Source organism: Dokdonia sp. Asnod2-E02, from assembly GCF_045063915.1.
GTDB lineage: Bacteria > Bacteroidota > Bacteroidia > Flavobacteriales > Flavobacteriaceae > Dokdonia.
The window spans coordinates 2,924,187-2,981,857 of sequence record NZ_JBEFNX010000005.1 but is presented as its reverse complement, the minus strand read 5'-3'; the positions used below and the strand labels follow the sequence as shown (position 1 = coordinate 2,981,857).

General features: G+C 38.0%; 52 protein-coding genes (2 of these 52 cut by a window edge). 25 read left to right on the top strand and 27 right to left on the bottom strand.

All coding sequences use genetic code 11. From position 1 onward, the window contains the following. Positions 1 to 676, bottom strand: the 5' portion of a protein-coding gene (gene aroC, locus ACJJVM_RS13535; protein ID WP_298348797.1) for a chorismate synthase. 389 nt of this gene lie to the left of the window's left edge; only the first 676 of its 1,065 coding nucleotides appear in the window; it begins with the start codon at positions 674 to 676; the stop codon falls past the left edge of the window. A 171-nt stretch (positions 677 to 847) separates the two neighbouring features. On the opposite strand from aroC, the gene ACJJVM_RS13530 reads away from it, so the two are divergent. Both ACJJVM_RS13530 and ACJJVM_RS13525 read left to right on the top strand, forming a co-directional pair. After that, a complete protein-coding gene (locus ACJJVM_RS13530; RefSeq protein WP_405211977.1) occupies positions 848 to 1,666 on the top strand; it encodes a UDP-2,3-diacylglucosamine diphosphatase in 819 nt (272 codons plus the stop codon). A 48-nt stretch (positions 1,667 to 1,714) separates the two neighbouring features. Then, a complete protein-coding gene (locus tag ACJJVM_RS13525) occupies positions 1,715 to 2,551 on the top strand; it encodes a hypothetical protein (RefSeq protein WP_405211976.1) in 837 nt (278 codons plus the stop codon). On the opposite strand, the gene ACJJVM_RS13520 is transcribed toward ACJJVM_RS13525, so the two are convergent. Continuing rightward, positions 2,548 to 5,460 carry an FAD-binding and (Fe-S)-binding domain-containing protein gene (locus tag ACJJVM_RS13520; RefSeq protein ID WP_405211975.1) on the bottom strand — a complete coding sequence of 971 codons (2,913 nt, stop codon included), beginning with the start codon at positions 5,458 to 5,460 and terminating at the stop codon, positions 2,548 to 2,550. The genes ACJJVM_RS13525 and ACJJVM_RS13520 overlap by 4 nt on opposite strands. Positions 5,461 to 5,546: 86 nt before the next feature. On the opposite strand from ACJJVM_RS13520, the gene ACJJVM_RS13515 reads away from it, so the two are divergent. Beyond that, a complete protein-coding gene (locus ACJJVM_RS13515; RefSeq protein ID WP_035324542.1) occupies positions 5,547 to 6,041 on the top strand; it encodes a hypothetical protein in 495 nt (164 codons plus the stop codon). A 7-nt stretch (positions 6,042 to 6,048) separates the two neighbouring features. Here the strand turns inward: ACJJVM_RS13515 and bshA are convergent, their stop codons facing one another. The 9 genes from bshA to ACJJVM_RS13470 form a co-directional block, all read right to left on the bottom strand. After that, a complete protein-coding gene (bshA, locus tag ACJJVM_RS13510; RefSeq protein ID WP_298348392.1) occupies positions 6,049 to 7,176 on the bottom strand; it encodes an N-acetyl-alpha-D-glucosaminyl L-malate synthase BshA in 1,128 nt (375 codons plus the stop codon). 92 nt (positions 7,177 to 7,268) lie between these two features. Then, positions 7,269 to 10,190, bottom strand: coding sequence for a glycoside hydrolase family 3 N-terminal domain-containing protein (locus tag ACJJVM_RS13505; protein WP_405211974.1), 2,922 nt, complete (start codon positions 10,188 to 10,190; stop codon positions 7,269 to 7,271). Between the two features lie 150 nt (positions 10,191 to 10,340). After that, positions 10,341 to 10,835 carry a hypothetical protein gene (locus ACJJVM_RS13500; protein ID WP_035324540.1) on the bottom strand — a complete coding sequence of 165 codons (495 nt, stop codon included), beginning with the start codon at positions 10,833 to 10,835 and terminating at the stop codon, positions 10,341 to 10,343. A gap of 198 nt (positions 10,836 to 11,033) precedes the next feature. Next, positions 11,034 to 11,825 (bottom strand): (Fe-S)-binding protein, encoded by a 792-nt coding sequence (locus ACJJVM_RS13495; RefSeq protein ID WP_021778728.1) that lies wholly within the window; start codon positions 11,823 to 11,825, stop codon positions 11,034 to 11,036. A gap of 32 nt (positions 11,826 to 11,857) precedes the next feature. Continuing rightward, positions 11,858 to 12,292: a phosphoheptose isomerase gene (locus tag ACJJVM_RS13490; protein ID WP_298348385.1), complete on the bottom strand. Its 435-nt coding sequence runs from the start codon at positions 12,290 to 12,292 to the stop codon at positions 11,858 to 11,860. Continuing rightward, positions 12,285 to 12,623, bottom strand: coding sequence for a hypothetical protein (locus ACJJVM_RS13485; RefSeq protein ID WP_298348383.1), 339 nt, complete (start codon positions 12,621 to 12,623; stop codon positions 12,285 to 12,287). The genes ACJJVM_RS13490 and ACJJVM_RS13485 overlap by 8 nt, the downstream gene beginning before the upstream one ends. After that, on the bottom strand, positions 12,613 to 13,959 hold the full coding sequence (locus ACJJVM_RS13480) for a 4Fe-4S dicluster domain-containing protein (RefSeq protein ID WP_298348380.1): 1,347 nt from the start codon (positions 13,957 to 13,959) through the stop codon (positions 12,613 to 12,615). Before ACJJVM_RS13480 ends, ACJJVM_RS13485 begins: the two co-directional genes overlap by 11 nt. A 24-nt stretch (positions 13,960 to 13,983) precedes the next feature. Further along, positions 13,984 to 14,928: an MlaD family protein gene (locus ACJJVM_RS13475; protein WP_298348378.1), complete on the bottom strand. Its 945-nt coding sequence runs from the start codon at positions 14,926 to 14,928 to the stop codon at positions 13,984 to 13,986. 66 nt (positions 14,929 to 14,994) lie between these two features. Next, a complete protein-coding gene (locus ACJJVM_RS13470) occupies positions 14,995 to 16,116 on the bottom strand; it encodes an N-acetylmuramoyl-L-alanine amidase (protein WP_405211973.1) in 1,122 nt (373 codons plus the stop codon). 181 nt (positions 16,117 to 16,297) lie between these two features. Between ACJJVM_RS13470 and ACJJVM_RS13465 the strand changes: the two genes are divergently transcribed. Together ACJJVM_RS13465 and ACJJVM_RS13460 are read left to right on the top strand one after the other, a co-directional pair. Continuing rightward, complete coding sequence (locus tag ACJJVM_RS13465; RefSeq protein ID WP_405211972.1) at positions 16,298 to 19,093, top strand: putative LPS assembly protein LptD; 2,796 nt, start codon at positions 16,298 to 16,300, stop codon at positions 19,091 to 19,093. Between the two features lie 51 nt (positions 19,094 to 19,144). Then, positions 19,145 to 19,525: a Rid family detoxifying hydrolase gene (locus tag ACJJVM_RS13460; protein WP_021778721.1), complete on the top strand. Its 381-nt coding sequence runs from the start codon at positions 19,145 to 19,147 to the stop codon at positions 19,523 to 19,525. 14 nt (positions 19,526 to 19,539) lie between these two features. On the opposite strand, the gene holA is transcribed toward ACJJVM_RS13460, so the two are convergent. Beyond that, positions 19,540 to 20,544: a DNA polymerase III subunit delta gene (gene holA / locus ACJJVM_RS13455; RefSeq protein WP_299148279.1), complete on the bottom strand. Its 1,005-nt coding sequence runs from the start codon at positions 20,542 to 20,544 to the stop codon at positions 19,540 to 19,542. Positions 20,545 to 20,580: 36 nt separating this feature from the next. Between holA and ACJJVM_RS13450 the strand changes: the two genes are divergently transcribed. The 4 genes from ACJJVM_RS13450 to ACJJVM_RS13435 all read left to right on the top strand — a co-directional run bounded on the left by ACJJVM_RS13450 (position 20,581) and on the right by ACJJVM_RS13435 (position 24,026). Next, on the top strand, positions 20,581 to 21,024 hold the full coding sequence (locus tag ACJJVM_RS13450; RefSeq protein ID WP_298348369.1) for a type I restriction enzyme HsdR N-terminal domain-containing protein: 444 nt from the start codon (positions 20,581 to 20,583) through the stop codon (positions 21,022 to 21,024). Between the two features lie 63 nt (positions 21,025 to 21,087). After that, positions 21,088 to 22,077: a glycosyltransferase family 2 protein gene (locus ACJJVM_RS13445; RefSeq protein ID WP_405211971.1), complete on the top strand. Its 990-nt coding sequence runs from the start codon at positions 21,088 to 21,090 to the stop codon at positions 22,075 to 22,077. 82 nt (positions 22,078 to 22,159) lie between these two features. Further along, positions 22,160 to 23,023, top strand: a complete 864-nt coding sequence (locus tag ACJJVM_RS13440; RefSeq protein WP_298348365.1) for an OmpA family protein — start codon at positions 22,160 to 22,162, stop codon at positions 23,021 to 23,023. A 241-nt stretch (positions 23,024 to 23,264) separates the two neighbouring features. After that, positions 23,265 to 24,026, top strand: a complete 762-nt coding sequence (locus tag ACJJVM_RS13435; protein ID WP_405211970.1) for a Two component regulator three Y domain protein — start codon at positions 23,265 to 23,267, stop codon at positions 24,024 to 24,026. Positions 24,027 to 24,111: 85 nt separating this feature from the next. On the opposite strand, the gene ACJJVM_RS13430 is transcribed toward ACJJVM_RS13435, so the two are convergent. Next, positions 24,112 to 24,729, bottom strand: a complete 618-nt coding sequence (locus ACJJVM_RS13430) for an L-threonylcarbamoyladenylate synthase (RefSeq protein WP_405211969.1) — start codon at positions 24,727 to 24,729, stop codon at positions 24,112 to 24,114. Between the two features lie 74 nt (positions 24,730 to 24,803). Further along, positions 24,804 to 25,019, bottom strand: coding sequence for a DUF2945 domain-containing protein (locus tag ACJJVM_RS13425; protein ID WP_021778714.1), 216 nt, complete (start codon positions 25,017 to 25,019; stop codon positions 24,804 to 24,806). A gap of 106 nt (positions 25,020 to 25,125) precedes the next feature. On the opposite strand from ACJJVM_RS13425, the gene ACJJVM_RS13420 reads away from it, so the two are divergent. Next, entirely contained in the window at positions 25,126 to 26,049 is a 924-nt protein-coding gene (locus ACJJVM_RS13420; RefSeq protein WP_405211968.1) for an alpha/beta hydrolase fold domain-containing protein, read from the top strand. 83 nt (positions 26,050 to 26,132) lie between these two features. On the opposite strand, the gene ACJJVM_RS13415 is transcribed toward ACJJVM_RS13420, so the two are convergent. Both ACJJVM_RS13415 and ACJJVM_RS13410 read right to left on the bottom strand, forming a co-directional pair. Further along, complete coding sequence (locus tag ACJJVM_RS13415; RefSeq protein WP_298348356.1) at positions 26,133 to 28,469, bottom strand: ATP-dependent helicase; 2,337 nt, start codon at positions 28,467 to 28,469, stop codon at positions 26,133 to 26,135. A gap of 55 nt (positions 28,470 to 28,524) precedes the next feature. Beyond that, positions 28,525 to 28,668, bottom strand: a complete 144-nt coding sequence (locus tag ACJJVM_RS13410; protein WP_405211967.1) for a hypothetical protein — start codon at positions 28,666 to 28,668, stop codon at positions 28,525 to 28,527. Positions 28,669 to 28,673: 5 nt separating this feature from the next. Between ACJJVM_RS13410 and ACJJVM_RS13405 the strand changes: the two genes are divergently transcribed. From ACJJVM_RS13405 to ACJJVM_RS13360, 10 genes are all read left to right on the top strand, one after another. Then, positions 28,674 to 29,057, top strand: coding sequence for a VOC family protein (locus ACJJVM_RS13405; protein WP_405211966.1), 384 nt, complete (start codon positions 28,674 to 28,676; stop codon positions 29,055 to 29,057). Positions 29,058 to 29,215: 158 nt separating this feature from the next. Further along, a complete protein-coding gene (locus tag ACJJVM_RS13400; RefSeq protein WP_405211965.1) occupies positions 29,216 to 31,060 on the top strand; it encodes a hypothetical protein in 1,845 nt (614 codons plus the stop codon). 146 nt (positions 31,061 to 31,206) lie between these two features. Further along, on the top strand, positions 31,207 to 31,773 hold the full coding sequence (locus tag ACJJVM_RS13395; protein WP_405211964.1) for a hypothetical protein: 567 nt from the start codon (positions 31,207 to 31,209) through the stop codon (positions 31,771 to 31,773). Between the two features lie 34 nt (positions 31,774 to 31,807). Further along, positions 31,808 to 32,359, top strand: a complete 552-nt coding sequence (locus ACJJVM_RS13390) for a GNAT family N-acetyltransferase (protein WP_405211963.1) — start codon at positions 31,808 to 31,810, stop codon at positions 32,357 to 32,359. A gap of 124 nt (positions 32,360 to 32,483) precedes the next feature. Continuing rightward, positions 32,484 to 32,912 (top strand): hypothetical protein, encoded by a 429-nt coding sequence (locus ACJJVM_RS13385; protein ID WP_405211962.1) that lies wholly within the window; start codon positions 32,484 to 32,486, stop codon positions 32,910 to 32,912. Between the two features lie 73 nt (positions 32,913 to 32,985). After that, a complete protein-coding gene (locus ACJJVM_RS13380) occupies positions 32,986 to 33,465 on the top strand; it encodes a lipocalin-like domain-containing protein (protein WP_405211961.1) in 480 nt (159 codons plus the stop codon). A gap of 28 nt (positions 33,466 to 33,493) precedes the next feature. Further along, positions 33,494 to 33,967 (top strand): hypothetical protein, encoded by a 474-nt coding sequence (locus ACJJVM_RS13375; protein WP_405211960.1) that lies wholly within the window; start codon positions 33,494 to 33,496, stop codon positions 33,965 to 33,967. Positions 33,968 to 34,291: 324 nt separating this feature from the next. After that, entirely contained in the window at positions 34,292 to 35,698 is a 1,407-nt protein-coding gene (locus ACJJVM_RS13370) for a vanadium-dependent haloperoxidase (RefSeq protein WP_405211959.1), read from the top strand. A gap of 192 nt (positions 35,699 to 35,890) precedes the next feature. Continuing rightward, entirely contained in the window at positions 35,891 to 36,721 is an 831-nt protein-coding gene (locus ACJJVM_RS13365) for a DUF6503 family protein (protein WP_405211958.1), read from the top strand. 94 nt (positions 36,722 to 36,815) lie between these two features. After that, positions 36,816 to 37,916: a two-component regulator propeller domain-containing protein gene (locus ACJJVM_RS13360; RefSeq protein ID WP_405211957.1), complete on the top strand. Its 1,101-nt coding sequence runs from the start codon at positions 36,816 to 36,818 to the stop codon at positions 37,914 to 37,916. A 74-nt stretch (positions 37,917 to 37,990) separates the two neighbouring features. Here the strand turns inward: ACJJVM_RS13360 and ACJJVM_RS13355 are convergent, their stop codons facing one another. Further along, entirely contained in the window at positions 37,991 to 41,410 is a 3,420-nt protein-coding gene (locus tag ACJJVM_RS13355; RefSeq protein ID WP_405211956.1) for a methylmalonyl-CoA mutase family protein, read from the bottom strand. A gap of 143 nt (positions 41,411 to 41,553) precedes the next feature. On the opposite strand from ACJJVM_RS13355, the gene purU reads away from it, so the two are divergent. The 3 genes from purU to ACJJVM_RS13340 all read left to right on the top strand — a co-directional run bounded on the left by purU (position 41,554) and on the right by ACJJVM_RS13340 (position 43,485). Beyond that, complete coding sequence (purU, locus tag ACJJVM_RS13350; protein ID WP_405211955.1) at positions 41,554 to 42,408, top strand: formyltetrahydrofolate deformylase; 855 nt, start codon at positions 41,554 to 41,556, stop codon at positions 42,406 to 42,408. Between the two features lie 81 nt (positions 42,409 to 42,489). After that, positions 42,490 to 43,200 (top strand): DUF4197 domain-containing protein, encoded by a 711-nt coding sequence (locus ACJJVM_RS13345; RefSeq protein WP_405211954.1) that lies wholly within the window; start codon positions 42,490 to 42,492, stop codon positions 43,198 to 43,200. Positions 43,201 to 43,314: 114 nt separating this feature from the next. Further along, on the top strand, positions 43,315 to 43,485 hold the full coding sequence (locus ACJJVM_RS13340) for a Lacal_2735 family protein (RefSeq protein ID WP_298348321.1): 171 nt from the start codon (positions 43,315 to 43,317) through the stop codon (positions 43,483 to 43,485). On the opposite strand, the gene ACJJVM_RS13335 is transcribed toward ACJJVM_RS13340, so the two are convergent. The 4 genes from ACJJVM_RS13335 to ACJJVM_RS13320 form a co-directional block, all read right to left on the bottom strand. Next, positions 43,474 to 44,265, bottom strand: coding sequence for an ABC transporter substrate-binding protein (locus tag ACJJVM_RS13335; RefSeq protein WP_405211953.1), 792 nt, complete (start codon positions 44,263 to 44,265; stop codon positions 43,474 to 43,476). The two genes, ACJJVM_RS13340 and ACJJVM_RS13335, sit on opposite strands and share 12 nt — an antisense overlap. Before the next feature lie 2 nt (positions 44,266 to 44,267). Next, complete coding sequence (pyrF, locus tag ACJJVM_RS13330) at positions 44,268 to 45,089, bottom strand: orotidine-5'-phosphate decarboxylase (RefSeq protein WP_405211952.1); 822 nt, start codon at positions 45,087 to 45,089, stop codon at positions 44,268 to 44,270. Between the two features lie 7 nt (positions 45,090 to 45,096). After that, positions 45,097 to 46,176 (bottom strand): peptide chain release factor 1, encoded by a 1,080-nt coding sequence (prfA, locus tag ACJJVM_RS13325; protein WP_021778694.1) that lies wholly within the window; start codon positions 46,174 to 46,176, stop codon positions 45,097 to 45,099. A 985-nt stretch (positions 46,177 to 47,161) separates the two neighbouring features. Then, entirely contained in the window at positions 47,162 to 48,343 is a 1,182-nt protein-coding gene (locus ACJJVM_RS13320) for an AIR synthase related protein (RefSeq protein ID WP_405211951.1), read from the bottom strand. A 353-nt stretch (positions 48,344 to 48,696) separates the two neighbouring features. Between ACJJVM_RS13320 and ACJJVM_RS13315 the strand changes: the two genes are divergently transcribed. Together ACJJVM_RS13315 and ACJJVM_RS13310 are read left to right on the top strand one after the other, a co-directional pair. Beyond that, on the top strand, positions 48,697 to 52,005 hold the full coding sequence (locus ACJJVM_RS13315; protein ID WP_405212217.1) for an ankyrin repeat domain-containing protein: 3,309 nt from the start codon (positions 48,697 to 48,699) through the stop codon (positions 52,003 to 52,005). A 176-nt stretch (positions 52,006 to 52,181) separates the two neighbouring features. Next, a complete protein-coding gene (locus tag ACJJVM_RS13310) occupies positions 52,182 to 52,529 on the top strand; it encodes a hypothetical protein (RefSeq protein WP_405211950.1) in 348 nt (115 codons plus the stop codon). A 222-nt stretch (positions 52,530 to 52,751) separates the two neighbouring features. Here ACJJVM_RS13310 and ACJJVM_RS13305 read toward each other — a convergent pair whose 3' ends face one another. The 6 genes from ACJJVM_RS13305 to ACJJVM_RS13280 all read right to left on the bottom strand — a co-directional run. Beyond that, positions 52,752 to 54,257: a carboxypeptidase regulatory-like domain-containing protein gene (locus tag ACJJVM_RS13305; protein ID WP_405211949.1), complete on the bottom strand. Its 1,506-nt coding sequence runs from the start codon at positions 54,255 to 54,257 to the stop codon at positions 52,752 to 52,754. Positions 54,258 to 54,262: 5 nt separating this feature from the next. Beyond that, positions 54,263 to 55,660, bottom strand: a complete 1,398-nt coding sequence (locus ACJJVM_RS13300; RefSeq protein WP_405211948.1) for a CsgG/HfaB family protein — start codon at positions 55,658 to 55,660, stop codon at positions 54,263 to 54,265. Positions 55,661 to 55,668: 8 nt separating this feature from the next. Beyond that, positions 55,669 to 56,076, bottom strand: coding sequence for a curli production assembly/transport component CsgF (locus tag ACJJVM_RS13295; RefSeq protein ID WP_021778685.1), 408 nt, complete (start codon positions 56,074 to 56,076; stop codon positions 55,669 to 55,671). Between the two features lie 13 nt (positions 56,077 to 56,089). After that, positions 56,090 to 56,851 carry a CsgE family curli-type amyloid fiber assembly protein gene (locus tag ACJJVM_RS13290; RefSeq protein ID WP_405211947.1) on the bottom strand — a complete coding sequence of 254 codons (762 nt, stop codon included), beginning with the start codon at positions 56,849 to 56,851 and terminating at the stop codon, positions 56,090 to 56,092. Positions 56,852 to 56,884: 33 nt separating this feature from the next. After that, positions 56,885 to 57,382, bottom strand: a complete 498-nt coding sequence (locus ACJJVM_RS13285) for a hypothetical protein (RefSeq protein ID WP_299148326.1) — start codon at positions 57,380 to 57,382, stop codon at positions 56,885 to 56,887. Positions 57,383 to 57,498: 116 nt separating this feature from the next. Then, positions 57,499 to 57,671, bottom strand: the 3' end of a protein-coding gene (locus tag ACJJVM_RS13280; RefSeq protein ID WP_405211946.1) for a hypothetical protein. 1,354 nt of this gene lie beyond the right edge of the window; only the last 173 of its 1,527 coding nucleotides appear in the window; the start codon falls outside the window, past its right edge; the stop codon is at positions 57,499 to 57,501.

The window sequence follows — 57,671 nt, the reverse complement described above, 5'->3', positions numbered from 1 at the left end:
TATCAAACACAGGCTCTCCTAACCCTATAGGTACGTTTTGTATCACACAGGTTATAACACCTCCTATGGTATCACCTTGCTTTTTTATTACTTTAATTTTTTCTTCACACGCTTTCGCGAAAGCGGGATCAGCACATCTCACATCATTTTTTTCAATCTCATTGAAGTCAAGTTCTTGATATGGAGTATCCATCGATAAATCTCCTACTGCACTTGTAAATGCGTGAAAGGTAATGCCTTGTAAAAATTGCTTTGCAATCGCCCCAGCTACTACTCTACTCGCAGTCTCTCTAGCCGAAGATCTTCCACCACCACGATAATCGCGATTACCATACTTTTTATCATACGTATAGTCTGCGTGGCTTGGTCTATAGGTGTCTTTTATATGACCGTAATCTTTAGATTTCTGATTTGTGTTTACAATTTGAAAACCTATAGGAGTCCCTGTAGTCTTTTCTTCAAAAATACCAGATAAAAAGTCTACCGTATCCGGTTCCTTACGCTGGGTTACAATTTTAGATTGTCCTGGTTTACGACGATCTAGATCTCTTTGTATTGCATCAAAATCTATCTCAAGGCCTGCAGGACATCCATCTATGATTCCTCCTATTGCCTTACCGTGAGACTCGCCAAAAGTGGTGAGTTTAAATATTGTTCCGTAGGTATTACCAGCCATTGTACTTGTTTTCAACAAATGTAAATTGAAAAGCTCATAATCAAAAACTAATAACTCACTTAATGATTAATTAAAGTAGCTATCAAATCATAACAAAAACTTTTAAACCACTTAACCGCCTATTAACAATTACATTGTGTTTTATAAAGAACTTGCAATCAAAACGATACATTGAAGAGACCTGTAGAAATAGTTGTACTTTCAGACATACATTTAGGCACTTACGGCTGTCACGCTACAGAGGTTTTTCAATATCTAAACTCAATAAAACCAGAAATTCTTATCCTTAACGGTGATATTGTAGACATCTGGCAGTTTAGAAAACGGTTTTTCCCAAAAGAGCATCTTAAGGTTATTAAAAAGATCATTACACTCGCCTCAAAGGGTACACAGGTGTACTACATTACGGGTAATCACGATGAGATGCTTCGTAAATTTAGCGATGCTGTGATGGGTAATATCCATCTCATAGACAAGTTAGTACTTAACCTAGATGGTAAAAAAGCGTGGTTTTTTCACGGAGATGTTTTTGATGTCTCCATACAGCACACCAAGTGGATTGCAAAACTAGGCGGATGGGGTTACGACTTTTTAATACTCTTTAATAGGCTACTTAATAAATGGCTTGTAAAAATGGGAAGAGAGAAATACTCGCTCTCTAAAAAAATAAAGAATAGTGTAAAAGGAGCTGTTAAGTTTATAAATGATTTTGAAAACACGGCTACAGATCTGGCTATAAAAAACAAGTTTGATTATGTAATCTGTGGTCACATACATCAGCCCGCTATACGTAAGGTTAAAAATCATAAAGGAAGTACCTTATACCTTAATAGTGGAGACTGGATTGAAAATCTTACATACCTAGAATATCACGATAAAGAGTGGAGCCTCAAAAACTACAGAGCAGAGTTTGATAAAACCTCTTACATTGAAGAAGCCTTAGACCCTATGTATGATCTTAGCAGCTTGTTAACTAATGTTCTAAAATAGCAGCAAGGCATTGTTTACTATATTTGTTTTAAAGCAAATAAGTACATTATGAAATTTTACACACTACTCGCCTTATCCCTTTTTATAACTTTTATAAGTTGCAGTGACTCAGATGAGGATACTCAGAGCACTACAGATATGAGTGAGAGTGAGGACCAGATGGAAGATACTCCGGTTTATAGCTACTACTCTTTAACCACTGGAGATAACTGGCAGTATGACGTTACCACAGATGATATGGACACTACACAAGACAATCTTGAGGTAATAGGACTCACCGATATTAATGGAACAAGCTTTACAGACTTTGAGTCAAATGTAGATAGCGCAGGCTTTATTACAAATCTTATCGCTGCTGGTGGACTTGTAGAAAGTGAAGGTACCTTGCGTTACTCTGGAGAAGTGACTATACCTCTAGATGAGACTAATAATATCTCGCTACTAATACCAGTAATAAAATTATATGATCAATCCATTACGACAGCAGGCACGCAAGTAGATCAGATTACACAAACTATTACTCAAGAAATAGAAGGAATCCCTGTTACTATAGATGCACTTGTTACATCTACTAGTGGTAATACAATAGAAAACAGTAGTATAAATGGAGTGACATTCCCGCGTGTTCTGACAGCAACACTTACTATTAATGCTACTATAAGTGCATCTATATTAGGTGTACAAGTAACGCTTCTTGAGTCACAAGATGTTATCGTAACGACTAACACCTATGCTCAAAATATTGGTCTTGTAAATTCTGATTTAGATTTTCAATATGAATTTGAGGACTTAAGCAGCTTTGGTGTAACGCTCCCATTTCCTGAGAGTGCTTCTAGTTTTACTAATCAAGTGATTACTACCTATGATGTCGCTGGTGATGATTAAATAAGCGCTTGTCTTAAAACTGTAACAGGATGTAAAGCTACACGTTGTGTACCATCCTTTATTTGGTGTCTACAGCTAGTCCCGTTTGCAACTATAACAGTGTCATTACTTGCCTTACGCACTGCTGGAAACAAGGTTTGCTCACCTACCTTCATACTCACTTCATAATGCTCCTTCTCATACCCAAAGCTGCCCGCCATACCGCAGCAGCCAGATGGTATAATGGTAGGCACATAGTTTACCGGTAAATTAAGTATTGCAAATGTGTGTGATACAGATGAGAGCGCCTTTTGATGGCAATGCCCGTGTATTTTGAGCTTTTTCGCTTTCGCGGAAAACTGCTCGGCAGTAATTACTCCTTTTTTAATTTCATTATGTAAAAACTCTTCTATAAGAAAAGCCTTTGCAGCTATTTGTTTTACTATCTCTACGTCATCTGCCAGTCGAATATATTCATCTCTAAACGTAAGCAACGCCGAAGGTTCTATACCCACTATGACAGTTTGATCCCCAATATCTTTAAACGCCGCAATATTTTTATTTGCCAAAACTTTTGCTTCATCTAAGAATCCCTTTGAGATGTAAGAACGACCACTATCGTGGTTTGTAATTACCTGCAAGTCGTATCCAAGATTAGTTAAAAGTACAACTGCATCTTGCGCTATTGATCCATCTAGATATTGAGAGAATTCATCTATATAAAGAACAACTTTAGTTTTGGATATAGCTGGAGTACTTAAATTAGTGTAGCTAGCTACATTACTTTCTTGAGGATTTAAAAATACCTCAAGTTTAGGCAAACTACGCTTTTTTGCTATACCTAAAGTGGCTTTTGCAATACCACCAGTTACCGCTAGCATTGTATTATAAAACCTAGGAGCTGCAGCTCCTAACTTATTAATTTTTGTGTTATGCGCAAATAATTTGGTGCGTAAACTACTCCCATTAGATTTTTGATATTGATACTCAAACTCTGCTTTGAGCGTAGCAACATCTACATTACTTGGACACTCACTTGCACACGCTTTGCAACTAAGGCATAAGTCAAAAACATCCTTAAGTTCCTTGTGATTATACTTATTTGCCTTTTCTGAAGTTGTTAAAAACTCACGTAAGGTATTGGCCCTCGCTCTAGTTGTATCTTTCTCATCACGAGTCGCACGATAACTAGGGCACATAGCACCTCCAGCGCTAGGCATCTTTCTACAATCACCACTACCATTACATTTTTCGGCTAGGCGTAGTATTCCTTGATTGTCATTAAAATTTAATAGCGTCTCTACCTCTGGTTCTTGACGACCTACTTCATAGCGTAAATTTTGATCCATAGGGAAAGCATCTATTATCTTTCCGGCATTAAAAATATGATGAGGGTCAAAAGCACTCTTAACTGCTTTCATCATCTCATAATTTTTTTTACCCACCATAAGTGGTATGAACTCTGCACGTACAATACCATCACCGTGCTCACCACTCATTGAGCCATTATATTTTTTAACCAGATACGCTACATCTGTAGTAATCTGTCTAAAGAGCGATACATCTTCCTTTTTCTTTAAATCAAGTATAGGTCGTAAATGCAACTCTCCAGCGCCCGCGTGTGCATAATACACAGCATCTTGCTCATAACGGTCCATAATAGCTGTAAACTCGTCTATATAAGCCGCAAGATCCTCTAGAGCCACTGCCGTGTCTTCTATGCAAGCTACTGCCTTCTTATCTCCTATTATATTTCCTAAGAGACCCAGGCCTGCTTTGCGCAACTCCATAGCTTGAGCTATTTCTGCTCCTTCCAGTATTGGAAAGGCATAACCTATTTGCTCCTTTTGTAAATCTGTAATAACAGCACTTGCTTGTGCTCTTGCACCTTCTAGTGTATGGTCACAAACTTCTAGCATTAATATTGCTGCCGGATCACCGTCTACAAAAAATCTATTTTTGAGCTGATCACGATTGTTTTTTGTGCAGTCTAAAATCACTTTATCCATCATCTCACAGGTAAAGAGATTATGACGCATAGCCGGCACAACAGCTTTAAGACAACTAGTTAAATCCTCAAAATGCGCGGCTACAAGTACATTATATGCAGGAGGTAACTCGTCAAGTTGTAAAGTGATTTCTGTAGTAAAAGCAAGCGTACCCTCACTTCCTGCTAGTAAACTACACATATTAAAATCTTTTCCACTTACGTGAAAAGGGTTCATTTGTGCCAAGTAATCTAGAGCATAGCCCGTATTTCTTCTATGTATCTCTGGTTTTGGAAAATGCGCTACTATTTCAGCTCTTGATTCCTCGTCTTTTAGTGATGTATAAATTGTGTTGTATATACTCCCTTCTAAGGTGTTATGTGTTAACTTTTCGCGAAAGCGTACTTCATCTAAATTTTCAAAAGTAGCCTCACTACCATCAGATAAAATAGTTTTAAGTTTTACCGTCTTATCTCTGGTCACACCGTACTGAATACTAGTGGTTCCGGAAGAGTTATTACCCACCATACCCCCAATCATACAGCGGTTTGCAGTAGATGTATTAGGTCCAAAAAACAAGCCGTGAGGCTTTAAAAATAAATTAAGCTCATCGCGTATCACTCCGGGCTGTACAACAACCTGTTTTTTTTCTTTATCAAAAGAGATGATGTTTGTAAAGTGTTTTGACACATCTACCACAATCCCATCTCCCACACACTGTCCCGCTAGGGATGTTCCTGCGGTGCGCGGTATGAGTGTGATGTTATTTTGTAAAGCAAACTCACATAAAACTTTAATATCCTGCCCTGTTTTAGGAAGAGCAACAGCTAGCGGAATTTTACGATATACAGATGCATCTGTCGCATAAATAGTTTTATGTAGATCATCGTAGTGAAGTTCTCCTTCTAATTGAGTCTGTAATTTTTTTAATAATATTTTCACGGGGATAAAAATAGATAAAATTTTATGCAGTCGTTAACGTTATAGAGGTAGTGTTCTTAATAATTTTACACTTAAAATAAATAACTATGAAACATACAATATATACCCTACTTCTCTTTATAGGACTTAGCGCTACAGCTATAGGGCAAGAGATCTCTCCTAATGCTATAGGATTAAGACTAGGCGATAATAATGGTTTTAGCACAGAAGTAAATTACCAGCGAGCACTAAGTGAGAATAATAGACTAGAGTTAGGCCTCTCCTGGAGAACGGGTAATAACTTTGATGCTATAAAAGGTACAGGTATTTATCAGTGGGTATGGAATATAGATGGTGGCTTAAACTGGTATGCCGGAGCAGGTGCATCTGTAGGGTCTTTTGATGTAGATGAAGATTTTCCTGGATTTGACAATAACGACAGTGAGTTTTTTCTTAACGCAGCTGGTGATATCGGGATTGAATACAGGTTTGACTTCCCACTACTACTCTCTCTAGATTTTAGACCGGAGATAGCAATACTTAATGACTTTGATGATAGTCTTGAGTTTGATGTAGCACTAGGTATAAGATACCTTTTTTAAGAGAAATCTAAGCTTTTACTAATGCTCTTTCATATAACTCCTCATAAAGCGGTACAATGTTTTGAATATCAAACTTGGCCGCTTCTTTTTTGGCATTAGTTTTAAATTCTTCAAGAATCTTATCGTCCTCAAGTATGCGTATAGCATTTTGAGCCATATCTGCAATGTTCCCTACGTTACTTAAATAACCTGTTACACCATCTACATTTACTTCTGGTATACCACCGGCATTACTTGATATAACTGGTACACGGTTTACCATAGCCTCTAGCGCTGCAAGCCCAAAACTCTCTGCCTCAGAAGGCAGTAAGAAGAGATCAGAAAAGCAAAGTATCTTATCTATCTCATTACTATTACCTAAAAATCGTACTTTCTCCTCTATACCTAGTTCTCTCACGCGCTGCTCTGCCGCTTCACGTTCTGGCCCCTCACCTACCATAAGAAGCTTAGAAGGAATCTCAAGTTGTAATCGATAAAACACCTCAATAACATCAGAGATACGTTTTACCTTTCTAAAGTTACTTATGTGAGTTACTATGCGCTCATCTTCATTTGCCATAAGGCTGCGCTGGCAGTCTGTAAATGTATCATCTACAGCAGTGTAGTCTATAAAGTTAGGTACTACATCTATTTCTTTTGTGATATCAAATAAGCGTAGCGTATCCTGCTTTAAACTTTCTGAAACAGAGGTAACAACATCACTATTATTAATACTAAAACTTACTGCTGGTCTATAAAAAGGGTGACTCCCCACAAGAGTTATATCTGTACCGTGAAGTGTGGTTACCATAGGCACTTCTATTCCCTCTTGCTTGAGCATTTCTTTTGCCATATAACCGGCATATGCGTGTGGTATTGCATAGTGCACGTGTAAGATATCAATGCTCTCTTTTTTTATAATACGTACTAGCTTACTAGACAAAGCAAGCTCGTAAGGTTGATAATGAAATAGCGCATAGTCTGGTACATTTACCTCGTGAAAATGAATATTGTCATTAAGCAATGCAAGTCTCACTGGCTGCTTGTAAGTAACAAAGTGTACCTCGTGACCTCTTTTTGACAAAGCGATTCCAAGTTCGGTTGCTACTACACCACTTCCTCCAAAGGTTGGGTAACAGACAATTGCAATTTTCATAGTACGGTTTTTTGGGTTGTTTCTTTTACGCTTTCGCGAAAGCGGACTCATACACTTTATAAGTAGTACAAGTAGCTCATAGCCTTACAAATTTAATCAATTAAAGATTGATAAATCACCTCTTGAATGGTGGTTCTCAATCCTGATTTTATAAGTGCTCTATTGTCCATAGTAGGAAATGTTCTGTTAGATAAGAACACGTAAACTAACTCATTTTCTGGGTCTGCCCAAGTGTAAGTCCCTGTAAAACCGCTATGTCCAAAACTCGTCATAGGCACACAACCGCAAGTAGGGCCTCCACCACTAAGTTGTGGTTTATCAAAGCCTACACCTCTGCGCACTTTATTATCACAATAATTACAGGTGTTAAAGCGGTCCATTGTTTCTTTTGAGAAATAGCGTTTGCCTCCATAATAACCATCTTGAAGATACATTTGCATTAACTTGGCAACATCATTTGAGTTTGAAAACAACCCGGCGTGGCCACCCATATTGCTTTGCATCGCTGCTCCCATATCGTGTACATATCCTTGTACTTTCTGGTTGCGCCAGTAGGTATCATTTTCTGAGGGTACAATCATTTCTTTTTTAAACTTTCTAAGGGGTCTGTAGCCGGTGTAATTTGCACCAAGCGCATTATAAAAATGACTGCTTGTAATTGCATCAAGATTTTGCCCATAGTAATCTTCTAGAAATTTTTTCATCAGATAATAAGGCAAGTCGCTATACTTATAAGATAAGCGAGAGCGCAAGTCACTGTCTGCTATTTTCTTTATGATGGTATCTGTATATCCAGTGCGCAGATACATCTTCTCTGCCACCTTAATGTTATAATTAGGCGAGTATGAGGTACTGTAGTAATCATCTAGCGGTTTTTTTGTAACCGAGTCTAGCGTGCTCACGTAAAACGGAATCCACGCCTTGAATCTACCATAATGAGAAAGGGCCTTCTTAAGTGTTATGTTTGCTTTATTACTACCCTTTAGTTCTGGTATAAGCGTACCTAACTTATCTTCTAGATTGATACTTCCCTCGCTCTCAAGCTCCATTAACAGCGGTAATGAGGCAAGAATTTTTGTCATAGAGGCGATGTCATACATACTCTCTGGACGTACAGGTTGTTTTTTATTATAGGTGTGATAACCAAAACTTTTATCATATATCACCTTTCCCCTGCGCGCTACAAGTACCTGTGCTCCAGGCATCATTGCTCTTTTAATACCTAGATTAACAAGAGAGTCTATCTTAATATTGAGCGTGTCTGAGTCTACACCTACCTCTTCTGGTATACCGTAAGACATTCTTCTTAAGGTTCCAGACTGTAAGCCTGTGCGTATAGGTGTCTCACCTAGCGATACGGGTAATCTTCCTTTACTGGGGATTGCTCCAAAAATGAGCTGTGCACTTTTTTCTTGTGCTAGTTTACTGTTCTGGTAACTATGTATTATCGCTTCTATATCTTGTGTGTCTTGCAAGTCTAGCATTGCATACGGACGCACAAAAAGATCTAGTACTACCGTTTTAGTTTTGGCTATCTCCTTAATCCAGCGTATGTTTTCTTTTGTAAACTTATAGGACTTCCAAGGGTTTACATTAGATCTGTGGAAACCAATAATCACATAGTTGAAATCGGCTAGTTTTTCTTGAGTTGCCTCTAGGGTTTTTGTAGTAATATTTTCAATAGAAGCATACTTACGTAGTTGCTGTTTAAAAGCCGAACCGTCATCATCACCAAGACCTACATAAGCTATCTTTTTCTGATCAATATTTGTAACTGGGATAACGTTATTATTGTTTTTTGTAACAGTAATTGCATTTTCGATTGCCTCGCTATATACGATATCGTCGTATCTAGAATTCAGGTCATTTACTAGATTTTTAGTTGAGACAGGCTTATGGTTGTGTAAGCCTACTTTGTATTTGGCATATAGTATCTTCTTAACAGAATGGGCTAACCGCTCTTCTGTAATCTCACCTTGTTGTAATGCATTTAAAATTTTGGCGGAAGCCGAAGGAACATTTTCACTTATGAGTAAGATATCATTACCTGCCTTAAAGGCTGCAAGATCAATATCTCCAGGTTCTTTAAAGTTTGCAGCGCCTTTCATATTAAGGGCATCTGTAAATATTAAACCGTGAAAGAGGTAATCTTCCTTGAGCATTTTTGTAACCACCGTAGGTGATATACTTGTGGGTACACCTTCTTCTGGCACAAGTGCTGGTACATTGAGGTGTGCTACCATAATGCTGGCAATACCATTTTCTATAATAGGTTTATAGGGATACATCTCTACACTCTGAAGTCGCTCTTTTGTAAAATTGAGAGTAGGGAGCGTTTTATGACTGTCTTTATCTGTATCTCCGTGACCAGGAAAATGCTTTGCACTGCCTAAGACACCCGCCTCTTGCATTCCTTCCATAAAGGCAATTGCCTTTTCTGTAACATTTATTTTATCTTCTCCAAAAGAGCGGTTACCTATAATAGGATTTGCAGGGTTGATATTTATATCTACTACAGGAGCAAAGTTAATGTGTACACCAAGACGCTTTGAGTGCTCGCCTATGCGTCTCCCCACCTTCTTCACAATATTATTATTTTGTATGGCACCTAGTGTCATATTCCAAGGGAAAGCATATGTGCTATCTAGTCGCATTGCAAGTCCCCACTCTGCATCCATACCCACGAGGAGTTTTGTTTTTGACATTGCTTGAAACTCATTATTGAGTTTTGCCTGTCGCATAGGGCCACCTTTAGAGAATATGAGACCGCCTATGTGCTCTTCTTTAATGAGCTTTTTGATTTTATCTATCTTGACCTGAGGGTCACTTGAGAATATGTCAACCATAAATAGTTGACCTATGCGCTCCTTTGGAGTCATTTGTTGATAAACAGAATCAACCCAAGCGCGCTGTGCCACAATATCCTTTGCATATAAAGGATATTGCTCTTGACCGTAAGCAAAAGTCGTAATTAAAAGAAATAATAGTATGGTGAGATTGCGTGTAAACGCCATATAGTCTAAGTTTTTAAGTTGTCGTGTAGAAATCAAAAATAACGCCAAGGAGTGCTTTCTAATTACTAATATAAAAATAGGAGGTTTATTGTAACCCTGTTCTTAAAAATTAGAAATCTTAACAACATCTTATGAACTAAGAGAGACTAGCTATTTTCCTTTTTTAAGAAAGCGAGAATGCCAGCTATCTTTTGCAGCAATCTCCCAGTTTACTTTATACTCACCTACAGTAGCTACTAGATTATTAAACACTATAGTGTTCTTGCCTACTGCACCGTCTTTGATCATTTTTTTAAAATCAAGAAGTGTTTTATAATGTATGCGATCATTTTGATAATAAGTCACATTCATTTTATCAAGAAGATCTACACCTAGCTCCTCTTGTAATGATATAATAAATCGCACCTGGCTATCTATAGAGCATCCACTAGCGGCAGCTTCTGTTTGATCAAGGCCTATGGCTATAAAACGATTATATTTTATTTCAAAACCTGCCTTAAGACTTGCTCCGTGAGCTGTCCAGCCGGTTAAAAAAGTACTCAAATCTTTTTCTAGTTGAGCTACTTGCTCATCTGTAAATTTTTGATCAGACTGGTATAACCAGATTCTTGATGTGTCTGAAAGTGAATTAAAATCTACAAGCATATATTCTATTTTAAAAGTAAAAAAAAGCGGATGTTACATCCGCTTAAAATAAACTAAAACTATCGTACTTAAGGTATCGATATGTGAGTCTAACAATGATTATAAGGAGTAAAATACTACCAGGTGTCGATATGATATGAATGACTTTATCAAACAAATTTACCTTCTGACCAGGCTTATCCTTATCACCCATAGTCTCTACAATTCTTCTGCAGAGGCAATCATCTCTGCAACATCCATTACCTCGATGCTACCTTCCTTTTCTTTATTCTTAACACCATCTGTCATCATTGTGTTACAAAAAGGACATCCTGCTGCTATCACGTCTGGCTTCACCTCTAGTGCTTGCTCTGTACGCTCTATGTTTACATCTTTATTACCTGGTTCTGGCTCTTTGAACATTTGTGCTCCACCAGCTCCACAACATAAACCATTAGTCTTACACTTGCGCATTTCTACAAGCTCTACATCAAGTTTACGTAGTAATTCTCTAGGAGCTTCGTACACACCATTTGCACGTCCTAAATAGCAAGGATCGTGGAAGGTGATACGCTTTCCTTTAAACTTACCTCCCTCTACTGTAAGACGACCGTCATCAAGTAGTGATTTTAAGAATTGTGTATGATGTACCACTTCATAGTTTCCTCCTAGTGATGGATACTCATTTTTAAGTGTATTAAAACAGTGCGGGCAAGCCGTTACTATTTTTTTTACTTCATAACCATTAAGCACTTCAATATTTGTAACTGCCTGCATCTGGAACAAGAATTCATTTCCTGCTCTTTTTGCTGGATCTCCAGTACAACTTTCTTCTGCGCCTAAAACTGCAAAATCTACGTTTGCTTTATTTAATATACGAGCAAATGCTTTTGTAATTTTCTTTGCTCTGTCATCAAAACTCCCTGCACAACCTACCCAAAAGAGTACTTCTGGCTGCTTTCCTTGCGCCAGATATTCGGCCATTGTGGGTACTTTAAGTGTCTCACTCATATGCGTATATTACTATGTAATCTAATTATAATTTAATCTTCAAAGACCTCTATGGTCACATTCTTTTCTACTAGGTCTGTAAATTTACCTTTGTAGCGTGTTGCTTTTACTAGGTGATTATCTACCCAGTGATAATTTCCTCCTCTAGGTTTCCCCATTAAAAGGCTATGAAATTTAAACCCGTGACGGTTTAACCATTCTGTTGTTACATCTCTATGCTCTTCTGTTCTTGAAGTAAAGAAACAGATTATGTGCCCCTCATCATACCACTTGTTAAGCGTTTTTAATGCATCTGGAAAAGGCTCACAAGTACCCATACGCTCTGGCTCCTCATTTGGAACATCTTCTGTAATTGTACCATCTATATCTATAAGATAATTTTTAACACCTTCTGGAAGTACTGGACTTACGTGCTCTCCATCTTCTAACTTCTCGCTTAATAGCTTGTCTACGTCTTCTTTATTCATTGGTATCGTTTAGGTTTTTAAAATCTTCTTTACTAAATCTTACGTAGAGCGCCAGTCTATGCTCTCCAGGTTTTTTATATCTAGGGTTGTGACGCTCTATCATAGATTGTCGCATTGCCTCATCTCTTAATACTTGCATCTGGGGTTTTGTACACCAATCACAAAATATTTTTCTTACTGTAATGCTATCTATTTGTAACTGTGGCCCTACGAAGAGACGTGTGTACATTTTAAATTGTAAACTATCAATTTTATAATTTTTTGTAGGGGTTTGCGCTTTCGCGAAAGCGAAAAACAACAATCCTACTATTATAAAAATGTTACCCCTCATTAATCCAGTTACCTCTGTCTAATTGATTAAACGGCCACGGTGCTCCGTTATTTTCTATATTAGACATTGCATTATTTAAATCTGTAGGTGCTGCACTTTCTTCCATCACCATATAACGTCTCATATCTACAATGATACTCAATGGATCAATACCTATAGGACAAGCCTCAACACAAGCATTACACGTAGTACAGGCCCAAAGCTCCTCTTTTGTGATATAATCATCTAGCAATTGCTTGTTATCTGGTACAAATACACCGTTATTGCTGTCTATATTTTTACCAACTTCTTCAAGACGATCACGAGTATCCATCATAATCTTACGAGGGCTTAGTTTTTTTCCTGTTTGGTTTGCAGGGCACTCACTCGTACAACGTCCACACTCTGTACAACTGTAAGAGTTCATAAGTTGTACCCAGTTAAGATCTGTCACATCACTTGCTCCAAATTTTCCTACCTCTGCCTCTTCTGCTCCTTCTGGTGGTGCGGCAAATGGGTCTGCATTAGGATCCATCATAAGCATTACCTCATCTGTAACAGCTTGTAGATTATTAAACTCACCTTGTGGTTTAAGCTTTGCATACCAAGTGTTTGGGAATGCAAGTAAGATGTGTAAGTGTTTTGAGTAGTATAGGTAATTTAAGAAAACTAATATTCCTAAGATGTGTATCCACCAGGCAGCGCGCTCTACGATTATAAGAGCACTCTCAGACATTCCTTCAAAAAGTGGTGTTATGAAACTACTTATAGGGAAAGAGCCCATTATACTACCATCTGCAGATGCATAGTGAGCAGCTCCCATAGTTTGTAATTGTAAGTCGGCAGCATTCATTGTGAGGAAAAGCCCCATTAATACTACTTCAAAATAGAGTATGATATTACCATCAGACTTAGGCCATCCCTTCATCTCTGGTTTTAAGAATCGCTGTATTTTAATCACATTACGACGTAACCAGAAAATGATAACCGCTACAAGTACTAAAAATGCAAGAATCTCAAAGCTACCTATAAGAAAATCATATAACCCTCCTAAGAAGCTAAATACTCTGTGTGTACCAAAAAGACCATCTATAATGATCTCAAGCACTTCTATGTTTATAATGATAAAACCTACGTAAACAACAACGTGTAGAATACCAGATACTGGTCTTTTTACCATCTTGTACTGGCCTAAGGCAATCTTTGCCATATTCTTCCAGCGCTGTGGCTTGTTATCAGAACGATCTACATCTTTTCCCAGATTTATATTACGGGAAAGCTTTTTAATGTTTTTTACAAAGAAACCAACCCCAAGAACTAGGGCTACAAGGAAAATAAAATTTTGAATGTATTGCATAAAATTCGTTAGTTAAGCTCGCGCCTACTGTAACGAATCTTTAGGCGGAGTGTACGCTCCCGGTTTTTTACCAAAAAGCGAAAAATGAACATATCTCTTAGGGTTGAGCTTCATATCCTGAAGTAAGTCCCCCATCTGATTTGCTGTACGATCCAAATTTAAGTAAAGTTGCTCATCATTCAAAAGTTTACCTACGGTTCCTTCTGGAGAATTTAACTTATTAGAGATTTCTTGAAAATCTGCTATAGTCTTTTCTAAATCTGCAACCATTGTCCCCATTTGTATCTGCGACAACGAATCTGATAATGTTGCAAAATTACCACTCATTTTGTCAAGATTTGCTATGGTACGGTCTAATTTTACTTGGTTTTCTGATAATAAGGCATTTACAGACCCAGATATTCCTTTAAGCTCTCTAGAAGCTGTTGTAAAGTTTGCAATCGCGTCTCTTAAGTTTGCTCTTGTATCTCTATCTAGTACAGAATTTACGTTTACCAGAAGAGAATCTGTGTCACCTATTACCTTCTCAACTTGATTTTGTAATGGCGTAAGGCGCTCGTTTACCAGCTCCATAATACCCTCACCCATCTCACCTGGTAATGTATCTCCAGTTTTTGCATTTTGCCCTTTCTCATAATTAGGAACTATCGCTAGTGACTTACCTCCTATTAATCCTCCACCGTAGACTCTAGCAAGACTCTGGTTTGAAAACTCAAAATCTTTCTCAACCACAAACTTTACGACAAGCTTACCAGAACTGTCTGCAAAGTCTATAGATAGTACTCTACCTACTGGCAACCCATTAATAGTCACTTGTGATGAAGGTGCAAGACCTTCTACATTATCATATTTTGCGTAGAGAATTTTACTCTTATCTAGTAGATTATTTCCTTTAAGATAATTGTAGCCAAAAATAAGTAACAGCAATGCTGCAATTACTAGTATGGCGGTTTTGATTTCTTTAGACATTAATTGAGATGATGGTTATAAAAACAAATGTAGGTGAAATGTTAAAGGTCTACCTTACAGATAAGACTAATTTAACACTTGCTTAAGCTGTAACTTGTTGTTTCTTTTATCAAAAGGTACAATAAAAGCTTCATTATACCCCTTTGCTTTTGCATCTTGTAAAAATCTTCTAGCCAGTGTATAATCTGAGGTTGCTTCATAAAAATATTTATAAAGCCTTCCATCTTTAATTCGGCTCACATTCTTAAGTCCCTTAAAATTGTAAGATTTAGTCTCAAGCTTGCGCTTACTTGCTGCTAGCTGTACTTTAAAAGTAATATCTTTATAAACCTTAGATTTTTCAACACGCACAGGTTCATTAACTACAGGTGCATCTGCCGCTACGGTAATACTTTCTGTCGCTTGTATAGCCTTCTTATAATTAGTCACCGCGGTACTTATGGCCTTTGCCATCTTAACTCTCCCCGCGTTTGAGTTTAAAAATCTTCCCTCTTCATTGTTAGTAAGAAAGCCGGTCTCTACAAGTACGCTAGGCATTACAGACCTGTGTAGTACCCAGAAAGGTCCTTGCTTTACACCTCTACTACTTCTTCTCACGGCACTTGTAAATTCTTTTTCTATAAAACTCGCTAGATTTAAACTCTGGTCAAGATACTCCTCTTGCATAAGCTCTAGCCCTATCATTGTTTCTGGTTTATTAGGATCAAAGCCAGCATAGCGCTCTTCATAATTATCTTCAAGAAGGATTACCGCATTTTCCTTTTTGGCGATGCGCATATTTTTTTCATTCTTATCGATACCCATTACAAACGTCTCTGTACCCTTTGCCTGGCTAGAGTGCGAGTTACAGTGTACACTTATAAAGAGATCTGCATTTGCCTCGTTTGCGATATCTGCTCTGGTTGCTAGTGGTATAAAGACATCCTTCTTTCTAGTATAGATAACTTCTACGTCTTTTTGCTTTTCAAGTTCGGCACCTACGGCTAGTACAATGTCTAGCGCAATATTTTTTTCATAATACCCGTTTCCACGGTTTCCGCTATCGTCACCACCGTGACCGGCATCAAGCACGACCTTAAATTTCTTACTGGTTGAGGATGATTGCGCTTTCGCGAAAGCGCCATTAAAACAACTCCACACGAGCAGCCCAATGGTTAAATAAATCTTAAATGTGTCTTTTTTACGCATCCTTTGTATCAAATCTTACTCTTTTAAGCGTTAGGTATAAAATTAAACTCGTTTACTGATGTAACGTGCTGAATACGGGTGTTATTTTCAAAAAATATTTTCTAAGGCAAAAGCCGAAAAAAATATACGTAATTTTGGCACTTTAATTGATTGATATTCGCACAAAAATAGGCTAATCCCATTGCAAACAAAAACTGGACTCCTTCTTATTATCTGCTCACTTTGCTTGCTGCCACTTCTTACAGTAAATGCTCAGGACGTTCCATCCAAGAATGATGCCAGACGTGTACCGCCTCAAGACACCACGCTTATGCAGAGTGCTACAGAAGGCTTTAAGACGCTAAAAGCTCCTGTAGACACATTAACTACAAAAAACATTAGCGTAGAGGAGCTGCTTATAAAACCTCAAGACTCTGTAAAGAAAAAACCAGAAACACTTACAGATAAGGTAACCTATAAAGCTACAGACTACCAGCGCATCTCACAGCGCAAAAAGAAAATATACCTATATAACGAGGCAGAGATTCTTTATGAGGATATGAAAATTAATGCCGGAGAGATCATACTTGACTATGAGTCTAACACGGTGTTTGCAAAAGGTATAAAAGACTCTGCTGGTAATTATTCTCAAATACCCGTCTTTATACAAGGTGTAAATGAGGTACAACCAGACTCTATAAAATTTAATTTTGACACACAGCGCGCCCTCATCTATGGCTCACGCGTAGAAGGTGCTGGAGGGCAACAAATAAACCTCAAAGCCGAACGTAGTAAACGTGTAAACGACTCTGTGGTGTTTATGAGTAATGTAAAGATCACCACCTCAGAAGATCTAGACAATCCAGAATATTACTTTTATGCTAGGCGTGTAAAGTTTGTACCTGGTAAAAAGTTAGTTGCGGGTCTTACTAATATGTACATCGCAGATGTGCCTACACCTATCGGGATTCCTTTTGCTTTTTTCCCTATGGAAAAAGAGCGCAGTGTATCTGGCTTTATTGTACCTGGTGTGGGTGAGAGTAATGAGCGTGGCTACTCTGTAACAGATGGTGGTTACTACTTCTCACTAAGTGATTATTTTAATCTTGCGCTTACAGGAGATTATTATACTAATGGTAGTTATGCCATACGAGCAGATACAGAATATAAACTGCGTTATAAATTTAACGGTCGTTTTAGTTTTAGCTCTGAGCGCATCCTTTTTAGTGAGCGAGGCTTACCAGACTTTTCTGAAACAAACACCTATAACATACGCTGGAACCACTCTCAAGACACAAAATCTAGTCCTAACAGTAGGTTTTCTGCCTCTGTAAACTTAGGTAGTAGTAACTTTTATATACAATCGTTAAGTCAGGCAAACACGGGTAACTTTTTAAATAACAACTTTAGTTCTTCTGTGTCTTACTCACGTACCTTCCCAGGTACGGTACCTGTAAACCTTACGGTAGCAGCAACACACTCTCAAAACTCACAGACAGAGCAAATTACGATGTCGCTACCTACCACACAGCTTAACGTAGATAGAATCTACCCCTTTGCAGGTAAGTCTGGGTCCAAAAAAGGGCTTATTAAAAATGTAAATCTGAGCTATGCCCTACGAGCAGATAACCGTTTTAATACCACAGATGATGAGTTTTTTACCTCAGAGATGTTTGAGAGCGCTCAGACAGGTATAAGACACAGCATCCCAATCTCTACTAACTTTAAACTCTTTAACTACATAAGTGCCTCAGTAAATGGTAACTTTGAAGAGAGCTGGGTTTTTAAAACCATAGATCAGAGTTTTGATCAAGACACAAAAACAGTGGTACGCGATACCGTAAATGGTTTTGATGCCTACCGTACTTATAGAGGAGGTGTAAGCCTAGGGACAACTGTATATGGTACTTTTAACTTTAAAGAAGGTAGTAAAATACAAACCATACGCCACGTGGTACGTCCTTCTATAGGGTGGTCATACACTCCTGCCTTTAGCCAGTTTTATGACACTTATGAGCGCAACGACCCTAACGACCCATTGAGTGACGTTTTTGATGAGACTGTTGAGTACTCACGTTTTGATGGAGGTTTTTTTGGAGCACCTAGTAACCAGGTGTCTAACTCACTTTCTTTTAGTCTAGCAAATACACTTGAGGCTAAAGTGAGAAGCAAAGACAGTACAGCTACAGAGCCCCGTAAAATCAATCTAATAAACAACCTTAACATAAGGACCTCTTATAATTTTGCCGCAGAAAGTCTCAGGCTTTCTCCTATAAATGTTAATGGCTCTATACCTATTATACAAGACAAGCTAGATATCAACTTTGGTGGAAATCTAGATATCTATGCGCTTAACAGTTCTAATCAAAGAATAGATAAACTCAACATAAATAATGGTGGTAGCCTTTTTAGACTTACTTCTGGGCAAGCGAGTTTTGGTTACAGTTTTTCAAGTAGAGACTTTGAGAAAGGCGGTAAGAAAGATCCCGGTCGTAATACAGATCGTACAGAAAACTCAACCTTTGCTGGTGGTGGCCGTCCAGATGACTTACTGGGTCAAGGAGTAGATATTACCGGAAATAGAAATGCCGGAAGAGATGAACCAGATGAGGATGAGGATGAGGAAGAAAAAGAAGTAGAATTCTACACCTTTAAAGTGCCGTGGAATTTACGTTTTGGTTATCAAGTAGGTTATGCAAATAATGCCAGACAAGACCAGATAAGCACCCACTCTATTGTAATAAGTGGTGATATAAAACTAGGTAACCGCTGGACCGTAGGAGGATCTACTGGGTATGACCTTGCAAACCCTGGTATTACTTACACCTCACTTAACTTTGCAAGAGATCTTGAGAGTTGGAATATGCGTTTTAGCTGGGTACCTCCTGTAAATAATGACCTGAGTAGAACCTCGTGGAATTTCTTTATTGGGATTACCGGTAACCTGCTTAGTGATATAAAATATGACAAACGTCGTACGCCAGACCAGCAATTATAATAGAGATAGTAGTAATTACGCCTTCGCGAAAGCGTACTAAAAACCATACTAATGAAAAAAATAATCACAACTTCAAACGCCCCAGCACCTATAGGACCGTACAATCAAGCAACCCTTGTAAACGGAATGTTATATACTAGCGGGCAGATTGCCATCATACCAGCAACTGGCGAACTTTTTAAAGGAAGTATAGAAGAGGAAACTGAGCTTGTAATGCAAAGTGTAAAAGCGATTCTTACCGAAGCAGGAATGACTTTTGAAAATGTGGTAAAGACTTCCATTTTCATAAGTGATATGGAAAACTTTGGGAAGATAAACAGTGTGTATGGTAAGTACTTTAACGAGGCAACAGCACCTGCTAGAGAAACCGTAGAAGTGGCAAACCTACCTAAATACGTAAATGTAGAAATAAGCGTAATCGCCGCCGAATAATAGGTGGCTAGTCCTTAGTTCATAATCTTTACGAGCAGTTCTTTGAGTAAATCATTACTTGCAAAGGCACTTGCTCCTACTCCTTTACTTTTTACATCTACCTCTCTTATGAGGGCGATACAGGCGCTCACCTTTTTCATAGGGTAGTTACGAGCGGCGGTGATGTACTCACCTACAAAAAAGGGAGAGACTCCTAGCGTTTTTGCCACTGTAGCTTTATCCTTTTGCGGTAAGCCGTGATATTTTAATATACTTGAGAAAAGGCTAAAAAGTTGCCCCACGGTAAGTACTAGCGGGTTATCTTTTGGGTTTTGTGTAAAGTACTGTGCGATGCGCTGTGCTTTTACAACGTCTTTTTCTGAGATGGCTTTACGAAGCTCAAAAATATTAAAGTCCTTACTTATACCTATGTTCTCCTCTATGGCTTGTGGGGTAATCTCACTCCCCTTAGGTAAAATAAGCATCAGTTTATTGAGCTCATTTACTACTTTACTTAAATCGTTACCTAGGTAATCTACTAGCATTTGTGCTGCCTTAGGCTGTATGTGGTAGCCTTCATCTATTAGTACACGGCGCAGCCAGTCACCTACTTGATTTTCATAAAGCTTCTTGCTTTCATAATGCACTCCGTGAGTTTTAAGTGCTTTTGAGAGTCCTTTGCGCTTGTCTAGCTTCTTATACTTATAAGCCACAACCAGCACTGTAGTAGGCTGTGGGTTTTTTACATAATCTGCAAGCTTTTCTATTGTACGAGAGAGGTCTTGTGCTTCCTTTACAATCACCACCTGTCGCTCTGCCATCATAGGGTATCGCTTTGCATTGCTCACAATATCTTCTATAGAGACATCACGACCATAAAGTACTACTTGATTAAATCCTTTTTCGGCTTCATCAAGGAGGTTATGCTCTATGTAATCTGTGATTTGATCTATAAAATAGGGTTCCTCTCCACTTAAAAAATAGATAGGTTTTATGATCCCATTTTTAATATCGTCTACTATGTTTTTTGCGTGCTTCACCTTTGGCTTTTCCCGTAGAACTCGTACTATTGTGGTATGCAACAGCTCTCTTTTCCTGCATACTCCTTTAGGCTCAAAAATAGCGAAAACAAACCGTATATATTTGACCTCATACGCAAAAAATTCTTGGTATTAACTCCAGAAGAATGGGTGCGACAGCACGTACTACAATGGTTAACAAACGATAAGGGATATCCCATAAGTCTCATTAATGTAGAAAAAGAGATACGCGTAGGAAATACGCGTAAACGCTATGACATTGTGGTTTTTAAACCAGATGGATCTCTGTATATTATAGTAGAGTGCAAAGCGCCAAAGGTGCAAATCACTCAAGCTACCTTTGACCAGATAGCCAGGTATAATCTAGAGTTGCAAGCAGACCTGCTTATGGTTACAAATGGTCTCTCACATTACTATTGCAAAGTAGATGCTACCGCAGAGCGTTATGACTTTTTAAGAGAACTACCAGATTATAAATAACATAATGGACTTTATTGCGCTTTCGCGAAAGCGTATTAACATAAAAAAGCTTTTATTTGCACCGTGAAAATTGCAATCGTCATCCTCAACTGGAATGGTAAATCGCTACTAGAACGATTTTTACCTTCTGTAGTATCCCATAGTCCAAACGCTGAAATATATGTCGCAGATAATGCGAGTACAGATACTTCTGTTGCTTATGTTCAAGAGCAATTTAAGGAGGTTAAGATTATACAAAACTCAGAAAATGGTGGCTATGCAAAAGGCTATAATGATGCATTAAAGCATATTATGGCAGACATCTATGTACTGCTTAACAGTGACGTACAAGTTACCGAAGGCTGGCTAGAACCTGTGATTGCATTATTTGATAATCCGCTAGTAGGTGCTGTACAACCTAAAATAAAAGACCTTAAGAAGCCTACACACTTTGAGTATGCTGGTGCGGCCGGAGGCTATCTAGATGCATTTGGTTATCCATTTTGTCGCGGGCGCATTTTTGATACCTGTGAAGAAGATACGGGTCAATATAATGACACTAGGGAGGTACAGTGGGCAAGCGGAGCTTGTCTTTTTGTAAGAGCACCCTACTTCTGGCAAGTAGGAGCGCTAGACGAAACTTTTTTTGCACATCAAGAAGAGATAGATCTTTGCTGGCGTTTACGTAATATGGGATATCAAGTACTAGCGAGTGGTGCTAGTGAAGTATTGCATCTAGGTGGCGCTACACTTCCATCAGAAAATCCTAAGAAGACATTTTATAATTTTAGGAATACCTTGTTTAATGTGATGAAGAATGTAAAGGGAATAAGAGCTTTCTTTATCGTCTTTGCACGACTTTTACTTGACGGTATTGCTGGTCTAAAATACCTTTTTGCAGGAAAGCCCAAGCATTTACTTGCCATTGTAAAAGCGCACTTTAGTTTTTATTACCACTTACCATCATTACTGGTTAACCGTATGACACTCAAGCATCCTACTCCCTACGCACAGACCTTCTCAATAGTCTGGAAGTACTTTGTTCAAAAAAAGCAGTACTTTAAGGACCTGTAAGAAATCTATAAATATGTGTTAACGATGATCCACAAGCAAGTGAGTTTCGTACATTTATAAACATTTTAAAGTTAAACAACCTATGAAACGATTATTGATTGCTGGTATAGCTAGCACTTTACTCTTAACTTCTTGCGTTTCTAAAAAAGAATATGCTGCGCTAGAAGCGAGACAGCAAGAAACTCAAGACCTTTTAAACTCTGCTACGGTTAAGCTCAACGCTTGCCTTGAAGAAAAAGCAAGTGCAACCACTCGTGTAAAATCACTTGAGGAGCGAGTTGCCGAAATGAGAAATGACAAGAATGAACTTATACAAAGTTCTAAAGACCTTACGGTTCTTACTAAGCAAGGCGCTGTAAATCTTGAGAAGTCACTTGAGAGCCTTAAAGAAAAGGATCTTAAAATTAATAGACTACAAGATGCCCTTACTAAAAAGGATAGTGTAACTCTTGCTCTAGTAACCAGTCTTAAACGTGAGGTAGGTATCAATGATCAAGATATTGAGATTAATGTAGAGAAAGGTGTGGTATTTATATCACTATCTGATAAAGTACTCTTTAAGAGTGGTAGCTACCAGATTACTTCTAGAGCAGAAGAGATACTAGGTAAAGTTGCTACTGTTATAAATGGTAAGCCAGACTTTGAAGCGCTAGTAGAAGGTCATACAGATGATGTACCTTATAATAGAGGTGTCCTCATAGATAACTGGGATCTAAGTGCAAAAAGAGCAACTGCTATTGTACGTAAGCTTGTTGAGCTAGGTGCAAACCCTGCACAACTTATTGCAGCTGGACGAAGTGAGTTTGTACCACTTGTACCTAATGACACTCCAGAAAATAAATCTACAAACAGAAGAACGAAGATTTATGTACTTCCTAAGATTGATCAATTTTATAATATGATTGAGCAGGAAATGAAAAATATGTCTGAAGAAGAAGGGAACTAATCCCGATCTATTTTAACAAGATTTGACTAAAGGTTACCGTTTAACGGTAACCTTTTTTCGTTCATATACACAATTCTGACTCGACGAAAGACACGCCGAACTACCAAAACACCGATTAAATACACAAACTACACGATTAAATGTTAAAAAATCGTGTATTTCGTCGATAATCGAGAAAATAGTGTTGTTTACCGATTAAATGCTCTTACATTTGAATAACCCAATCATAAACAAGAGAACTATGAAATCAATTACACTAACTATCCTTTGCTTCTTTTTTACAGCTTTTGCTATCGCAGAAATTACTCCTGCTCAAAAACAAGCCCTTGTAGATTTATACAACAGCACAAACGGTAATGAGTGGACAAACTCTTGGGATCTTAACGATTCTCCAGAAAACTGGAAAGGTGTAACTATCTTTAGAGATCAAGTTCTTGCAGTAAGTTTAAGAGACAATAACTTAACGGGTACATTACCTGCTTCTTTAAGTAACTTAACTTCTCTTAAAGTACTTAATTTACACAACAACAAACTAGAAGGAACAATACCAGCAAGTCTTGCTACTATAAAAGGGTTAAAAACAATTAACTTATCTCTTAATAGACTAGAAGGAACAATACCTACAAATATTCTTGCAATGGGTTCACTTGAGTATTTAGATCTGTTCTTTAACCGTCTTGAAGGTTCTTTACCTGCAGATCTTTCTGGATTAAAGAAACTTAAAAGATTAAGCATTTACAGTAATGACTTAGAAGGTGAGTTACCTAGCTCAATCACAAGTCTTACTAACTTAAAAGAATTACAACTTAACAGTAATAAATTTACTGGAGAGTTACCAGAAGGAATCGCAATGTTACCATCTTTAAAGAAACTAAGTGTTTTTGATAATGATTTTAGCGGTGAGTTTCCAAACAGCATCAACACATTAAGCTTAGATGAGTTAGTTTACCACGATAACAACTTCTCTACAGTAGCATCAGACGCCCTTGCAGGCGGAGAATAAGTTACTAGTTTCATAGCTAGTAAGCCCCCCAAATCTTTTTATTAGATTTAGTTAAGAGCCTCTTCCTTTGAAGAGGTTTTTCTATTTATAGCTCTGGACTTCCTTTTCCTTCTCTTATAAGAATAGGCTCATCACCTGTAAGATCAATTACGGTAGAAGGTACATTGCCTCCATAACCACCATCTACTATTACGTCTACCCTATTTTGCCATTTCTCAAAGATGAGCTCTGGATCTGTGGTATATTCTATCACCTCATCTTCATCATAAATAGAGGTAGATACAATAGGATTACCTAGTGCACGTACAATGGCTCTTGTAATCTCATTATCTGGAACACGTATACCCACTTCCTTCTTTTTCTTAAAAGAGCTAGGCAAGTTATTATTACCAGGTAATATAAAGGTGTACGGCCCTGGTAGGGCACGTTTTAATATTTTAAAGGTCTTTGTATCTATCTGTCGCACATAATCTGAGAGATTGCTTAAATCTTCACACACAAAGGAAAAGTTTGCCTTTGCAAGCTTTATGCCCTTTATCTGCGCCACCTTTTCTAGTGCCTTTGCATTTGTGATATCACAGCCCAGTGCATATACAGTATCACTTGGGTAAATAATAAGACCACCAGCTTTTAAAATCTTTACAATTTGCTTGAGATCTTTAGGGTTTGGGTTTTCTTCGTAGAGTTTTATAAACTGTGACATAGCATAACATTTAGATAGGTTAAAATTACAAAGAATAACAGCGCCATAAAGACGCTGTGTATAATTAGGAGGTATTATGCGTCTGCGCGCTCTACTTCACTTTCTAGCTTGAGTACATTTGTACCGTCTTCTTGCTCTATGTAAAGGGCTTTGTTTCCTTCTTCGCCGTCGCGGGTAACTTCGTTTCCTTTTATGGTGCGGGTGACACTCTTTGTAAATGTAGACTGTACTTTACCCTCTGCTGTGCCATTTCCCCAGCTCCATTTTACTTTTGTTCCTTCTTTAATCATCTTGTTTTTTATTTAAAGTTAGGGTGTTTACTACAAACTCCATAAAAAACTAACGCAACCTTAACATAAAAAGCACATCTACACGTTAGTACTTAAAACTATCTTAATGAGACCGCTACACACACTCCTACTTGCTGTATTACTATCATTCTTAACAATAAACTGTTCTGATAGTGAGGAGCTAGTACCAGAAGTTATCACAGATGATGTTGTTGCAACAGATGACGGTCCTACAGAAGAAGCAGATCTAGAAGCCTTAGTACTCACAGATGTATCGTATGGTGATGACCCGTTACAGGTGTATGACATCTACCTCCCTGCTGGTCGTAAGGCAACCAGGACTAAAACCATTATCCTTATACACGGTGGTGGCTGGGTAGAAGGAGATAAGGAAGATGTTACTGCTTTTATAGACCTCGTGCAATCGCAACACCCAGACCACGCAGTGGTAAATATGAATTATGTACTGGCAGACCCTCCTAGTGTACCTGCGTTTCCTAACCAGTTTCTAGATGTGCAGGCGGTAATAGATCAACTAGATGACACCCACGAGGAGCTAAGCTTTCTTAACGAGTATGGGTTTATAGGCCTTAGTGCTGGGGCACATCTAGCTATGATGTATGATTATACCTATGATACACAAGACCAAATAAAATTTGTAGCAAACATAGTGGGACCAGCAGATTTTACAGATCCTTTTTATGCAGATGAGCCTGGTTTTGAGCAATATCTAGATGCACTTACAGATGAGAGCGCATACCCGGCAAATATAAACCTTGCCGAAGCATTAAGCCCTGCCATCGTAGCAAATGTAGATAGCAGCCCCACCCTACAGTTTTATGGTAATGAAGACCCGCTGGTACCCCTCACAAACGGGCAGCGACTAGACACAGCATTGTCTAACAATAATGTACCTCACATCTTTACAGTATATGATGGTGGTCACGGCAACTGGGACGAGACAAGTTACCTAGACGTACGTACCAAGATAGGGCAATACATAGAGCTCTACCTTGCGATAGAAGAATAAACAACTGTGTTGCGAGTAAGATGTAATGAGGCTCTTTACGCTTTCGCGAAAGCGTAACAAAAACCCTTATCACTCCTCACCTACTACTCTACAATCTTAAGTTTTGCAAAGCGCAGGAGCAGTTTTTTAAGTCCGCCGTTTTCAAAATTGATTTCAGCTTTTTGGTCTTGACCTTTGCCTTCTATACCGGCTACAATTCCTTTTCCAAAACGTATGTGCTCTACGACAGTACCTGGTTCTAGGCTACCTGCCAGTGATGGCGTAGCGCTATCTCCAGCGGCTGGACGTATCTTTCTGAGTTTACGTAGTTGATCTTGTGTAGGTGTTCCCACCTTAGGCGGTGTGCCACTTACCGGCTTCTTGAGACGCAGTTTACTCTTATCTACATCGCCAAAGATATCTGCATCTATAAGCGGTTTATAGCGGTAGCTCTCCATAGGTGTCTGGTAGTCCAGATACTTATCATCTATCTCCTCTATAAAGCGGCTAGGCTCTGCATCTACCAGTTTACCCCAGCGATAGCGAGACTCTGTGTAGGTGAGATATGCCTGCTTCTCTGCTCTAGTGAGTGCTACATAAAAGAGACGTCGCTCCTCCTCTAGCTCACTACGTGTGCTCATACTCATACCAGAAGGAAAGAGATCTTCTTCCATCCCCACGATGTATACAAATGGAAACTCCAGCCCCTTTGCAAGGTGTATAGTCATAAGTGCCACACGGTCATCATCACCCGTATCATTATCTAGTGTGGTAGCGAGCGCTACATCTTCTAGAAACTCTGCCAGCGAGCCAGTGGCATCTGCCAGCTCTTTTTGCTCTTCTACAAAGTCGCGCATACCGTTAAGAAGCTCCTCTATATTTTCTATACGAGCAATTCCCTCTGGCGTACCGTCTTTTTTAAGTTCTTGTAATAGACCTGTCTTTCTTGCAACCGTCTCTGCTACGGTAAAGGCGTCACTCTCTTCATTAAGAATCTGGAAACTCTTAATCATCGTGACAAAGTTCTTAAGCTTGGTCTGTGTACCGCGATTTATATTCATCGAGGGACCTAGCTGTTCTATTTTATCCATCACCTCAAACATAGAGCGGCCATAATGCTTTGCCGCCACCGTAAGTTTGTCTAAGGTGGTACCGCCTATACCACGGGCAGGGTAGTTTACCACACGCTTGAGTGCTTCCTCATCTTTTGGGTTAACCAGCACACGCAGGTAGCCCAGTACATCTTTTATCTCCTTGCGCTGGTAGAAGGAAAGTCCACCATAAATACGGTACGGGATGTCACGCTTGCGCAGGGCATCCTCCATTGCACGAGACTGTGCATTTGTTCTGTACAGTATCGCAAAGTCACCATTGTTAAGCTGGTGGTTCATTCTATTTTCAAAAATAGAACTTGCCACATAGCGTCCCTCCTCACCATCTGTAGGTGAGCGGTGTACGATAATCTGGCCTCCATCTTCGTTTGCCGTCCATACGGTTTTATCAAGACGGGTTTTATTTTTTTCTATCACGCTGTTTGCCGCCTCCACAATATTTTTTGACGAGCGATAGTTTTGCTCCAGGCGGTACATTGCCACATTCTCATAATCCTTCTGGAAGTTAAGAATGTTATTAATGTTTGCCCCTCTAAAGGCATATATACTCTGCGAGTCATCACCCACCACACAGATGTTTTGAAACTTATCTGAGAGTGCCTTTACAATAAGGTACTGGCTATGGTTTGTATCTTGATACTCATCTACCAGTATGTATTTAAAACGGTTTTGGTATTTATTAAGCACCTCTGGAAAGCGGTTGAGCAGCTCATTTGTGCGTAGCAGTAAATCGTCAAAATCCATCGCGCCGGCTTTAAAACAGCGATCTACATACTCTGCATAGATCTCTCCCATACGTGGGCGTTTTGCCATTGCATCTGCCTCTACCAGCTCTGGATTATTTGCATAGGCACGCACGGTGATCAAGCTATTTTTAAAAGAAGAGATACGGTTTTGTACCTGCTTGTACTTATAGATATCCTTATCTAGCTGCATCTCCTTGATAATGGCACTTATAAGACGTTGTGAGTCTTGGGTATCATAAATAGTAAAGTTAGACGGGTAGCCTAGCTTATCTGCCTCGATACGTAATATTTTGGCAAATATGGAGTGAAAAGTTCCCATCCATAGGTTTTTTGCCTCATTGTTACCCACAATACCGGCAATACGTTTTTTCATCTCACGTGCCGCCTTATTTGTAAAGGTGAGCGATAAGATATTAAAGGCATCTACCCCTTGTGACATCAAGTATGCGATGCGCATTGTGAGCACACGTGTTTTACCAGAGCCCGCGCCCGCAATCACAATAAGGGCACCATCTTTATGTAGTGTAGGTGCACGCTGGGCATCATTTAAGCCCTCAATATATACTTCTAATTTTGAATCCATAGCAGGGATCTAAATTACGGACTCCACCTGTGAATTAAAACCCAAAAAGAGACTTTTATAGCCATTTTTTTAACAATGGATATAGGTACGCTTTCGCGAAAGCGTAACACCCCACCACCCCACCTACGCCGAGACAGATAGCCGCACCACCGGCTTGCCTGTACCCAAAAAAATGATGATCTTTAAACCTCACAATCATCACCTATGCATACATTTACCTTTAACCATATAGCGCTCTCTGTGACAGATGTTGCGGCGGCTGTCGCTTTTTACCAAAAAGTCTTTGGCTTTACCGAGATAGAAAACACCGCCTCTGTCTCCCCCACTCGCTGGCTCGCGATGGGCAATGGCAAACAACTACACCTCATACCGCGCCCAGATGCCATCATAAAAACTAATAAAGCCGTACACTTTGCCCTAGCCACAGATAACCTGGGCGGTTTTATCACACACCTCAAAACCCTCGCCATAGACTACTCAGACTGGCGCGGCACGCCTACTAAAGATTATGTGCGCAATGACGGCATACAGCAGGTATACTTTCAAGATCCAGATGGCTACTGGGTGGAGGTAAATGATGATGTGTAGCCTCTCCGTTTTTTACAAGTACTTATTTTAAGAAAATATTAAGACCCGCTTTACGGAAATCCGTAACAGTGAGAGGGTTGTATGGGGTATATTAGCAATAGTGTTTATAGACTAGTTATGAGTAAGCTAAAGTAACGATAGTAAAAAAATAAAAATATATGAAATTAGAGAAGATTCTGGATAAACTCGGTTCGATAGAAAAGAACTCTTTCATTAAGATAATTGATAACATAATATCTAAAAGTCCAAAAAACGCAAAACAAATTGACAAGATTTTAAGCTCGTCAGATAAAGGTCTAAAATCTGTTGACAATCAAAATATTTCGAAAATTTTTGCTCTAACAGCAGGCGAATTTCAAGAACATATAAAATGTGAGTTTCAGGAAATCACATCACAACTAGACATTTTAATTGACATCATAATTCGCGATGGAAATTGCATAATGAAACAGGATTGGTTTTCTCGTTTATATGAAACCGAAATCAAGCATATAAAAAGTAGAATAAAAACATTAAATGCAGATTTTGAAAATGACAAATCAGAGTTAAGTGCTTCTAGGAAAAGAGACTATAAAATTTACAAAGCGTGTTTACACACTGCTTATCACAATGATGTCGAGAACAATAGAGATGCTAAAATAACTTCAGATGAATTATCAATAATACTTACACTTTCTAAACAATTAAGTCTCTCACAAGAAGAAGTAAAGTTGATTAATTATTCCATTTTACCTATTAAAAAGCTTGATATTCAAGATGTAATTAAGGGACTAAAAAATATTGGCGTTATTTTTTATTCAAATAAAGAAAATACAATCTATGTAGCTGATGAAATGGTTAGAATGCTACGAAGAGTTAGACAAAAAGAAGTAGCTGAAAAATTCTACCGTAGAACGTTAAAACTTCTTAGAGCACCAATTATTAACCAAATTGCACGCGAACATAACATTGACAGAAAATTAACCTATTCTCAAAAAATTGAAGAAATAATAAAAGAAGGTGTTTCATTTACAAGTTTACTTTCAGAAGATATTTATAAGCCAGAAAGTACGTTAACTGAAAAGAAAAAAACACTGAACGAATTGTGCGAAAAAGGCTTGAATATTCAAAATCTAAAAGGAAGTGTTCTCGAAGAAAAAATCAGCAGTCTAATTGAACATTTTGAAAGTGTTGAACGAGACGAAAAAGTTGGTATTTCCTTAGATGGATTTGAAAAACTTCTTACAGAATTAAATCAGTCGTTGCCAAAACTTAATAAACAGATAAGAGAGCAATTTGAACTTCAAGACGAATTTGTTTTAAAAGCGGATTTCTTGCTTGATTACAATATTAAACCAAGAGATATCTTAGATCTAATCGTTAAACAAGATTTAACCAAATTCATCAAAGACAATGGAATTAAACAACGTGGTGATGATATTTTAAATATACTAGAGCATTATAAAGATGTTGAGAATTTATATTTAGAGAATTATGAAAACGTTGCTTACAGGAATTTAAACCTTTTAAAGGAAAATGGAATAACTGTAAAAGAAAGTGAACTCGGTTTAAAATTTGAAGAATTGACAAAGACTATTTTTAGTGGTTTAGGTTTTAATGTGGACGAAATCTTAAAAAACAAACTAAATACTAAAAAGGATATGATGGATATTCTTTTAAACTTAGAAAACAATGAAATAATAATTGTTGAGTGTAAAACAAGTAAAGAAAGAGGTTACAACAAGTTTAGTTCTGTCTCAAGACAATTAAAATCTTACCAAAACGTAGCTTTAAAAAATGATTTACGAATTGTAAAAATTCTACTTGTTGCACCGGAGTTTAGTGATGATTTTGTTACAGATTGTGAGATGGATACAGAAATGAATTTATCACTTATAACTGCATCTACACTTTCAAACATTTCAGAGGCTTTTAAATCATCAAAGTATTCTGAATTTCCACACGTTTTATTTCGCGATATTGTGATTAATGAAGAACGAATTATAAAAGCGCTGAGTAAATAAAAAAACTAATTCCTAAAAGAGAGCTAAGTATAAACTACCTTATATTAAATGGAAAAATCTGAATCTGGCGCACCAATATATCGTTATACAGCATCCAAAAAGAATGATTTTGAGATAGCTACTGGAGGAAATTCTATACAAGAAAAATGCAGAAATTTAAAAACTGGAAGGAACTTATAAATCGGGTTTTAATAGACAGCGGAGATTTCCATAATCCAAAAACTGCAATTAATGGAGAGACAAGAATAGATACATTTAAATCTACTAAGCAGAATTCTCTAACTGAAATTCGAGCTGCATATATGGAAAATGATTTTCTAATCTATTTACATATTTTTAATCCAAGAGTTCCAGGTTATAACAAATACGTCGAAAACGAATACTTTTATTATTACGATTTTAATGATAAAAATAGTTATGGAGATCCAGGCTTAAAGTTTAATAAACAAAATACAGATGGAGTTCTATCGCTTTTAAAAACCGGTTTAAAAGGTAAAGAAGTACAATACCTTAAAGACAATAAAGTATTAAAATCTAGACTTTACATAAAAGGCGTAAATTCAAAGTTTAACTTTTCCTATACATATGATTTTTCAAAAAAAAGAGGTTTCTGGAACAGAATATTAGGTCAGAGAATCGAGAAAATGAGCGGAATAGAAAAGAGAAAGATAGATCTAGAAACTATATTCAGTGGGATTGAAATAAGCAGCTGAGTAAAAACATCCCTTCTACCCACAAACCAATAAAATGACCCATATAGCATTAACAGCTCAGAGCATCTCACTACGGCTTATAGACCTCTCAGACCTGGCAGTTATACACACACTGCATTCTCTTCCCGAGACAGATAGATACAACACGCTAGGCATCCCAAAAGATCTAGAGGAAACCAAGCATATCATCACCAGCTGGGTGGCAGCTCATAGTGGGACACCTATCACAACTTATACCTTTGCCATACTGCGTGCTACAGATCAAGAGTTCGTTGGGCTCATCGGTTTAAAATTATGGCCTCAAAAACACCGTAGAGGTGAGATATGGTATAAAATCCATCCAGACCACTGGCGCAAAGGGTATGCCACTCAGTCTGTAAACTTGGTCTTAGATTTTGGTTTTGACACACTCAAACTGCACAGAATACAAGCAGGCTGTGCCGTAGCAAATACCGGCTCTATAAAAGTGCTAGAAAAAGTAGGAATGATACGAGAAGGCCGCGGCCGTAAGGTCTTACCCCTTAAAACCGGCTGGTCAGATAATTTTGAATACTCCATACTCGACACCGATGCGCGTGGGGAGTGAGGGAGTGAGTTTTTAAGTTGAATAATATATGGCAGGTTTACTTTTCTTTTTTATTGTACTTCCACTTTCTATTATACTATTCTTATTATGGTGTTTTAGTCAGAAAAAATACTTTGCGCAGCTTTTGATTGGGCTTTGGGTTGGTATTATTATTCTCTTTATTATCTCAATCATTGCAAAACCATTCTACACCAAAAAAGTACTTGATAAAGAAGATTTTTATGGTGAATATGTTATCAACAGAGATTATTTTTCTGGAAAACAAGCAGACTGGCAATACAACAACTTCCGATTTGAAATTAAGGATAATGACTCTATCTACTTTTATGTCACAGAAGGAGAAACGATACATAAAACCTTTAAAGGAACTATTACAACCTCTAGTCCATATCAATCTGCAAGACTGTCAATTCATATGGAACAACCTAAACATCATATATTAAACTCAGACCCGACTATTTATCGTGAAGTATGGGGTTTTTTCTTAGTTTTTAATTCACCTCAGTTCAACAATATGTACTTTCGAAAAGGTAAGTGGAAGGAAATTAAGTAGTCCAAAAAATTAGACCGACTTTAAAATTGAAAACAATTTAATATCTTGATAAATTAATATAGAAGATTAAAAAATGAAGAAAATAATATTCATAATTATATCCATACTAATTTATAACAGCGGCTTTTCTCAAAATTTGACCGAAGATGATTTAATAGGAGAATGGGAATTCATAGAATTACAGGATGAGAATGGAGATAAACAAACCAAAATTCCGCTTATCCGTTTTGGAAGAGATATGGGTATTGAAAATGTAAATAGAGATAGTTACATTTTTAAAGAAGACGGAACTTATAAAAGTTTTAACCCATTAAATGTCTCTGTGGGTACTTGGTATTTCGATAAAAAAACAAAAGAAATTAACCTAGAACTTCAGATTGCACCAGACCATAAGTTTCTACATTCACTTAAAAAGGCAAAACTAGTAAAAAAAAGAAAGGACGGTTTTTACTACCAAAAACCAGTTATATGTAAAATACTTATGTACTCAGATGATGCAATGACTATTGCTGACAGAGAAAAATACGTATTAATTTATAGGCGAAAAAAATAAACCACTCTACATTTACTAACTTTATAAAATGCACAACAAACCATCTATAGTACCACTTGCCATCTACGGCATCACAGCGTTTCTGGCACTTGTGACGCTCTTAGACTTTGCATTGCCTGGCAAGATGTATACAGAAGAGGTCACTCGTGTACAAAAAAAGAAACAGCGGTATTATAACGCGGGTGGCAACTCACACAACTCTTATGAGGTTGTTACGCCAAAACACCAATTTTCGGTAGAAGAGGATATTGCAAAGTCTGCAGAAGGTAAATCAATGAGCTATACCGTCTCTTTACTATTTCAAGAAGTCAATAGCTATAGCATACTCCCGTCGCAAGATCGCAGCATTTACTCGTTTAGGCTTATATCTGGGTTTGTGCTTCCGCTGCTGTTGTTGCTAGCCATTGGTATTAAATTTCGCTTTAAGAAGGACCTCAGCATCTTGCTTTTTGTGCTTCAGCTGCTTGTGGTGGGTAATTTTATATGGTTACTCTTCTGGTAAATGAGTTTTAAGGGTGTGAATTCTGCTTTCGCGAAAGCGTAATGCCCCCTATTATACAGCTTGTAAAAAGCACTTAGCCTCGCCGCCCAAATACGATTTATTAAAAAAAACACTATCTTACATATTAATATACAGACTTTTAGCGTTTGTATATGAAGTAACATCCCTATGTACTACAATTTTTATCCAAACATCTAAGTTGTAGTTAGTAATACCGAGATCTATACCAAGGGTCAATCAAACAAATATGTCCATTTAAAATGTGCGCACTGCTACGGCAACTGCGACGGGCTATTAGTTTGTAATCTTTAAAAACCCTTATATATGAAAACTTCACAAATCAAAGTGTTAGCGATCTTGCTATTTCTCTTTCTGTATGCCTGTGCAGATGATGATGACAACACCACAACGACCACCACTACCCCAGCCGATGATGATCCCATAGCCCTTACAGATCAAACCGCCCAGCTCATTACAGAGTGGAGCGACCTCTGGGTGAGCATAGACCAGTTTACTAATAATATGCGCCCTAACACCATCACACGCTCCCTAGCCTACATACACCTTACGGGCTACGAGACCGCCGTGCCTTTTATGGATGGCTATACCTCAAATAATGAGAGACTAGACGAGCTGGATGTAGATATAAATGAGCTTGAGGATAATGTAAATCTAGATCTTGCACTTAACCGAGCATATGCTATTGCGTTTGATCATTTTATGTTTAGCATATCGCCAGAGGCACGTGGTGATGTCTTTAGATTTAGAAATAACAAAGAAGAAGAGCTGGAGCAAGGCCTTAGTGAAGATGTGATAGACAACTCTAGAAGATGGGGAAGACACGTGGCAAGACGTGTTATTGCATACAGCGAGACAGATGAGGCTGGTGAAGAGCAAGTGCGAGATCAAACTCCGGCAGACTATGTAGCTCCCGTAGGTGATGGCCTCTGGGCGGCTAGTGATGATGAGGATGCGTGGTTTCCGTACTGGAGAGAGGTGCGCGCCTTTGTGATAGAACCAGAAGAAACGAGTAGTACAGACTTTAGCTCCTTACTTACTTATAGTGAAGACGCAACAAGTGACTACTATATGAGTATGAGTTCTGTAAATACCATTGCCACCGCCGCTGCAAATGGAGATGATGAAAACCTATGGATTGCCGAGTTTTGGGCAGATGATGTAGAGGGTATTATGATAAGCCCACCTGGAAGACAGTTTTCTATCGCAAATCAACTTATAGAGCAATATGACCTTGATTTTGACCAAACTTTGGAGTTATTATTACGTCTTAGTTTTGCTATAAATGACGCAGCCGTGTCTGCTTGGGATGATAAGTACACGTATAACACGCAGCGACCTAGCACCTACATTAATGAGTTTATAGATGAAGACTTTACGACTAATCTTGCGAGATTTGTGGTGGCGCCTAATCCGGCTTTCCCTAGTTATCCTTCTGGCCACGCAACATTTGCAGGAGCAGCTGGAGGGGTATTTATAGACTTTTTTGGCACAGATGCTATAGACTTTACAGACAACACCTACCTAGGTTTTGATTACATTATAGATTTTATAGGTACGCCACGTAGTTATACCTCGTTCAGCGAGATGGCTTCAGAAAATGCTTTTTCTAGAGTACCGCTGGGAGTACATATACAAGAGGACTCAACAGAGGGATTACGCCTGGGCTATGAAATCGCAAATGCTGTAAATGCACTAGATCTTTCTAATTAAAAAACAGCCGCCGGCTTAGCACTATATTAAACTACAACCACTGTAATGTCCTATTGCAGTGGTTTTTTTTACGCTTTCGCGAAAGCGGACACCTACACAATGCTAAAAAAATGCTAAACTCCCTTTAAAACAACCTCACCACTACACCGGCTATTACATTTGCGCCTTATACTCACAGCAAACAACAACCTTATGACTTTAAAAACGACGCTAGGCATTCTTATTGCCCTTATATGCATATCGTGTAATAACACAACGAAGCAAACCCCAATAACAACCGAAAATGTTGTAAAAGAAGAAACACCCACTTTTACAAATAAAGGCCACCAGCTTGTATACACAATGATGCAAGAAGTAGGCGACTATGCTACGCTAGCTGCAAAAAATGATGTTGTTTATACCTACACGTATCAAACGCCAGACGGGCAAAAGGACGTCTCTACAGAGAAATACATCTTTGACGGTGAGTACTCTTATGGATTATACAACACCCACCAGCGCACACTTCCAGAACTAGAAGGCACCATAGAGCAAGGGTATGATGGTAAGGAATACTGGCTTAAAAATGATGGAACCATAATTACAGATGAGGCTGCGCTTAAGCGTGTAGCCTTTAACAGACCTACTAACTACTACTGGTTTACAATGATGCAAAAACTAGGAGATCCAGGTCTTGTGTATGAATATGTAAAACAACAAACGGTAAACAACATTAACTACGATGTGGTAAAAGTAAGTTTTGAAAGCACTGGAGATAAACCTCAAGATATCTACCAACTGTACATCAACCCTGAGACAAAACGTGTAGATCAATTTTTATTTACAGTGGTAGACTTTGGCGTGACAGACCCTTACCTTATGGAGGTAAGCTATGACGAAGTAGATGGTTTACAAATCCCTACAAAGCGTCGTTACAAAAAATCAGATTGGGACGCTACGGTTACAGATGCACCGTGGATCACAGTAGACTGGACAGATATCACCTTTGATAATGGTCTAGAAAAAAGCTTATTTGTAAAATAATAGATAGGCAGTCAACTAAGATTTGACACTTTTTTGACAGTTGCAAGAGCGCATTGTTTAAAGTTTGACTTACATTTAATGTAAATCTCTTTAAATGATGCGCTTTTCTATTTACCTACTCATAAGCTCACTAGCCGTACTAAGCTATAGCTGTACCTCTCAAAATAAACAAAAAGATGTACAAGAAGAAGCACCATCGCAAGAAACTAGCCGTATCTCCACACAAGCACCTGCACAGGATTATAACTTTAATTTGAGTCCGCCGCCATTAAGCCAATTCATACGTAGGATCTTTCAAGATTCTCAAGGTAGCTTATGGATGGGAACTAATGGTGATGGCGTGATACGATATAATGGAACGAGCGCAGACTACTTTTCTATAGACGAAGGTTTTAATGGCGAGGCAGTGCGAGCAATTCTGGAGGATAAAGATGGTACACTTTGGTTTGGGACCAATCGAGGTCTTGTAAGCTATGATCTGAATGCGACGACATCTAGCAGTAAACCCACTTTTAAAAACTACGCAGAAGCGCAGGGACTCACTGCAAATAATATCTGGAGTATGTTACTAGATTCTAAAGGAACCTTGTGGATAGGCGCTGTGAGTGGCATAAACACCTATGACGGAACAACATTTACTCCTTTCCCGCTACCAGAAACCAGCGTAGATAATTCTCGTGGTGTCTCGAGTACGACCATTGTGCATAGCATAATGGAGGATACAAAAGGACAGCTTTGGTTTGCCTCAAATAGTGGTGCTTTTATATGGGATGGCAATACGCTAGATACCTTGAGCACCAAAGACGGTCTCGCAGGTAATAATGTGAATGATATGCTAGAAGACCGCGCAGGTAATATCTGGTTTGCAACACACCATAAAGGCGTGAGCCGTTATGATGGAACAAAGTTTACAAACTTTACTACAGATGGAGCAATTACAGGAGAAGAAGTGTGGAGTCTTTTTGAAGACTCAAAAGGAAACATCTGGTTTCCTGCCGAAAATGCTGGGGTATACAAATACGATGGTAATAGCTTTACCAACTATAATCAGGACGATGGCTTACAAAGCAATGCTATCCAGACCATTTATGAGGATGCTACAGGCACCATCTGGTTAGGAGGATATCAGGGGCTTTCTAGATTAAAAGGTGATAAAATTATACTGGTCACAGAAAGTGGCCCGTGGAAGGATTGAGCAGGTCAAGATTACTCAAAAACAAAAAAGGCGACCATACGGTCGCCTTTTTAAATAATTATTATCTCGTAATATTACATATTACGTCTGTACTGCCCTCCTACTTCAAAGAGCGCACTTGTGATTTGTCCTAGTGAGCAAACTTTTGTTGCTTCCATAAGTTCTTCAAAAATGTTGCGGTTATTAATCGCTGCATCTTGAATTTTTGCAAGCTCTGCTTCTATCTTATCTGCTTTTTCCTTGTGGAGGTTTTCTAGCATTTCGATTTGATATTGCTTCTCCTCTTCGGTAGCTCTAATTACTTCGGCTGGGCGTACTGTTGGACTTCCTTTTGAACTCAAGAAGGTGTTTACTCCGATAATAGGGAACTCACCGTTATGCTTAAGCGTTTCATAATACAAGCTTTCTTCTTGTATTTTAGAACGCTGGTACATTGTCTCCATCGCTCCTAGTACACCACCACGCTCTGTGATTCTGTCAAATTCTAGTAAGACTGCTTCTTCTACAAGCTCTGTAAGTTCTTCTATAATAAATGATCCCTGTATTGGGTTTTCATTTTTAGTAAGTCCTAGCTCTTTATTGATAATAAGCTGTATTGCCATCGCACGACGTACACTCTCTTCTGTAGGCGTTGTGATAGCCTCATCATAAGCATTTGTGTGTAGCGAGTTACAGTTATCATAAATCGCATACAAGGCTTGCAAGGTTGTACGTATGTCGTTAAAATCAATCTCTTGTGCGTGTAAACTACGCCCAGATGTCTGGATGTGGTACTTAAGCATTTGTGCACGTGAGTTTGCTTTATACTTCTCCTTCATTGCTTTTGCCCAAATCTTACGAGCAACACGACCTATGACCGCATATTCTGGATCGATTCCGTTTGAGAAAAAGAACGATAAGTTAGGACCAAATTTATTGATATCCATCCCACGGCTTAGGTAGTACTCTACATACGTAAACCCGTTAGATAATGTAAGTGCAAGTTGCGTGATAGGGTTTGCTCCTGCCTCTGCAATGTGATATCCAGAGATAGACACACTATAGAAGTTACGCACTTTTTGCTCGATAAAGTACTCTTGTACATCACCCATTAAGCGCAGTGCAAACTCTGTAGAGAAGATACACGTATTCTGCGCTTGATCTTCTTTAAGAATATCTGCTTGTACCGTACCACGCACTTGTGTAAGCGTCTCTACTTTTATGCGGTTATATACATCTGCTGGGAGTACTTGGTCACCTGTTACGCCTAGTAACATTAACCCTAGACCATCATTTCCTTCTGGAAGATCACCTTGGTATGCTGGACGTGTTTTTCCTTTATAGATAGCTGCAATCTTTGCTTCTACCTCTGCTTCTAGTCCGTTTTCTTTTATGTACTTCTCACAGTTTTGATCTATAGCGGCATTCATAAAGAAACCTAGCAACATAGGCGCAGGTCCGTTTATCGTCATACTTACAGAGGTCATTGCGTGACTTAAGTCAAAACCAGAGTACAATTTCTTTGCATCATCAAGACAGCAAATACTCACTCCCGCGTTACCTATCTTACCATAAATATCTGGACGGTGACCTGGATCGTTACCATATAAGGTTACCGAGTCAAAAGCGGTACTTAATCGCTTAGCTGGCATTCCTAAACTCACGTAGTGAAAACGCTTGTTTGTGCGCTCTGGTCCTCCTTCTCCTGCAAACATACGTGTAGGATCTTCTCCCGTACGTTTAAAAGGATAGAGTCCCGCAGTGTATGGGAATTCTCCCGGTACATTTTCTTGTAAACACCAGATTAAGATATCTCCCCAAGCTTGATACTTTGGCAAGGCTACCTTAGGTATTTCTGTATGTGATAATGACGCACTGTGCGTAGGGATTTTAATCTCCTTGTCTCTTACCTTAAAGGTATACACAGGTGCTTTGTATCTATTTACTTTCTCGTCCCAACCGGTAATAATCTCCCAGTTGTACGGATCGAGATCCATTTTTACTCTGTCAAATTGTGCAAGTAGCAATTTTAATACTTCTCGATTTTCTGATTTATTTGACAAAAAGGAGTCATTAAGACCAGTTTTAGTGATGTGAATTGTGAAATTGGCAATAGACTCAATAGTTTTATAAATACCATAAAGTGTTTGTGCTGTTTCTTGTTGCGCTTTCGCGAAAGCGTCATACCCTCTATTACTCTCTGCAATCTCGCTCAGGTAACGTGTACGCGCTGGAGGTATTACAAAGATCTTCTCACTCATCTCCTGGCTTATCTCAAAAGTACTCGTAAGATCTGCCTCGTTTACCGTGTTTACCTTTTCCATTATACGCTTGTAAAGCGTGTTCATCCCTGGGTCGTTAAACTGGCTTGCAATGGTTCCAAAAACTGGTAACTCATCTTGCGGTGTATCCCACAAGTTATTGTTGCGCATATATTGTTTCTTAACATCACGTAGCGCATCTAGCGATCCACGCTTGTCAAATTTGTTTATCGCAACGAGATCTGCAAAGTCTAGCATATCTATTTTCTCGAGCTGCGTAGCTGCACCAAATTCTGGTGTCATCACATAAAGCGACACATCGCTATGCTCTAGTATCTCTGTATCTGACTGCCCAATACCTGATGTCTCAAGGATGATTAAATCATACTCTGCTGCTTTAAGTACTTCTATGGCTTCGCCTACATACTTAGATAGTGCGAGGTTACTCTGTCTGGTAGCCAGCGAGCGCATATACACACGCTCATTGTTAATCGCATTCATACGGATACGGTCACCTAGTAAGGCTCCGCCCGTTTTACGCTTAGAAGGATCTACAGAAATAAGACCAATAGTCTTCTCTGGAAAATCAATAAGAAATCTACGCACCAGCTCATCTACTAGTGAAGATTTACCTGCTCCTCCAGTACCTGTAATACCAAGTACGGGTGTGAGTGAGGATTCATTCTTTTTATGAATTGCATCAAGCGTTTCTTTTGCAACCTCTGGAAAGTTTTCGGCAGCAGAGATTACTCTGGCTATAGCCGTAGGTACTTTATCACTTAGTTGAGAAGCTTGATTATCTAGCTTATCTCCTATGGCATAATCAGACTGCTGTACAAGGTCATTAATCATTCCTTGTAATCCCATCGCACGGCCATCATCTGGAGAGTAGATACGAGTAATCCCGTAATCCATAAGCTCCTTAATCTCTTCTGGAAGTATCACACCACCTCCTCCACCGAAGATTTTAATATGCCCCGCACCTTTCTCTTTAAGAAGGTCGTACATATATTTAAAATACTCATTGTGCCCTCCTTGATAAGAGGTCATTGCAATGGCATTTGCATCTTCTTGTATGGCAGTATTTACTACTTCTTCTACACTGCGGTCGTGACCTAAATGTATTACCTCTACACCGGTACTTTGTATAATACGGCGCATAATATTTATCGCGGCATCGTGTCCGTCAAAAAGGGAAGCAGCAGTTACTATTCTAACTTTATGCTTAGGAGTATAAGGAGTGGCTTGTTCCATTTGTAATTTTAAGTATGTATAACGATGTAAATTTACGTAATATTCAATAATAAAGCGAGTTGAATATGAATTACACAAAAAAGAAAGTTTATATGTGATTTGCGTTATAATATGTGCAATTTAGAGGTAAGAAAATCAAGCTTATGGCACATCTTACCTTACTTATACACTGCAAAGACCAAAAGGGAATTATCGCCTCGGTGACTAATTTCATTTTGGAAAATCAAGGAAACACCACCTATATAGATCAGCACGTAGATGCGGTGGCAAATGTATTTTTTATGCGCCTTGAGTGTGTTTTTACAAATCCATCTTTTAGCACTGCACAGTTTAAAACGGCTTTTAAAGAAAAGCTGGCAACTCCCTTTGAGATGCAATGGCAACTTTATCCAGCTACTCAAAAACTCAAAATGGCCATTTTTGTGTCAAAATATGATCACTGCCTCTATGATATACTAGGTCGCTACAACGCTGGCGAACTTAACGTAGACATTCCTTTTATCATAAGTAACCATAGTGATCTCGCACATATTGCGGCAAATTTTGACATTCCTTTTTATCACATCCCAGTGACAAAAGACACTAAAGCTGCTGCAGAGCAAGAACAGCTTAAACTACTCAAAGCACATCACGTAGACTTTATTGTACTCGCTCGCTATATGCAAATCGTAACGCCCACGGTAATAAATGAATTTCCGCATCGCATTATAAACATACACCACTCTTTCTTACCTGCCTTTGTAGGTGCAAAGCCTTATCACGCGGCCTTTGCTCGCGGTGTAAAAATTATAGGCACCACCAGCCACTACGTCACAGAAGAACTAGACGCAGGTCCCATCATCGAGCAAGACACCATACGTGTAACCCACAGCCACACCATTCCAGACCTCATTGCAAAAGGTAGGGACCTGGAGAAAATCGTACTCTCAAGAGCTATAAAATTGCACGCACAGCACAAGTGTTTTGTTTATGGTAATAAGACGATAATTTTTACATAAAATAAATGAATAAGCTGGGTTACGCTTTCGCGAAAGCGTAATTATCAATTATATTTACCACAATACTTAAATGACATTATTATGAAAAAGATCATCGCTGTACTCGTTTTATTTTCACTCGTTTCTTGCGCCGAATTACAAGGCGTTATAGATAGTTTACCTACAGAATCTGAAACTTCTGGAATAAGCAACCAGATGATAGGTAGTGGTCTTAAGCAGGCGTTAGATTTTGGGATTGATAAACAAGTAACAAAGCTTACCTCTACTGATGGTTTTTATAAAAATGAATTGGTGAAAATCTTATTACCAGAAGAGTTACAAAAAGTAGATAAAACACTAAGAGCAATAGGCTTAGGAAGTCTTGCAGATGAAGGTATAAAAGCTCTAAACCGCGCTGCCGAAGATGCGGTAAGTGAGGCTACTCCTATCTTTGTGGACGCGGTGAAGCAAATTACCTTTAACGATGTACGTACCATTTTACTAGGAACAGATAATGCCGCAACTCAATATCTAGAAGGAAAAACAAACACGGCATTGTATAATAAATTCAACCCTGTAATTAAAAATAGCTTTGCCAAAGTAGGCGCAGATCAAATCTGGACTAACCTCATCACAAAGTATAATGACTTACCTCTTACAAATAATGTAAATCCAGACCTTACAGATTATGTAACGCAACAAGCGCTACAAGGTGTCTACACAATGATCGCTGTTGAGGAAAAAGAAATAAGAACAAAAACACAAAGTAGAACTACAGATTTACTTAAGCGCGTGTTTGCATTACAAGATTAACAAGATTAATCTTACATTAATTACTTGATTTTTATATAGTTATAACATTTTGGTTGAAATATTTTTTTTACATTTAATGTATAAAAGGAATCCCCAAAAACTAATTAATCAAGTATGAATACTGTTGCCTCAAAACATAAGCGCCTCAAATCTTTTATGCAACGCAAACATCAAAAACTTGTAGAAGAGTCTTATAATCTTATGTATACAGATCACGCTAAGAGTGATGTGCTTACCTATGAAGCTTTACAGCTTGATAAAAAGATGAAGTTCTTAAAGTTTTAAATCTCTACACAGGCTGGCAAAATATGGAAAGGCTTTTATGAGCCTACTGCCGTACCAAGAGAAAAACTCACCATCTACAAGTATTACCTGTGCTGTTGTATTTTTTTGAAATTCCTCTATGTGCTTTTCTGAGAAAGGAAATGGCTCCGAAGACAAGAACACATAATCTAAGTCTTTGAGATCTTCTTCGGTAACTGTAGGATACCTTCCTTCGTTATTTTTAAACGCATTTATAAAACCTAGCTCCTCGATAAGGTGATGTATAAAGGTATCATCACCTACAACCATAAGTGGCTCTTTCCATATAAAATAGCCTACTTTAGGGGTGTTAATGGGTTTTGTTATGCTTTCGCGAAAGCGTTCTTGTTCTTTTTTAATGCGAGTTGTGATTGTTGTAGCACGTTGAGTCACATTAAAAATAGTACCATATTGTATGATAAGATTGTGAGCATCTTGAAGCGTCTTAACATCAGATAGGTGTACGGTTGCAATATCTTGCAGTATACGAACCATCTCCTCTGTATTTTCTTCTTTATTACAAAGTATGATATCAGGTTGTAGTGCCTTAATCTTATCAAAATGTACTTGCTTTGTACCTCCCACAACGCTTACTTCATTGCGTAAAATCACTGGGTGAACACAAAATTTTGTAATACCTACAAGTGAAGATTGTAAACCGAGATCTACCAACAGCTCTGTCTGGCTAGGCACTAATGAGACTATGCGCACAGGCGTATGATCAAAAGTAAGGGATCGCCCCATCTGATCTACTATGTGCATCTCTAGCTGTTTTGAACTAAAATCTCTTGCATTTCTGACTGCATTTGCTGGGCAACATTACGTGCTGCAATGGCAAAATCTTCTCCTTGAGAATTATAGATAATCCCTCTTGAAGAATTAACTAGAAGACCTATATCTTCTGTCATACCATATTTACATACTTCGCGTAAGCTACCTCCTTGTGCTCCTACACCAGGTACAAGTAAGAAAGCTTCTGGTATGATGGCTCTTATATCTGTAAGATACTCTGCCTTTGTCGCACCTACCACATACATAAGCTGGTCACTATTTTCATAGCTTTTAGAAGTCTCAAGTACGTGCTTATATAGCTCTTTCCCGTTAATAGTCTGGGTCTGAAAGTCAAAAGCACCTTGGTTAGACGTAAGGGCTAGCATTATGGTATGCTTATCTTTAAAAGCGAGAAACGGCTCTACAGAGTCTTTTCCCATATAAGGCGCTACGGTAACTGAGTCAAAATTGAGATCTTCGAAAAAGGCTTTTGCATATCGTGTAGACGTATTACCTATATCGCCACGCTTTGCATCTGCTATGGTAAATTGCTCTGGATAAGTTTCATTAATATAATTAATGGTTTTCTCCAGCGCCTTCCAGCCCTTAAGACCATAAGCCTCATAAAATGCCGTGTTAGGTTTATAACCTACACAAAGGTCTTGAGTCGCATCTATAATGGCTTTATTAAAAGCAAAGATGGGATCTTCCTCTTTTAACAAGTGCTTAGGTATTTTATCAAGATCTGTATCTAGACCTACAATAAGAAAAGATTGTTTCTTTTTAATCTGCGAGATAAGATCTTCTGTCTTCATTGTGTGCTTATAATTCTCCTTCGGTGAACTTGAGTTTTTCTGTATTTTCTACAAGTCTTAACTCTTCTAGTATTTTTTGAATATCTCCATTTATAATGTTTTGGAGATCGTATAAAGTAAGTCCTATACGGTGGTCTGTCACACGTCCTTGTGGATAGTTGTAGGTACGTATTTTTGCACTACGGTCACCACTACTTACTTGTGAGTTACGCTTTGCAGCATCTTCTTCTTGCTTTTTTGCAAGCTCAAGATCATACAGACGAGAGCGTAGTACCTTAAAGGCTTTCTCTTTGTTTTTGTGTTGTGATTTTTGATCTTGACACTGTGCTACAAGTCCTGTAGGGATGTGTGTTAATCTTACTGCAGAGTAGGTTGTATTTACAGACTGCCCTCCTGGCCCTGATGAACAGAAAAAGTCTACACGTACATCTTTAGGCTCTATTTGTACATCAAACTCTTCGGCTTCTGGAAGTACCATTACGGTAGCAGCACTGGTGTGTACACGACCTTGAGTTTCTGTCTGAGGTACACGTTGTACACGGTGCACTCCAGCCTCAAACTTCATTGTACCGTACACATCTTGACCTGTAATCTCAAACTGGATTTCTTTAAATCCTCCAGAGGTACCCTCTGAGTAATCTACCGTACTATGTTTCCACCCAGGCACGCTATCTACATACTTAGTGTACATTCTGTAAAGATCTCCTGCAAAGATACTTGCCTCGTCACCACCGGTTCCCGCACGTATTTCTACTACGACGTTTTTGGCATCTTCTGGATCTTTTGGGATAAGCATCATTCTGATTTTTTCCTCAAGTTCAGGAATACCAGATTTTGCTTCTTCGTATTGCATTTTTGCCATTTCAACCATCTCGGCATCGCTACCGTCTGCTATGATTTCTTCGGCTTCTTTAAAATTATCTGTAAGCTCAATATATTCTTCACGCACATCCATTAGTGCCTTTAAGTCACTATACTCCTTGTTAAGAGAGACATAACGTTTTTGATCTGATATAATATCTGGCTGTATGATAAGGTCACTTACCTCATCAAAACGCTGCTTTACTATCTGTAATTTTTCTAACATCTACTTTCTATAATAAGTAGCGAATTTACGATAATTTAAGCGAGGAATGAAAGAGAAATACGGTTGTATGCTTTCGCGAAAGCGAGAAAACAAGACTCCTATATAATTAAGAATAGTTTGTTAATTCTCCCTGTTCTTCTTCTTGTGATGAATTATCTAGTACTGTGTACAAGAAAAAAGTTAAACCAAACACAAAAAAGATATGATATAAGTAATAGAAGTGATTGATACCAAAATAGTAAGCTAGAAGTGATGACACATCTGAAAAAATAAAACAGAAGACAAAAAACATAAATGCAAGCGACCTATTATTATTAGCCACTCTATTATACAAAATCGCCGTAGCTCCTAAAAATGTAATAATAATCCCGAATAGAAAAACAAATCCCGACTGAAAGCTGCCTTGGTAACTCTCCTTTACTTGAGATATTAATTCATTAAGTATAAAAACGTTAAGCGCCATAAAGATAAATGTGTACAATATGGCTGCCTTATCTTTTATGAAAGTACTAAATAGGTCCAAACGTTTTATGCATATAAGGCCATATGAAACGCAGCCCAATAAAATGTATGCTATTTGCCCAGAGCTTTTATTAAAATAAAAAACAGAAATCTCTCTCAAAACTAGCATAATGAGTATCCCAATAATGAGATATCTTATATGGCTTGCTCTTAGAATGTAATAGATAAGATAAACAACTACAGTAAACAGTGGCGTGAACCTAAAAAAATTATGGTCAGCCCTTAAGTATATAGAAAGTACATTGAGTACAATCAAGATTACGGTAACTAATGGTAAATATTTACATACCTTCCCTAGCGAAAATCTCATTACTTCGTTGTTAGTTGAGGATTCTTAAAATTCTTATTACTTTTTTACAAGTAAAAGAACTTAATCTAAGGTAAGTATTTTTTTGTAAGAATTCTAGTAAAAAAAATAATTAATAGTAACGTAATTTACTTACAAACAATTGATTACCTATTTCTAGTAAGTAAAATCACCGTGAGCACTACTTATACTTAGTTTTTTACCAGAAGGTGAATCTTCTACCCTACCTACTATTTGTGCATCTACATTATAAGATTTTGATATCGCAATAAGATCATCTGCTACCTCTTGAGGACAATAAATCTCCATACGGTGCCCCATATTAAAGACTTGATACATCTCTTTCCAGTCTGTGCCACTCTCCTCTTGAATTAATTTAAACAAAGGTGGTGTCTCAAAAAGGTTATCTTTTATAATGTGTAGATTTTCTACAAAGTGTAAAATTTTAGTTTGTGCTCCTCCACTACAGTGCACCATACCGTGTATACTGTCTGACTTATATTTAGATAATATATCTTTTATAATAGGTGCATAGGTTCTAGTAGGTGATAATACAAGTTTACCAGCATCTATAGGACTATCTGTAACTGCGTCTGTAAGTTTTTTTGAACCACTGTACACTAGATCTTCAGGTACTGCTGCGTCAAAGCTTTCTGGATATTTTTGAGCTAGGTAGTTATCAAAAACGTCGTGACGAGCAGAGGTAAGACCATTACTTCCCATCCCACCGTTATAAGAGGTCTCATAACTAGCTTGACCAAAAGATGCTAGACCTACAATTACATCACCAGGAGTGATATTTGCATTATCTATCACATCACTACGCTTCATTCTTGCCGTTACTGTAGAGTCTACAATAATCGTGCGCACAAGATCACCCACATCTGCGGTTTCTCCACCGGTACTGTGTATGGTTACTCCGTATGACTTAAGCTCTTCTAGTAACTCTTCAGATCCATTAATAATAGCCGAAATTACTTCGCCTGGTATTAAGTTCTTATTACGCCCTATGGTAGAAGATAACATTATATGATCTGTAGCACCTACACATAGTAGGTCGTCTATATTCATAATGAGCGCATCTTGAGCGATACCCTTCCATACAGAGATGTCTCCCGTTTCTTTCCAATACATATATGCCAGGGCAGATTTTGTCCCTGCGCCATCTGCGTGCATTACAAGACAATAATCATCATCTCCTGTAAGTGCATCTGGTACGATTTTACAAAATGCTTTGGGAAACAAGCCCTTGTCTACATTTTTAATCGCGTTGTGTACATCTTCTTTACCAGCAGATACTCCGCGTTGTGCATATCGTTTAGAAATTTCTTGGCTCATTAGGTAGATTTTATGGCGCAAAAATAGGGATTAATTAATGAGAGGTAAAATAGACTAGCCTGCAGTTATAAACTATTTGTAAAATGTGGCGGGTTGTTGTTATTACGCTTTCGCGAAAGCGTAAAATAGACGCTAAAAATCAGTTTTTTCTTACATCAATATTTTACCAAACTCTCTTCATTCCAGTAATTTATGCCTTAGTCTATTTGAGTTTTTTCTTTGCTTATTTATGTCTACTTTCAAGGTTCATTAACCATTCTATTTATTAAATCTTATACACCTTGAACAACTTTCTTTTTAATAAAAGTTACTACATATTACATATCGCCCTCCTTTTAAGCTCACTCTCTGTGATGAGCCAAGATGATGGACTCAAACGACAAGATGTTTTAGGTCACGGCTTCGATGTGCGCTATGTAGATGCCCTAGACTGGGGCACATCTTCAAAGGGCAAACTGCTTTTTAAGGGTGGCTCCTCTACAAGTAAGATTTCCTCATCACCTGCTGTATCTTATCATTTTGTCACCACCCCTTATGAGTATGAGAAGGAACTCTTGCGCACAGACTCTCTAGACAGCCCTTTTCAGGCTATAAATAGTCACGCATATTATGAGGCCTTTGAGGCAGACGGCAGCGACAAGCTACTCTTTGTATATACTCAAAAGAGAAAACCTATAGAACGTAAATCTCTACGCACAAGCTCTACAAAAACATTAGATAGTGCGATGGTGGCAGATTTTTCAAGACTGGGGCGTGATATTACACCAGAAGGTTTTATACACAGATACGGAACTCATTATGCAGACCAAGTTGTATACGGTGGTATATTTTTAAAAAGAAACCTCATTAAAAACACAGATTATATTTACTCACCATACGAGAAAGGTGAGTTTCAACAACAGGTTGTAAAAGATATTATTGCAACTCATACGGGCGCTAGTGATCCAGACCCTTACATAAATGCTGGGCAAAGCAACACCTATACCATAGGAGGAACAAAAGATGCGCAGTGGTTTACAGACTGGGAAGGTACCGTATCTCAAAATAGTAAGCCCATAGAGGTCACATTGCAAACGTTTTCAGAACTCTTTAGAACGGTATCTATGCCAGAGGTTGAAGACAAGGCAAAAAAAGTAAGAATGCTAGATAGTGTTATAGAAGTCGCAACTGCCTATGCTCAAAAAGCTGTGCAGCGACCAGTAACAAGTAAATATTATAAAAAGTACTCCCTACGCTTTAAGCAAGATCTCACTAAGATTATTAAAAAAAATATGGGAGGTGAGAATGCAACGAGCACAGACTACACGGGAGATATATTTTTTGGTGGCTTTTCAAAAGACGATGCTATACTTGATATAAAACCGCTTATAGAGCTGGGTGGTCTCCGTCTTGAAACCCTTATTACAGACGAAGAAGTGCTTCTAGATAGAAACGTCATAATCACCATAAAAGCCGAAGACCTTAAAAGAGGCTACCTAAGTGTATGGGATGATGCAAAAAAACTAGTAAAAGGAGGAGGCAGGACGCGCTTGCGAGTTTCTGGTACAGAAGACGCAAAGACCTATTACAAAGACATATTAAAGCAAAAAGTAGAAAAAACCATCGAGCTAGAAACGATTGATAAGGACATCTACGATATCACCTATACCGCAGAGCTTATTAAAGACGAGGGCCTTATTGAGAACATCACAACTACTTATAATTATGTACTAGATACAGAGCTTGTTGCTGCTGCTGCGACCGGTAATATCCCGTTATTAAAAGACTTATTTAAAAAAAATGGAAACGTAGGTGCAAATGGATTACTACAAGCCATCATTACTAATAAACAAGATAACGATGTTCTTAACTTTGTACTAGATAATGGCGTGATACCTACTACCGAAGATCTGGATGTAGCTTTTGAACCTAGAAATTTTGAGAGAGAAAAAGCACTCATCCTCTTAGAACGAGGAGCAAAGCCTAAAAATAATATGATTTATAAAGCGGTAGCTTATAAAGAGGCAGATGTGATTTATGCACTCTTTAGAGAAGGAGCCATCCCTAGAAATAATGATCTAGCTTATGCGCTTGAGCTCTACCACTACCCTACGGTAAAAGCGTTAATGAGTGAAGAGTTTGAAGAATTTGTAGCTGGTAAAAACGAACTACTTCTCGCTGCCGAAAATAATGACGAAGATCTTGCTCAAAAATTTGTTAAGCTAGGCTCTACCGCAGATGCCTACATACTAGACAGAGCAACCCAGCACGATAATATGGCTCTACGCAATGTTATTGTACCTGTTACCGAAGCAAGCGGAGAAACGCTTGAGGTCGTAGCCAAACTAAATGATACAGATCTCTTTAATTATTTTGTTAAGAAAGAAGCAAAACTTGATTCTAATCTTGCAGCAGAGGTTGCGGTAGATAACAGTAACACAGCCATACTTGATATGGCACTTAAGAGTGGAGCTCAAGCCACAGAGATACTCACCTATGCAATTGAGAAAGATAACAAACCAGCCATAGAAGTATCATTAAAAAACAAAGCCGTTGCAGATGAGGTTTTCTCATATGCAGCAAAGTCTCAAGATACACAACTCTTTAATGATGCCCTTAATACGTACAACGGCACTCCTGCTGTAGCGCTAGAGGCTGCCGTACAAGAAGACCGTGTGATGCTAGCGCAATCTGTGATAAGCACAAAAAGTGCCTCTATAGATGCCACTCAAACATTAGACCTTGCCGTCTCAAAGGAAAATCTTGAGATGGTTGAGCTACTTGTGCAAAACGATGCAGACCCATCTCAAGGTATTAAAACGGCCGTATCTAGAGAAAACGAATCTATTACCGCTTTCCTGGTGACCAAGGGAGCAGCTACGGCAGACCCGGCGCTATTACAAGAAGCTGTAAAAAAAGAAAATCTCGCCATATCAAAAATTCTTATAGAACAAGGACAGGCTAATGTAAGCGAGGCTATTGTAGATGCTACAGAAACTGGTAATAAGGAAATTACTGGCTATTTACTAGAGAAAGGTGCAGATACAGAAGAGGCTCTTAACGCTGCTATGGAAACTAAGGACGAAGATATTATTCTTCTCATCTTAGCAAAAACAGAACATATCGACCCGTCGTTTATCTCTACTGCTGCCAGAAAAGGAAATCTCAAAGTTGTACAAAAACTTATAGAACGAGGTTTAAGTACAAGTATCGCTCTAGAAGACGCGATGCGTTACAAACAACTTGACGTTGCAAAATTACTCATAGAGAATGGTGCAAAACCTACACAGTACGACCTAGAGCTCGCTCTTAAGTTCAACTTTATAGAAGGAACAAAACTTGTACTCGAGCAAGGTGTAACACCTACGGAAGCATTTGAAAATGGTTATTACCCCCTACATCTAGTTACAGAGACGTATGAAACTACAGATAGTGATTTGATAAAACTTCTAATATCTTATGGAGCAGATGTAAACGCACAAAACAAAAGAGATGAGACTCCATTACACCTAGCTGCTAGTGGCAACGAGAATGCACTTCCCAATGTAACAGCTTTACTTGAGGCAGATGCAAATGCACTACTCACAAATAAGAACAATCTTACTGCTTTGGATTACACCACTAACAAGACGCTAAAAAACATCATTAAAAAAGCACAAAAAGAAGCACGCAAAAAGTCTTAAGGTAAGATTACATTTCTAAAGTTCATAGGTACGCTTTCGCGAAAGCGTAATTATATATAGTTATTCCGAATCGCACTTGACCTTTGATAGATCTATGAAAAAAAACGTAAGTTTATCGCTCAGTCAAATCTTGAAAATGCAACTCTTATTTTAATTTTTGATTTGTATTAACACCTATGAAAAAATTAGATTACGATATCATACCATTAATAATCTCCGTTGTACTGATTTTGGCATCATTGTTTGTAGTATTCACTTCAAAATATGTCTTTGATATAAAACATTATCTTGGACTTACTAGTCTTATAATTTCGGCTTATTTCTATAATAAGAATAGAATGACTTACTATTTAGTTTTTGGAATGACACTATTGGTTGGGATTTTTGGATTAGTTGGTTTTTACTACTCAACTTTTAAAGTTGGTTTTGGAAGTTTTGGTATTAATCCAATTATGATGGGGCTGTTAGTTTTACATATCTCTTTAATATTTCAGATGGTAGATAAATTGGACTCAAACAAATAGTTTCATAAAAAAAGCAATAATTTAAATATGTGATTTAGTGTATGTGCGCTTTCGCGAAAGCGTAATTATATTGATAATACGAATTGAAACACCGCAAGATTTGGTTAGCGAAAACACCATAAGAAATCTAAACACTCAGAAAAAAACTCTTTGATTTTACTTGAACAAAAAAAAGCTCCTTTATATAACTATAAAGGAGCTTTTAGTATAAGTATATATAGCCTATTGCCAGTCTGGCATAGCGCCATCTTCTACTAGTGTAGTCCTAGAATCATCACCTAGTTGAGAAGACACTATGTCTCTTACAGAGACCTCATCATTAGGTGTATTTGTAAAAATAATAGATGCATTAGTAGGTGAAAAACGTGGGTCTAGATCATTTGTTCCGGCAGGTTTATTACCAGACTCATCTACTGGAGCGTTGCCCGTGCCTAACTCGTAGGTAAATACACGTGTGTCTAGTTGTAGATAGTTAGGATTTTCAAACTCTGAGACATCTCTAGTAAACACGATGGTGGCACCTGTGATAGAAATATCAAGACCTCCTAGTGCACCCTGAAAGCCAGTTACAGCCGTCTCTATAAGGTTACCATCTAGATCTAGCACAAGAATCTCTGCCGCATAACCAGATACATTATTAGTTTTTATAACGAAAAAGTCGTTAAATCTTGCTCTTTCTACCTCTGTGATAAAACTACCATCTGGCGTGGTATAAACAAGTTCTAAGCCTCCTCCATCTGTATTTATAGAAAATAATTTATCAAAACTAGGGAAGTATAATTTCTCTCCAGTAGGTTCCCAAGCAAAGTCTACTTCTTCTAGATTAAAACCATTTACGGGTTGTGAAGCCGTTACTTGAAAAACGTCACTCCCATCCTCATTCATTGTAAATAGTTGTGTCTCTCCTCCTACGGTACGTAAGAAAGCGATTTTATTTACTTCTGTATTACGTCTAGGTCTAAAACTATTAGACGATTGTGAGGTAAGAGCAAGGGGACCTAATCCAGTTTCAGAACCGTCATCTGTAGAATAGATTACATTATTACCGTTACTCTCTTTACGTACAAATACTAATCTATTATTAGGCTCATCAATGGTATTAAAAGAACTAAACTCACTATTTACATCTGGATTTATGCCATCATTTACTGTTACTTGCCAGAAGTACTTTGTAGAAAAGGCAAGATTATTTACAGATAAAAAAGTATCTGTTACGTTCTGAAAATTAAGAATCTCATTAGTCATATCATTACGTAACTCTACTTGATATACTAGTTCATCAAAAGGATCTGGATCTGTTACTGTCCAAGTAAAGAGTACGTCTTGAGCCACATCTTCTGCCTCATCTGCCGGAGTGACTAATATTGGTATACTAGGTGCTACATTATTTGCTGTTTCTGGTTGTAATTCAAAAATGACATTTGTAGTGCTACCCTCTGTAACCGTTGCAGGCTCAAAAGCTGTTATAAAATCGGCCTTTTCGGCCTGTACGGAGTAATCACCTACTAAGACTTCACCTAGATCAAAACTTCCATCTTCTCCTGTAAAAACAGTATTTGATGGTGGGTTTGTAGATATTTTTACATTTGCCTGTGGTGTATTATCACCTTCAAAAACAACAACACCCGTAATATTACCGATACCTGATTCTCCTAATGTGTCTTCACTACAACTTACTAGTAAGCTAAGCGTGCAACATAAAAAGAATATATATAAACCTGTTTTCATTTTGATTAATTTAATGGGATTACCTCGTCTTCTACCTCTTCGTTTTTATCTTTTAAAATGCTATACCTCAACCCGAAACCAAAATTGAAGTAGAAATCATTTCTTCTACCATTTACGGCAAAATCTACATCATCTACAAAGGTCAAATTTTGTTCGGCAAATAACTTGAGTCCTACTCTATCACTTACTTTGTAGAGCACACCTCCGCCATACTGAACCTTAGGAGCGCTTACATCATTATCTCCAAAAAGATAACCACCACCTGCATAGATAAAAGGTGTGAAGTTATCTGTAGGTAATATTTCATAATTAAGATTGAGGTTAAGACTAGTATAGGCTTGCTCAAACTCAGTCCCGGCTTTAAATCTTTGATACCTCCCGTTAAAATGTAAACCAAAAGTAGAGCCTAGCGCTGTCTGGTAACCAAGCTGTACAAACTCACCAAATTTCTTATCTGCAAGGTCTCCATCAAAGAGGTTTGCTCCTAAAGCAAAGTCAAAGTGTGAGTTTGCTACATTAGGTTTATATACTCTATCATATAATCGCGTAGACTCTTCTAGCTCTTTTTCTTTATAATATTGTGCTACTACTTTTTCATTGAGTTCTCTACCCTTACTAGTAGACCATAAATTATCTTCTATACCTTCTATAATAAGACCCCTTACAGATTTTTCTATGGCTTCCTTTATTGCTAGTTGTACAGGCTCATTACGTGTAAAACCAGTCTCCACCTCTAGCAGTCGCTGAAAGTTTACATATTTAAACAAACTAGCATCAAGTGACTGTGACAATATGGTTTTTGAGACATAAATAGTTTTTAAAATCTCACCACTTTGAGTGTTAATGGCACGTAAATAAACAGTAACTCTATCTTGACGGTATTGTGTAGAACCACTTATACCAAAGTATCTTGCGCCTAGTCCTCCAGTTACAATATTTGTATCATAAGAGACGATACCTCCTTCAAGTAAGATACCCGCAAATAAAAGACCTGGTAACCTAGGTTCGTTAGGGTTTGTGGTTTTTCTAGCTTCATCTCTGGTTTGCTTTATAATATTACGCTCTTGTAATAAATTACCTAGGTTCTCTCTCTCTAGGGTTCTAAACCACTTAGAATCCTCAAGTGCTTTTAACAAGATAGCGGTAGATCCTTGTGTCACCGCTGTACTAAATGTACTCGCAGTAGCACTAGCCTTAAATTGACCAGTGAGGTCTCTAAAGTTATATACTCCCACGTCAATTCTTCTTGATGTAGGTGGTAATGCTAGAAGGGAATCTGTAGTTGCAAGCTTTTCTCCTGTTCTAGCTTCTTCAGGTCCTAATGGCTGGTTAAAATAAGTACCGCAACTAGATAGCGTGCTAAGTATTAAAACTATAAGGCCTATTTGTAAAATATACTTCATAATCGCTATTAGTTAGGAACAATGACCTGTGTGGTCTCCCCAGTATTTATATCTAATATATTAATTACAAGCCCCTCTGCAGTTTGAAAAGCTTCAACCTCAAGACTTCCAAATGTAAATGTACCTTCTTGTAACTCTCCATCTTCTCCAAATAAAGACCTTGTAATACTATTACTTATATTATTAAGCAGCGTTCTATTTATATCTTCTGTAAAGCGCTCAAGATCGGTTTGTTGTGCAAATGGATCTACCGCATTAGGATCTGTAAATGAGTTTTGAGCATCTGCAGATGATTGTAGCCAGGCATAGTTAAACGAGCTTCCTCCAAAATTTGGGTTTTTAGGAGTGTACACAAGTTGCTGTGAGAAGCAACCACCTGTGACAAACAGTCCTGCGATAAGTATAAAACTTTTCATAAGTAGTCTGGAATTAATATGATGTTAAGAGTTGTTTTGTTTTTGCTAGTTGATTAAAGTGACCTTGTACTTTGCGTATACACTCCTCTGACGCTTTCCTTAAAAACTCGTCTCTAGGTTGTGCATTAAATTGTACGATAGTAGTAGTACCTTCTATTATTTTTAAAACAGTACTCCTACCAAGTCCAAAATCCTCTTTTATTATAATATCTTTAGACCATTTTATATTATTGATATTACATTTCTGAAAGAAATATCTATAAAAATCACGCCCAGCTTTTGTTTTTGTATCCTCTATAATCAAACCTGTAAGCCCTATAGATTCTCCTGTTTGGAGGGCTTGGCTTAGTATATTACTTTCTCCTACTTTAGGTATTTGATCTATAATCTCTGCGACTATAACACGATCTTTACCTATCAAATTATCACCATCATAAATGAGTAGTAAGATAAGTGCATCTTTACTTTTTTCTATAAGCATAGCATAGTCATTGAGTATGACTTTTTGAGAGGGCTCTATTACAGACCTTCCTTCTGCTTCTTCTTTTTTGGGGTTATTTGTTCCGTCTCGCTCTATTATTGAGAACTTGTACCGGATACTTCTATTTAGATCTGTGACATTAGAAGCATTTGCTGTTATTAAGTAAAGTCCGTTAGACTCAACTATCTCAATCTTTGCAGCAATTTCTGTATTGTAGAATTTTTGCGCCTGCATCTTGTTTGTCAAGATTATGAGCGCAGTAAGTAGTATGTATGTACTATAGCGTAACATCATTAAAGTATGCTATTATGAAGCTAAGTAATAAAATTAGTTAAACTGACGAACTATAACAGCTTGACCAGATCCGTTACCTGTCTGAGTTACTTTTATAGGCCCAGAAGAACGGCTAGTTCCATACCTTTCTAGTTCTAAATTATTTCCTTTTTGTATCACCTGCATACCAGATCCAGATGCATTGCTTGTTGAAACATCTATTACAGAATTTCCATTTCCTAATTGATACACACTCTCTGAAATGTTATTACCTCTTAAGGCTATTGCAACATCATTACCATTACCATTTTGAGAAACTGTAACAGAAGAGCTAGACGATGCTATATTAACGTAAGATGCATTAGCTTGACCTACCTGCTGTATGAGCACACTATTATTAGGCAAATTATTATTTACTCTAGGTAACTGCTCTGTAGCTACTAGATTAACAAGATTAGAACGACTTATAGTTTCTGGTGCAGCCTCATTAGTCTGAGCAGCTAGTGATGCACTAAAAAGAAATGCAAAAATTAATAAACTATAGATTTTCATAATATTTTATATAAAGAAAAGGGTGTGTGAGAATTAATGATCACAACACCCTTTTCAGGTTATTTTTAATCACACTTAAATGTAGTGATTATTTGTGTCTTTAGAACTATAATTCCTTAGAATCCAGCTTGAAGTGTAATAGATCCATTTCCTGCACCTAATTGTGTCGTAGTTGCAGTATGACCGTTACCTAATTGTCCAGTTACCTGACCATTTAAAAGTCCATCTTGATCAACAGTTGAAGTGTTTCCACCTCCTAGTTGTCCAACTGCAGACCCATTACCGATAC

Coding starts and splice junctions, on each gene's coding strand:
- ACJJVM_RS13495 (WP_021778728.1), bottom strand. CDS start 11,825: ATGAGTGAGACACTTAAAGTACCCACAATGGCCGAATATCTGGCGCAA.
- pyrF (WP_405211952.1), bottom strand. CDS start 45,089: ATGAAGACAGAAGATCTTATCTCGCAGATTAAAAAGAAACAATCTTTT.
- ACJJVM_RS13400 (WP_405211965.1), top strand. CDS start 29,216: ATGAAATTAGAGAAGATTCTGGATAAACTCGGTTCGATAGAAAAGAAC.
- ACJJVM_RS13410 (WP_405211967.1), bottom strand. CDS start 28,668: ATGATTGTGAGGTTTAAAGATCATCATTTTTTTGGGTACAGGCAAGCC.
- ACJJVM_RS13315 (WP_405212217.1), top strand. CDS start 48,697: ATGAGCCAAGATGATGGACTCAAACGACAAGATGTTTTAGGTCACGGC.
- ACJJVM_RS13430 (WP_405211969.1), bottom strand. CDS start 24,729: ATGTCACAGTTTATAAAACTCTACGAAGAAAACCCAAACCCTAAAGAT.
- ACJJVM_RS13435 (WP_405211970.1), top strand. CDS start 23,265: ATGAAATCAATTACACTAACTATCCTTTGCTTCTTTTTTACAGCTTTT.
- ACJJVM_RS13375 (WP_405211960.1), top strand. CDS start 33,494: ATGCACAACAAACCATCTATAGTACCACTTGCCATCTACGGCATCACA.
- ACJJVM_RS13470 (WP_405211973.1), bottom strand. CDS start 16,116: ATGCGTAAAAAAGACACATTTAAGATTTATTTAACCATTGGGCTGCTC.
- ACJJVM_RS13380 (WP_405211961.1), top strand. CDS start 32,986: ATGAAGAAAATAATATTCATAATTATATCCATACTAATTTATAACAGC.
- ACJJVM_RS13500 (WP_035324540.1), bottom strand. CDS start 10,835: ATGCTTGTAGATTTTAATTCACTTTCAGACACATCAAGAATCTGGTTA.
- ACJJVM_RS13415 (WP_298348356.1), bottom strand. CDS start 28,469: ATGGATTCAAAATTAGAAGTATATATTGAGGGCTTAAATGATGCCCAG.
- ACJJVM_RS13450 (WP_298348369.1), top strand. CDS start 20,581: ATGCAACAGCTCTCTTTTCCTGCATACTCCTTTAGGCTCAAAAATAGC.
- ACJJVM_RS13425 (WP_021778714.1), bottom strand. CDS start 25,019: ATGATTAAAGAAGGAACAAAAGTAAAATGGAGCTGGGGAAATGGCACA.
- ACJJVM_RS13440 (WP_298348365.1), top strand. CDS start 22,160: ATGAAACGATTATTGATTGCTGGTATAGCTAGCACTTTACTCTTAACT.
- ACJJVM_RS13505 (WP_405211974.1), bottom strand. CDS start 10,190: ATGGCGTTTACACGCAATCTCACCATACTATTATTTCTTTTAATTACG.
- ACJJVM_RS13405 (WP_405211966.1), top strand. CDS start 28,674: ATGCATACATTTACCTTTAACCATATAGCGCTCTCTGTGACAGATGTT.
- ACJJVM_RS13305 (WP_405211949.1), bottom strand. CDS start 54,257: ATGAAAACAGGTTTATATATATTCTTTTTATGTTGCACGCTTAGCTTA.
- ACJJVM_RS13370 (WP_405211959.1), top strand. CDS start 34,292: ATGAAAACTTCACAAATCAAAGTGTTAGCGATCTTGCTATTTCTCTTT.
- ACJJVM_RS13485 (WP_298348383.1), bottom strand. CDS start 12,623: ATGAGGGGTAACATTTTTATAATAGTAGGATTGTTGTTTTTCGCTTTC.
- ACJJVM_RS13420 (WP_405211968.1), top strand. CDS start 25,126: ATGAGACCGCTACACACACTCCTACTTGCTGTATTACTATCATTCTTA.
- bshA (WP_298348392.1), bottom strand. CDS start 7,176: ATGAAAATTGCAATTGTCTGTTACCCAACCTTTGGAGGAAGTGGTGTA.
- ACJJVM_RS13290 (WP_405211947.1), bottom strand. CDS start 56,851: ATGATGTTACGCTATAGTACATACATACTACTTACTGCGCTCATAATC.
- ACJJVM_RS13390 (WP_405211963.1), top strand. CDS start 31,808: ATGACCCATATAGCATTAACAGCTCAGAGCATCTCACTACGGCTTATA.
- ACJJVM_RS13515 (WP_035324542.1), top strand. CDS start 5,547: ATGAAACATACAATATATACCCTACTTCTCTTTATAGGACTTAGCGCT.
- ACJJVM_RS13340 (WP_298348321.1), top strand. CDS start 43,315: ATGAATACTGTTGCCTCAAAACATAAGCGCCTCAAATCTTTTATGCAA.
- ACJJVM_RS13320 (WP_405211951.1), bottom strand. CDS start 48,343: ATGAGCCAAGAAATTTCTAAACGATATGCACAACGCGGAGTATCTGCT.
- ACJJVM_RS13480 (WP_298348380.1), bottom strand. CDS start 13,959: ATGCAATACATTCAAAATTTTATTTTCCTTGTAGCCCTAGTTCTTGGG.
- ACJJVM_RS13460 (WP_021778721.1), top strand. CDS start 19,145: ATGAAAAAAATAATCACAACTTCAAACGCCCCAGCACCTATAGGACCG.
- ACJJVM_RS13490 (WP_298348385.1), bottom strand. CDS start 12,292: ATGAATAAAGAAGACGTAGACAAGCTATTAAGCGAGAAGTTAGAAGAT.
- ACJJVM_RS13360 (WP_405211957.1), top strand. CDS start 36,816: ATGATGCGCTTTTCTATTTACCTACTCATAAGCTCACTAGCCGTACTA.
- ACJJVM_RS13395 (WP_405211964.1), top strand. CDS start 31,207: ATGCAGAAATTTAAAAACTGGAAGGAACTTATAAATCGGGTTTTAATA.
- ACJJVM_RS13300 (WP_405211948.1), bottom strand. CDS start 55,660: ATGAAGTATATTTTACAAATAGGCCTTATAGTTTTAATACTTAGCACG.
- prfA (WP_021778694.1), bottom strand. CDS start 46,176: ATGTTAGAAAAATTACAGATAGTAAAGCAGCGTTTTGATGAGGTAAGT.
- ACJJVM_RS13310 (WP_405211950.1), top strand. CDS start 52,182: ATGAAAAAATTAGATTACGATATCATACCATTAATAATCTCCGTTGTA.
- ACJJVM_RS13295 (WP_021778685.1), bottom strand. CDS start 56,076: ATGAAAAGTTTTATACTTATCGCAGGACTGTTTGTCACAGGTGGTTGC.
- ACJJVM_RS13335 (WP_405211953.1), bottom strand. CDS start 44,265: ATGCACATAGTAGATCAGATGGGGCGATCCCTTACTTTTGATCATACG.
- purU (WP_405211955.1), top strand. CDS start 41,554: ATGGCACATCTTACCTTACTTATACACTGCAAAGACCAAAAGGGAATT.
- ACJJVM_RS13345 (WP_405211954.1), top strand. CDS start 42,490: ATGAAAAAGATCATCGCTGTACTCGTTTTATTTTCACTCGTTTCTTGC.
- ACJJVM_RS13365 (WP_405211958.1), top strand. CDS start 35,891: ATGACTTTAAAAACGACGCTAGGCATTCTTATTGCCCTTATATGCATA.
- ACJJVM_RS13525 (WP_405211976.1), top strand. CDS start 1,715: ATGAAATTTTACACACTACTCGCCTTATCCCTTTTTATAACTTTTATA.
- ACJJVM_RS13355 (WP_405211956.1), bottom strand. CDS start 41,410: ATGGAACAAGCCACTCCTTATACTCCTAAGCATAAAGTTAGAATAGTA.
- ACJJVM_RS13285 (WP_299148326.1), bottom strand. CDS start 57,382: ATGAAAATCTATAGTTTATTAATTTTTGCATTTCTTTTTAGTGCATCA.
- ACJJVM_RS13475 (WP_298348378.1), bottom strand. CDS start 14,928: ATGTCTAAAGAAATCAAAACCGCCATACTAGTAATTGCAGCATTGCTG.